The organism is Paenibacillus sp. GCM10027626 (genome assembly GCF_042676285.1).
In the GTDB taxonomy this organism is placed as follows: domain Bacteria; phylum Bacillota; class Bacilli; order Paenibacillales; family Paenibacillaceae; genus Paenibacillus_Z.
On the sequence record NZ_JBHTHC010000021.1, the window covers coordinates 1 to 57671 of the forward strand.

General features: G+C 47.2%; 43 protein-coding genes and 1 pseudogene. 14 read left to right on the forward strand and 30 right to left on the reverse strand.

Annotation, left to right across the window (positions count from 1 at the left end; genetic code table 11):
- Positions 1-237, reverse strand: a 237-nt coding sequence (locus tag ACFQ0N_RS29565; protein ID WP_379333250.1) for a transposase, incomplete at its 3' end; no start/stop codon positions are given.
- A 453-nt stretch (positions 238-690) separates the two neighbouring features.
- Positions 691-1719, reverse strand: a complete 1029-nt coding sequence (locus ACFQ0N_RS29570) for a polysaccharide pyruvyl transferase family protein (RefSeq protein ID WP_379333252.1) — start codon at positions 1717-1719, stop codon at positions 691-693.
- Between the two features lie 924 nt (positions 1720-2643).
- Between ACFQ0N_RS29570 and ACFQ0N_RS29580 the strand changes: the two genes are divergently transcribed.
- Entirely contained in the window at positions 2644-3195 is a 552-nt protein-coding gene (locus tag ACFQ0N_RS29580; protein ID WP_260064512.1) for a sugar O-acetyltransferase, read from the forward strand.
- Positions 3196-3465: 270 nt separating this feature from the next.
- Here ACFQ0N_RS29580 and ACFQ0N_RS29585 read toward each other — a convergent pair whose 3' ends face one another.
- The 6 genes from ACFQ0N_RS29585 to ACFQ0N_RS29610 all read right to left on the reverse strand — a co-directional run bounded on the left by ACFQ0N_RS29585 (position 3466) and on the right by ACFQ0N_RS29610 (position 9131).
- Positions 3466-4239, reverse strand: coding sequence for a hypothetical protein (locus tag ACFQ0N_RS29585; RefSeq protein ID WP_379333257.1), 774 nt, complete (start codon positions 4237-4239; stop codon positions 3466-3468).
- 415 nt (positions 4240-4654) lie between these two features.
- Positions 4655-5311 (reverse strand): HD domain-containing protein, encoded by a 657-nt coding sequence (locus ACFQ0N_RS29590; RefSeq protein ID WP_379333259.1) that lies wholly within the window; start codon positions 5309-5311, stop codon positions 4655-4657.
- A 100-nt stretch (positions 5312-5411) separates the two neighbouring features.
- Positions 5412-5903, reverse strand: coding sequence for an NUDIX hydrolase (locus ACFQ0N_RS29595; protein WP_379333261.1), 492 nt, complete (start codon positions 5901-5903; stop codon positions 5412-5414).
- Positions 5904-6110: 207 nt separating this feature from the next.
- A complete protein-coding gene (locus ACFQ0N_RS29600) occupies positions 6111-6608 on the reverse strand; it encodes a phosphotransferase enzyme family protein (RefSeq protein WP_379333263.1) in 498 nt (165 codons plus the stop codon).
- A gap of 502 nt (positions 6609-7110) precedes the next feature.
- Positions 7111-7998, reverse strand: coding sequence for a hypothetical protein (locus tag ACFQ0N_RS29605; RefSeq protein WP_379333265.1), 888 nt, complete (start codon positions 7996-7998; stop codon positions 7111-7113).
- A gap of 566 nt (positions 7999-8564) precedes the next feature.
- Positions 8565-9131, reverse strand: coding sequence for a histidine phosphatase family protein (locus ACFQ0N_RS29610; RefSeq protein WP_379333267.1), 567 nt, complete (start codon positions 9129-9131; stop codon positions 8565-8567).
- Between the two features lie 378 nt (positions 9132-9509).
- Here ACFQ0N_RS29610 and ACFQ0N_RS29615 point away from each other — a divergent pair, with 378 nt between their 5' ends.
- The 7 genes from ACFQ0N_RS29615 (at position 9510) to ACFQ0N_RS29645 (ending at position 20038) form a co-directional block, all read left to right on the forward strand.
- The gene (locus tag ACFQ0N_RS29615) at positions 9510-11837 is read left to right on the forward strand and encodes an AraC family transcriptional regulator (protein ID WP_379333269.1); all 2328 of its coding nucleotides are present in this window, start codon (positions 9510-9512) and stop codon (positions 11835-11837) included.
- A gap of 244 nt (positions 11838-12081) precedes the next feature.
- Entirely contained in the window at positions 12082-13020 is a 939-nt protein-coding gene (locus ACFQ0N_RS29620) for an ABC transporter permease (protein WP_379333487.1), read from the forward strand.
- A gap of 23 nt (positions 13021-13043) precedes the next feature.
- Complete coding sequence (locus ACFQ0N_RS29625) at positions 13044-13928, forward strand: carbohydrate ABC transporter permease (RefSeq protein WP_379333271.1); 885 nt, start codon at positions 13044-13046, stop codon at positions 13926-13928.
- A 40-nt stretch (positions 13929-13968) separates the two neighbouring features.
- Positions 13969-15534, forward strand: coding sequence for an extracellular solute-binding protein (locus ACFQ0N_RS29630; protein ID WP_379333274.1), 1566 nt, complete (start codon positions 13969-13971; stop codon positions 15532-15534).
- A gap of 150 nt (positions 15535-15684) precedes the next feature.
- Positions 15685-16305: an SGNH/GDSL hydrolase family protein gene (locus tag ACFQ0N_RS29635; RefSeq protein ID WP_379333277.1), complete on the forward strand. Its 621-nt coding sequence runs from the start codon at positions 15685-15687 to the stop codon at positions 16303-16305.
- Between the two features lie 312 nt (positions 16306-16617).
- On the forward strand, positions 16618-19227 hold the full coding sequence (locus ACFQ0N_RS29640; protein ID WP_379333279.1) for a DUF4838 domain-containing protein: 2610 nt from the start codon (positions 16618-16620) through the stop codon (positions 19225-19227).
- 103 nt (positions 19228-19330) lie between these two features.
- Positions 19331-20038 (forward strand): hypothetical protein, encoded by a 708-nt coding sequence (locus tag ACFQ0N_RS29645; protein ID WP_379333281.1) that lies wholly within the window; start codon positions 19331-19333, stop codon positions 20036-20038.
- 386 nt (positions 20039-20424) lie between these two features.
- On the opposite strand, the gene ACFQ0N_RS29650 is transcribed toward ACFQ0N_RS29645, so the two are convergent.
- The 3 genes from ACFQ0N_RS29650 to ACFQ0N_RS29660 form a co-directional block, all read right to left on the reverse strand.
- Positions 20425-20898, reverse strand: a complete 474-nt coding sequence (locus ACFQ0N_RS29650; RefSeq protein ID WP_379333283.1) for an NUDIX domain-containing protein — start codon at positions 20896-20898, stop codon at positions 20425-20427.
- A gap of 266 nt (positions 20899-21164) precedes the next feature.
- Positions 21165-22118, reverse strand: a complete 954-nt coding sequence (locus ACFQ0N_RS29655) for a P1 family peptidase (protein WP_379333285.1) — start codon at positions 22116-22118, stop codon at positions 21165-21167.
- A gap of 571 nt (positions 22119-22689) precedes the next feature.
- A complete protein-coding gene (locus ACFQ0N_RS29660) occupies positions 22690-27150 on the reverse strand; it encodes an OmpL47-type beta-barrel domain-containing protein (RefSeq protein ID WP_379333287.1) in 4461 nt (1486 codons plus the stop codon).
- A 535-nt stretch (positions 27151-27685) separates the two neighbouring features.
- Here ACFQ0N_RS29660 and ACFQ0N_RS29665 point away from each other — a divergent pair.
- A pseudogene (locus tag ACFQ0N_RS29665) lies at positions 27686-27949 on the forward strand (helix-turn-helix domain-containing protein); the annotation flags it as partial.
- A 99-nt stretch (positions 27950-28048) separates the two neighbouring features.
- Here the strand turns inward: ACFQ0N_RS29665 and ACFQ0N_RS29670 are convergent.
- The 5 genes from ACFQ0N_RS29670 to ACFQ0N_RS29690 all read right to left on the reverse strand — a co-directional run bounded on the left by ACFQ0N_RS29670 (position 28049) and on the right by ACFQ0N_RS29690 (position 32042).
- A complete protein-coding gene (locus tag ACFQ0N_RS29670) occupies positions 28049-28603 on the reverse strand; it encodes a redoxin domain-containing protein (RefSeq protein WP_379333289.1) in 555 nt (184 codons plus the stop codon).
- Between the two features lie 76 nt (positions 28604-28679).
- A complete protein-coding gene (locus tag ACFQ0N_RS29675) occupies positions 28680-29351 on the reverse strand; it encodes a Crp/Fnr family transcriptional regulator (RefSeq protein ID WP_379333291.1) in 672 nt (223 codons plus the stop codon).
- 404 nt (positions 29352-29755) lie between these two features.
- Entirely contained in the window at positions 29756-31291 is a 1536-nt protein-coding gene (locus tag ACFQ0N_RS29680) for an RNA-directed DNA polymerase (protein ID WP_379333293.1), read from the reverse strand.
- 150 nt (positions 31292-31441) lie between these two features.
- Positions 31442-31579, reverse strand: a complete 138-nt coding sequence (locus ACFQ0N_RS29685; RefSeq protein WP_379333295.1) for a hypothetical protein — start codon at positions 31577-31579, stop codon at positions 31442-31444.
- Positions 31580-31598: 19 nt separating this feature from the next.
- Positions 31599-32042 (reverse strand): DUF3888 domain-containing protein, encoded by a 444-nt coding sequence (locus ACFQ0N_RS29690; protein ID WP_379333297.1) that lies wholly within the window; start codon positions 32040-32042, stop codon positions 31599-31601.
- A 1744-nt stretch (positions 32043-33786) separates the two neighbouring features.
- Here ACFQ0N_RS29690 and ACFQ0N_RS29695 point away from each other — a divergent pair.
- The 4 genes from ACFQ0N_RS29695 to ACFQ0N_RS29710 all read left to right on the forward strand — a co-directional run bounded on the left by ACFQ0N_RS29695 (position 33787) and on the right by ACFQ0N_RS29710 (position 39742).
- The gene (locus ACFQ0N_RS29695; protein WP_379333299.1) at positions 33787-34362 is read left to right on the forward strand and encodes a dihydrofolate reductase family protein; all 576 of its coding nucleotides are present in this window, start codon (positions 33787-33789) and stop codon (positions 34360-34362) included.
- A 375-nt stretch (positions 34363-34737) separates the two neighbouring features.
- Entirely contained in the window at positions 34738-35292 is a 555-nt protein-coding gene (locus ACFQ0N_RS29700) for a dihydrofolate reductase family protein (protein ID WP_379333301.1), read from the forward strand.
- A 141-nt stretch (positions 35293-35433) separates the two neighbouring features.
- Positions 35434-37710: an ATP-binding cassette domain-containing protein gene (locus ACFQ0N_RS29705; protein WP_379333303.1), complete on the forward strand. Its 2277-nt coding sequence runs from the start codon at positions 35434-35436 to the stop codon at positions 37708-37710.
- Positions 37711-38293: 583 nt separating this feature from the next.
- Positions 38294-39742 carry a serine hydrolase domain-containing protein gene (locus ACFQ0N_RS29710; RefSeq protein WP_379333306.1) on the forward strand — a complete coding sequence of 483 codons (1449 nt, stop codon included), beginning with the start codon at positions 38294-38296 and terminating at the stop codon, positions 39740-39742.
- Positions 39743-40105: 363 nt separating this feature from the next.
- Here ACFQ0N_RS29710 and ACFQ0N_RS29715 read toward each other — a convergent pair whose 3' ends face one another.
- From ACFQ0N_RS29715 to ACFQ0N_RS29780, 14 genes are all read right to left on the reverse strand, one after another.
- Positions 40106-40558 carry a hypothetical protein gene (locus ACFQ0N_RS29715; RefSeq protein ID WP_379333308.1) on the reverse strand — a complete coding sequence of 151 codons (453 nt, stop codon included), beginning with the start codon at positions 40556-40558 and terminating at the stop codon, positions 40106-40108.
- Positions 40521-41120, reverse strand: a complete 600-nt coding sequence (locus ACFQ0N_RS29720) for a hypothetical protein (RefSeq protein WP_379333310.1) — start codon at positions 41118-41120, stop codon at positions 40521-40523. Before ACFQ0N_RS29720 ends, ACFQ0N_RS29715 begins: the two co-directional genes overlap by 38 nt.
- 16 nt (positions 41121-41136) lie before the next feature.
- Complete coding sequence (locus tag ACFQ0N_RS29725; RefSeq protein ID WP_379333312.1) at positions 41137-41964, reverse strand: carbohydrate ABC transporter permease; 828 nt, start codon at positions 41962-41964, stop codon at positions 41137-41139.
- A 17-nt stretch (positions 41965-41981) separates the two neighbouring features.
- Positions 41982-43898 (reverse strand): ABC transporter permease subunit, encoded by a 1917-nt coding sequence (locus tag ACFQ0N_RS29730; RefSeq protein WP_379333313.1) that lies wholly within the window; start codon positions 43896-43898, stop codon positions 41982-41984.
- A gap of 97 nt (positions 43899-43995) precedes the next feature.
- Positions 43996-45642, reverse strand: coding sequence for an ABC transporter substrate-binding protein (locus ACFQ0N_RS29735; RefSeq protein ID WP_379333315.1), 1647 nt, complete (start codon positions 45640-45642; stop codon positions 43996-43998).
- A 243-nt stretch (positions 45643-45885) separates the two neighbouring features.
- The gene (locus ACFQ0N_RS29740) at positions 45886-46995 is read right to left on the reverse strand and encodes a GntR family transcriptional regulator (RefSeq protein ID WP_379333317.1); all 1110 of its coding nucleotides are present in this window, start codon (positions 46993-46995) and stop codon (positions 45886-45888) included.
- Positions 46996-47119: 124 nt separating this feature from the next.
- Entirely contained in the window at positions 47120-47920 is an 801-nt protein-coding gene (locus tag ACFQ0N_RS29745) for an alpha-L-rhamnosidase C-terminal domain-containing protein (RefSeq protein ID WP_379333319.1), read from the reverse strand.
- A gap of 293 nt (positions 47921-48213) precedes the next feature.
- On the reverse strand, positions 48214-48726 hold the full coding sequence (locus ACFQ0N_RS29750; RefSeq protein ID WP_379333321.1) for a hypothetical protein: 513 nt from the start codon (positions 48724-48726) through the stop codon (positions 48214-48216).
- Positions 48727-48808: 82 nt separating this feature from the next.
- Complete coding sequence (locus ACFQ0N_RS29755; RefSeq protein ID WP_379333323.1) at positions 48809-50917, reverse strand: beta-galactosidase; 2109 nt, start codon at positions 50915-50917, stop codon at positions 48809-48811.
- Between the two features lie 27 nt (positions 50918-50944).
- Positions 50945-52555, reverse strand: a complete 1611-nt coding sequence (locus ACFQ0N_RS29760) for an extracellular solute-binding protein (protein ID WP_379333325.1) — start codon at positions 52553-52555, stop codon at positions 50945-50947.
- Positions 52556-52731: 176 nt separating this feature from the next.
- Positions 52732-54240, reverse strand: a complete 1509-nt coding sequence (locus ACFQ0N_RS29765; protein WP_379333328.1) for a response regulator — start codon at positions 54238-54240, stop codon at positions 52732-52734.
- Entirely contained in the window at positions 54237-56093 is a 1857-nt protein-coding gene (locus tag ACFQ0N_RS29770) for a sensor histidine kinase (protein WP_379333330.1), read from the reverse strand. Before ACFQ0N_RS29770 ends, ACFQ0N_RS29765 begins: the two co-directional genes overlap by 4 nt.
- A 206-nt stretch (positions 56094-56299) precedes the next feature.
- The gene (locus ACFQ0N_RS29775; RefSeq protein ID WP_379333332.1) at positions 56300-56443 is read right to left on the reverse strand and encodes a hypothetical protein; all 144 of its coding nucleotides are present in this window, start codon (positions 56441-56443) and stop codon (positions 56300-56302) included.
- A gap of 30 nt (positions 56444-56473) precedes the next feature.
- Positions 56474-56899 (reverse strand): AraC family ligand binding domain-containing protein, encoded by a 426-nt coding sequence (locus ACFQ0N_RS29780; RefSeq protein ID WP_379333334.1) that lies wholly within the window; start codon positions 56897-56899, stop codon positions 56474-56476.
- Positions 56900-57068: 169 nt separating this feature from the next.
- On the opposite strand from ACFQ0N_RS29780, the gene ACFQ0N_RS29785 reads away from it, so the two are divergent.
- Positions 57069-57494 carry an alpha-L-rhamnosidase N-terminal domain-containing protein gene (locus ACFQ0N_RS29785; protein WP_379333336.1) on the forward strand — a complete coding sequence of 142 codons (426 nt, stop codon included), beginning with the start codon at positions 57069-57071 and terminating at the stop codon, positions 57492-57494.
- Positions 57495-57671 lie beyond the last annotated feature (177 nt).

The following is a 57671-nucleotide window of genomic DNA, read 5'->3' on the forward strand; positions in this document are numbered from 1 at the left end:
GGCGTAGAGTTCGTTGATCTGATGCTCATACTCGTTTTTCATTTTCGTGATGCCTTTTCGATCATCGACGAACAATTGCGAGAGGTTCTGCACCGCTTCTGCTTTCCACCGGTTGAGGACATTCGTATGAATGCCATGCTCCGTTGCGAGCTGCGAAACCGACTTTTCTTCCTTCAGAATTTCCAGTACGATACGTGCCTTTTCTTCGGGGGTAAACTTTCGTCTGCTGGTCGACATACAACTAAGAAACTCCTTTTTTACTGTCTAGTTTCTATGTAGCATTATACTGTTATGAGCTATTCGAGGGTGAACGCATTGGGCATGTAGAGCTTGTTAAAAAACTAAAATCCTTGAAGCAAGCTACAGCAGAGCTGGACGAGACCAAGCATCAATTGAAATCTAAGCTTACTGAACTCAAAAACAGCGCTATATCTCTGAAAGAAGTCCGCCGCGCGTTAAAGTCGCTACACCTGAACTCAATAACTCACCGAATTCCTTACCAAGGGATATTAATACCCTTGTTATACATGTTCTGCTCCACTGTCACGGCCACTAACCATTGTCTTTTGAATATCAAGGTCAAAATTCGTCAAATATTCCTTTCATAACTTAACCCTTCCTTCATGTTTGACAACACTCATCCGTATTTGTAAAATGCCCTCGCCTAGCGCACACATGCTTTGGTTTATTTTAAGATTCCAAAGCATCTTTAAGAAATTGAAATGAATTATGACGAAATGCACTTGTTTTTGATTCGTCTATATGATGAAAAGTAACATCATCAATATTTGGAATATTTGCTGTATCATAAACATAGCAAGAAGATAAGCCAAACGTATCCAGCAGAGCTATCAGTCTTGAATCCATTGATTTGGGGTCTTGTGGATTATCAGATACCGGGAAAACTAAAAATGGAACCTTATATAAAATGGCAAAAACAGCCCCATGAAAAGCACTAGTAATAAAATACTTAGCGTGTTTTATGTACCCTACAAATTCCTTCGGACCAACCGTAGCTGCTCCAGCAGTTGCAAGAGATATAATCTCGTATCCGTACTTTTTTGAAAGTGCTTCAGCATATTCCTGAACCCCTGTAATATCTCGTAAATCATAAGTGAGTATATAAGCTTTTTCTGGCGGAGTAGCAGCAATATCATCCCATTCGGATTTATCAAGAAGCATTACAGGATCCAATACATGAGTAACCTCTCCATTTTTCATCGTTTTCACAAAAGGGATTGCACTTTTTTCACGAACAGAAACAAAGTCTAAGGAATTAACGTGTGGAGCAAGGATATTTTTTCGATCGGGCCCTATTTCTGCTCCTCCCATGCTTGCTGCGTATGCAATTTTCGTTTTTGATGCTGGAACAAAAGAAAGTGCCATACAGGGTAAAATGTCATCGGAAATAACCCATGGTAAACCCCATATTTGGTCGCTACCGCAAACAAAAATATCGTAATCATCAACACATTCTGCAATATCAGATACTGTATATAAGCGTTCGCTGTGGGGAATGCTTTCGGAAAAAGTCCTAAAATGTTCAGCACTTTTAGCACTTTCATATGCTTGTAAGGTGTATTCGTTTAGCCACTTGAATGTAATTTGCTCACAATGAAATCCTAACTTTGCTATAGCTTTTTGCAGTGCATAAGCTCCAAGTTGGCCACCGTAATTATAGTTTTTGTAATAAACAGTAATAAGTCCCACTCTTTTCATAATAATCTCCATTCCGACTAAGTCGGCACAAACAGGAATGAAAGAAAAGTGCCGAAAAGTCTACATAAATTTGAATTTTGCAACAGTATAGCGTAATAAATCATCCTAAAATGATTTTTTTGACTATCCAATTAGCTCAAAACCGCCGTTTTTGCATCCATCTCACTAAGGCGATGAGATCGAAAAGAATCGCGTAAAACAATTCGGCACTGACTTTTTCACGAAAGTTGCTTAGACAACTGTGAACCGGTACCTTGGCAATGTTGGGCACGCCGATAAAGTTTCGCCACGCTTGGTTTTTAGGCTCTTTAAGCTGCCGTTCCAGTTCCCGAAACGTTTTCTCTGCTAGCAAGAGTAAGTTTGTATACATCAGAACTAAATGACTCTAGAACATCTTCAACATTCAAGACGTTCAACTTTAGCTTTTCTATAACTTTTAGAATAGAACCCATATGTAACCTCCAGTTTTGGAGCTTTGGTTACCTCCAAAGTCGGAAATTCTGCATTCCAACTCCCAAGGAAAGCCCTTAAGGCAAAAAGTAGCGCTCAATCCACGTATGTATTTCCCAAAACCACGGATATTTGTTATTCAATGCCCTTGAGCGATAGGTACAGGGGTAGCGAATAGGTGATTTGCTACTGGACGTGGTTTCTCTGGAGCAGCAAGCTAAATAATGCACTCTTTTTGCTCATCGAGCTAACCTTTGATGAGAACGTTGAGGAATACTTTCAAGCCATTGACCCTTCTACTGATGAAGCAGAGAGGTCTTTTTGTGTTCCTAGCAAAAAACTCATAAAAATATGAAGTTCATGATTGCGATCTAGAAGTTGTATCTATAGCATTAAGTATGACGAAATGACACATTAGGCCGAGAAAGCGCAGAATTATCGAGAGAAAATCAAATATTTTACGAGGTGTCTAAAATGACTGAAAAAGAAAAATCACATGCTGGCTTGTTATACCAACCTAATGACCCAGAGCTTGTTGCGGACCGTGATGTCACTGTGAAGAAACTGTACGACTACAACAATCTACACCCACTGGAGCGCGATTTGCGACGTGCCGCTATACGCGAATTGCTGGGTAAGGTCGGCGAAAATTGCGTTGTGGAGCAGCAGCTTTTTTGTACTTATGGGTATAATACCACGCTGGGCAATAATTGCTTCATTAACCTCAACTGCAAACTTATGGACAGCGGATTCATTACGATTGGAGACAACGTATTTATCGCTCCCAATGTTTGTATCATAACGGAAAATCACGCGATGGATGTGGAGCAACGTTTGGCGGGGCTAGAATACACAGCTCCTGTCACGATTGGCGACAATGTCTGGATTGGTGCTGGAGCCATCATATTACCAGGCGTAACGATCGGCGCGAATAGTGTAATCGGTGCAGGTAGTGTTGTTACTAAGGATATTCCGCCGAACACTTTGGCTGTCGGCAACCCTTGTACGGCAATCCGCTCACTTTAATTGTCACACAGACTTTATTATGCCGCATAGTTTTAGTTGAGCCTTTTTGGCAACAATAAGGTGAAGTAGTTACTTGATAAGAATCAGTGCTAGCAAGGAGGGCGGGCGTACACACTCCCTCCTATTTTCGCCGTTACTTGTGATACGGTTCACCTCAACGGGGCTATCGGCGAAAAATAAGAAGGAGCTTGTCGCGGCGTGACAGCTCCTAGAAATCCAATTGGTTAACATAAACAATATTCTTTTTTCGCAGTCTCCTTAACTTGCGCTCTACTTTGAAAATGTGCTAAGTAAAGACGGCCATACGGAAATTTTCTCACTGCAGGATGGACATAATGTTTCCCCCGCTAAATAATACAGATGCCTAACCAATGTTTGCTCCCCGATCGCTTCCGCCCGCTCCGCTAATGTTCGTATTTCTTCATCTGCAAATGACGTGACCGGGACGATCACATGGGATTCCTGATCAGTGTGAAAGACGGGATCTTGTTCATAGGCTTGAAGTATTTCGATTTCTACAGAATTATCTTCATGAGGCCAGATGAATACATCATTTTCGCAGGCCGGACACACGGCCACATATTCATCAGCGTTAATAAAGGTCATCAACATATCGGCAAGCATATACGAACCTCGATAAGCGGCATCCGCAACAAGAATAAAACGTTTCTCCGTCTCATCGATGGAATGATGGGCTGTATAGGAGAATACTTCCTTTGTAAGCGCCTTGAGATTCCCAATAGCCTCTAAATATTCACGATACAATTCAGTACAGACAGAGCTACCTACATCTTCAGCCAGTTCAGCCCAAGATTCTGGAAATGGCTCCTCATCGCGCCCATCACGGCTTGCCTCGATTATACCGCAATTTACAAACAGCTCTTTGCGCACTTCAGCATCAGATGTAGAACATGCTATTTGTGCCAAAAACGGCATCGCCGCATATGTAGCCGTATATATCGTATTTTGATGGTACAAGTACTCTTGAAAGAGTTCATCAAAAATCTCCTGGCTGTATTGCTGCATTAGCTGCTGCAATAACACAGGTACGTTGTCTGCAGAACTGTACGGTCCTGTCAGCTTTCCCCATACATCGCTATCCCGCTTAAGCAAGCTTTCCCTCCGTTCCTAATTGCCAACTTCATCCTTTCTACTTATTATATCACATAAAAAACACGCTGGAATCAGTGCCCAACATCCAGCGCCTCTATCTCCTTTATAAGCTTCATAACAGCGGACGCCCTTTCAGATATGTGATAATGAGTAGGAGTAGCATGCCCATCCCTTTTCTAGAGACTTGATTTTCTTCCATATTTGTTGTATAGACCGCCGCGGCAGCCTATTGCTTGTAGTTTCAGTCTCCGTTAGCCATCCATGCAGCACAAAATCAGCGCTGCACCACATAGAATGAAAATTAGTGTTAATTTTCATAGTAGTTGAATGAAGGTTTACGGCACTTCTAGGTTTGATTATTTGTTGGACTTACTGTTCCTATTAACGCTATATCCGTATATATAGACTCCTCAATATTAGGAAGCAATCTGTAAATTGATTTATGAATTATTTTCTCAATTTCTTGCTTAATAATGAAGTAGCCCTTCCATAAAATCGGTGACTTAGAATTGATTCCATTTCTAATGGCAGCCGAAACAATTCGTTTTTCTATTGTTGAAAATCCCTTATCATCTGCTAATGCATCACATATTGTAATTAGTTTGTCATAGATCGTCCATTCAATTTGATTTAGAATCTCACTTAATTCTATTTGTACGTGTGAAGGGATTTCCCCCCAACCATTAATTGCCTCTAAATTTGTTGATGGAAATGAATGCGTAACGCAAACATTGGCTGTTCCCTCGAAGCCCTTATGAATCATAAATAAATAACCATCCAGTGAATGAATTACTGATGGGGTAACACCTATATACCGGCCGATATCATGTAAAAGTCCACTTGTATAGGCTATATTGGGGTCAATGGCATGTAGTAAATCGATTGCAATATATTCTGCCGCTCTGGCCACATTTATTGAGTGTTGAACCCATGTTCCTGGATTTGAAATTGCCGCTTCATTTAACAATTGCTCTGCATATAATCTATCTTCAACAAACTTCATTTAATCAACTCCTTAACAAAAAAAGGGAGCAGCTGTCACAGCAAATGCCCCCTATTCATTGAACTCTTGTTTCCTCGTTTGTTCAATAACGTGAAACAATCTACTTCGATATATATGCTTGGTGTTTTATTATAAACTCGGGGTGCGTTACATACTCCATATATTTTACCGCTCCGTTAAACTGCAAATAAGACTGATAGCGAATGCGAATAGCTGGATGTGTAATGAAATCAAGAACTCTATCTTTCGCCACCCAGCGGCTATCGGTTGTTTCTTCAGTAACAGCTAACAACTCCCCACCAACAGGTTTACATACAAAATCAAACATAACTTGCGTAGGAACATCAGTCACGCCATCATACCATTTAAATTTCCCTGTATTCGAGTAAACACCAATTAAGTAGCTAACTGTGGTGTCAATTCCGCTTTCCTCTCTGATTTCACGAACCAAAGCATCCATCAGATTTTCTCCAACTTCCACTTGTCCACCAGGGTAAACCCAACCACCGTCACGAGTTTTTACTAAAAGGATATTTCCTTGCTCATCTTCCACAAATCCTCCTGCGGCTACGATGTGCGTTGGAAATGACATATTACGACCTCCTATGCGGCAACGTTTTGTATTTTTATTCCACAACCTACTCGCATTATCCTGCCCGTTAGCGTAATGAAAAATGGAGCAACTGCAAATGTGCAGCCGCTCCATGATGCATTGAACTAACGTACCTGTTAGCCCAACGGAGGCCACGCAAATCGATCTGCCGGCAAACCTGTCATGGAGTATTTTCAGCTCGTTCCATTAGTCTAAAACTATCTCACAGCCGTCGAAAGACTGCCCAGTTTCGATTAACTTTACAGCATATGCGATTGCGCTTCGCTGAAAATCACTAAACATGGACTCATCTCCGTCCCAGTTGGTAAGCCACCAAAAGAATGAGCATATGTTTCTATAATCCATGAACAATGGAATTTGTTTTATCCAATAATAAGTTAGGTGATTATATTTAAAGTACCCTTCAAGGAATTCGTTCAAGAATTTGGTCGCGAATTCATTTTTTGATTGTCTATCATCCTTTGCTGCCCCCCACCAAACAGCATGTGTTACCGCGATTGCAATGTCCAACGAAAACCAACCATATATGCTGTCGTCAAAATCAAAGACCGTAATCACTTTTCCGTCTATATGGAAATTGTAGGGATGAAAATCGTTATGAATCAAACCGTATGAATGACCTTCAGCCCACGGCGGAGATGCTGCTTGCGTTACTGCTCTCCCCGGGCACGCATGTGAAAGCAATAATCAAAAGATCCAGGTCATTCTGGTCACAATGGAAGGCCGCATCGTTCGCGGACTGTCTGCCCATGTGGACGCCCAGGTGAAGCGCATCGTCCGGCTGGCGGGATATGATATTTCCATCTACACTGCACCTGTTGTCGAAATGAGTCGTCAATAGTGGCTTCGCCGCCCGGCGTCTATCAGCGCAATGTCGAATTTTCGTTAATGATCACGATTGATGGCTGATCCTGACAAGTGACCTTGCATCTGCAGCAACAAAATTGCTTTTTAGGTGTTTTATTCAGTCATGTCAAATTATTTCATGCGGAAAGTCGGTGGAGCCAAACGAAAAGCTGTTGTATCCACGAGCCCGAGAGGCTTAAGACGTGTAGCGCCGGGTAGCTTCGCAGGGTTATCTGCCTGACTGCTCTTCGTCGAAAAGCCTCGGGCAAGTCAAGGCTCCGCAAGGAACAGTGTGAATACGGTGTTATAGGATGTCAGCGCCTTCTTCGAAATACCTTCTTTAGTCAGATATCTTTTCTTTAGAAATATGAGTTTTATATTTCCTTTTAATGCCTTCAGTTGTTATATGAATATCATGCCAGCTATCTTCAGCTGTTTGGTCAAAATTATGCTGTCTTACATTCGAATAGATTGTTAATTCACTATACAAATCATAATAATTATTTAGATCCTTACCGAACTCTGGAAATGACACAACTTTTGTTTCATTATCTTTGTTCTCCGGTAAAGAGTAATAAAGTTTGGCGTCTTGGTACAATTTGCAATCTCTCAATTGTATAAGTAAAATGATTAACTCAGGCTCAATGCTGTTCACTAAAGGCATATGAAGTATTTTATCAATTATATATTGGTTTCTTATCCGTTCATGTTCCAATCTTAGCGGAACAGTATAAATACCAGTATTTAATTTAATAACACCATCTTCCCGTTCTTGTTGATAATAAAAATTCATCAAATTGTCGGGAAAGTCGTTTAGTTGCCCTAATACTTTATTTTTTTCTTCTTGATCCGCAGTTTGAATGGCATATTTAAAATAGAAGTAGTTTAATGTTTGAACCATCATTTCAGTTATAGAATCAATTTTTATTTGTATAATGTTCATTATAGTAAGTCGTTTCTTTTGTTCGGGTATATAAACAACAAAATAATAAAAAATACAACTGACAATATATCCGATACTTAAATTAAACATAAGATCGCCTAATTGCTCACCGTAATCAAACCATGCCAGTGTTGGAATCTCTGAGGTATGTAATCTACTAAGCGGTGAAAATTTAATTATAAGAATCATTAAGAAACTGAACACTAAAGGAATCCAAAAAAGTAAAATACGGTTTGTTTTCGAAAAATTCACAAGATTATTTTTTTTACTTGTAGAAATCTTCATAGTTCATCTCCCGCCAATAACCGTTTTGCTTTATATTTAATATTTTGTAATCGTTTTGCGCTGAGTTACTATAACGTCTTATTCACGAACTTCACGAATACCTCTGCTATAGCCTTGTATCAGAAACATTACCTAATACCCATAATACCATACCGTGGAAAACAGCGGACTATTTTCTAGTCGAATAGAACTAAAAGCCTCTGAAACACAAGGCCTCAGAGTCTCTAAAATTCCTTTAATACATAACTACAACACGCCCACCATGCCCGCAACCAACTTTTTTCGCCGTCACTTATGATAAGGCTCAGCTTAACGGGGCTATCGGCGAAAAATCCGCCGCGGTGCATAATTGCCAACCTTTTACCCGATTCATGGGCTATGATCAAACCATAAATTATGCACAAAAGGCCGTCGAAGAACTCGGCGGCTTGGATGTAGGTAATTCAACTATCGTCTCCCGTTTGCTTAATTCCGAAATCCCTCGGGCAGACCGAGGGGCGATAGCCCCAATGCTTTAATATGGTGTTATGTGATGTCACAGTCCTCTTCGATAAACCTTATAAAATCTAATCATTCCACATTCTTGTTACTTCTTCTAATTCTAAGTCCTCGAATTGCATTTTATAGATATCTGGTTTCTTTAATTGATTCAAAAACTCCAAGCCAAAAGCTGAATCAAAATGATTCATCATCAAAGTCATTACAAGACCATGAGTCCCGATTGCTATTTTCTTCCCTCTGTGCTCTTTTAATATGGGTTTTAGAACTGAGATTGCTCTTTTCTGACAATCAGCATTAGACTCTCCACCCGGCAAGGTATAATTAGGGTCATTAAAACTCTCTCTGATACTAGACATTAACTCTGCATTTTCAATAATATAAGATGCAAAATGACGTTCTCTAAGATCTTCAAATACTTTAATATCTAACTTTAAGTGCTCGGCCAATCCCTCAACACTAAGAATTGCTCGAGTATAAGGACTTGATATAATCATATCTATTCCTTCATCTATAAGTAACTTCGTTACTTTTTCAATATCGATCTTTCCTTTTGGGGTAAGCCCTCTTGTTCTTTCATTTCCTTCATTGTATGGTGATTCTCCATGCCTAACCATATAGATAATTGACTTCATACAGGCCTCCTTTAGATGCTTTCATTAAATATCACACATTGATTACACATAACGTTATATTCACTTATAAAATTATCCAACTCAGAAAATATTCGAGAAACAATTGAACAATCCTGCCCGTTCGGAGCGAGGTGCTGTTTCATCTCTGCGGCAGCCTCGTGATGTAGCTTTTTATCTTTATGCTCGTCATTCTCTTCATTTTTCAAAGCAAAGATCGCATAGTCTATTTATTTGTCTAAATGGTAATGCACGAGTTCTTTGGATTTATTTAAGTACTACTACCTGGCAGGCGCATGAATTTATTCGGGTACCGGTACCCAAAAAAACGGCTATAGGGTATACTACTTCTGCCGATACCAAAAAGACGGGTGAGAAAAGATGAATAAATGGCACCGATTCTTTCAATATTCCAAAGGAAACTTTTACAGAAAAAGTCTCGTTCTCATTCTGCTCAGTGCGAGCATTCCAGGACTTGTGATTGGTGGAAGCGTTTACTGGATCGTATCCGATAAAATCGAATCCGCTTTGATAGAATCGCATCAGAAACAAATTTTGGAGCAGTCCCGAAATATGGACGAGCAATTAAACTATTTGGAATTGACCTTGAGTCACTGGGCCTTCGAGCCGCGTTTTGGCGAAAGCTTGCAAACGCTTGATTTTGTCTATCATTTTGCGGAAACAAGGGACATCTACAAGACGCTGCTCGTGATGCAGGGCTCTCATCCGCTCATCAAAGGGGTGGAGCTGTTTATTGACAGGCCGTCGCCTGTGCGGTTCAACCCGGAATACAATCCACCCAACGAGCAGAGCCAGGTTACGTATTTCAAGCAATTGCTGAGCAGAGGGGGAACGGCTTACTGGACGAATTCGTCCCAAGTCGCCAATCCATCCGCTTCGAATGACGCCTTGCTGGTTCACAAGATTATGGATATGAACCAAAACCCGTTCGGTATCCTGGTCGCCACGCTGAATCGCGAGAAGGTCGAGAACATGTTGAAGGTTCTGAATCCCTATGATAAAGGCGCCACATTTCTGATGAATCGGCAAAATGAAATTTTCGCAGCCGTCCAGAGTGGAGCTTCTTCACCGAACGAATTTGAAGCGGCCATTAAGGAAGCCGTCATGCAAGCGGGAGCCGATGAGAGGGCTTTCTCGTTCAAATGGAACGGCGACGATTATTCGGTTTCAGTCGGCAAGCTGCCGCGAATCGATACCGAGTGGACTTATGTCTCTGCCACTCCCGTCTCGGCCATCACCTCGCCGATTATTTTCGTATCCCAACTGATACTCCTCTTCAGTATTTCCGGTTTTGCATTGGCATTGGCGCTGTCGTGGTTCGCCTCCAATCGCATCTATTCGCCGGTAAAGCGGCTGATGAATGTGCTTGCCGGAGGAAAGGCCGGGGGACTGAACAGAAACCTCGACGAATTCCAGCTTATTGAAAAACAATGGGGGCATTTATCGCAGGAAAGCAGCCTTCTGCAGAGCAAGCTTCAGGAACAGCTGCCTCATATTAGAGAGGGTTTTCTGCTGCAGCTGTTCCATCAATACTTGAATCGTTATTCCGAGCAGGAGCTCAAGAATCGCATGAAGCAGTACGGCTGGGAAACCGACGGCCGGCAATTTATCGTAACCAATGTGCAATTAACCGGATTTTCACAATCGGATGGGCGATTTACTCATGATGACAGAGGACTCGCCACGTTCGCGGCGGCCAATATCATCCAGGAACTGGCGGCATCGCGCTTCAAGGAATTCAGCGTCATTAACTTTCATGATTCGTCGATTGGCCTGCTCGTATTCGCCTCCGATGCGGCTTTAGCGAGGATGGAACTGCTTGCGATGAGCAAGGAGCTGACACAAACGATCAATCAGATCCTTTACGTCCGCGTGACGATTACGATTGGCAAGCCGACGGATGTGGTGCGGAATATCCCGGCTATATTCGAAGAGGCCAGCCAGGTTTCGTGGGCTCGCATAATGAAAGACGCCAATCAGATCATCGACATGGAGCAGCCTGATGCTGCGCTTGAACCCGGCGCCTTCCAATACCCGTTCGCGCTGGAACGGGACATCGTACAAGCGATGCGAATGGGGCAGCAGAACGATGTCGAGCGTCTGCTCGTGCAGTTTCTGAACGAAGTGGCGGACGGAGGGAACAAAGAAGCGATTGTGAAGCAAAGTCTGCTTCTTCTGGTCGGTAGTATGCAGCATATGATTATGTTATCGGGGATTCGTTTGAAAACGCCGTTAGAGGGTGCTAACGTATTCGACAGCCTGCTGCAAACCCGGGAGCGGGAGCAGATCATTCAGCTTATCTGCACGAAAGTGGCCAATCCGTTTATCGAGGCGATGGCAGAGCGATCGAATTCCCAGGTGCAGAAGATTATCGAACAAGCGATCCGCTATATGGAAACGAACTATACGAAGGATATTTCACTGGATAGCTGCGCGGACCAATTAGGGACGAATCCGTTCACCTTGAGCAAATCGTTCAAGCAAGTAACAGGGATCAATTTTATTGATTATGTGACGGACTTGCGATTGAACAAGGCGAAGGAGTTGCTGCGGGAAACGGACATGAAGATGAATGACATCGCGGAAGCGGTAGGGTACCAGCAGACGTATTTCAACCGTATTTTTAAGAAGCAGGAAGGCATTACGCCAGGCCGGTATCGGGATAAAAGCCGTGATGCAACCGTATGAGCAGTACGCCGTTCGATCCATTGTTGCCCAGAACGTCTGTTATTTAGGCGTTTGAGGGCCTTTTTTCGCATGCGGCGAGAAAGTCTAATCCGGGTAAAAAAGTGCAAAACAAGCGCTGTCGCGGCCGGTGCTGTTCCATCCAAAATGTATAATTGCCTGCAAAATGATCCTGCCCTATGATTCAGTTGCGAAGACACCTCATGCAGAAAGGAGGTACATCCGAAAGGAGATGCCGATGGATAAAATGTTATCGAGCGCGAAACCGGCAAGCCGAACGGAGACGAATTGGCTTCGTCATGTGAAGAAAGACAAGTGGTTGTATGTGCTGCTGTTACCGGGGGTTCTGTATTTCCTTGTTTTCAAGTACATCCCGATGTGGGGAGTGCTCATTGCGTTTCAGAATTACCAGCCGTTTTTAGGGGTTTGGCAGAGCAAGTGGGTCGGAATGGAACACTTCACCATCTTTTTTCAAAATCCCGATTTCATCAAGCTGCTTCGCAATACGTTATTGCTGTCATTGTACAATATTATCTTTTATTTCCCTGCCCCTATCTTTATCGCGCTTATGCTCAACGAGGTTAGAATTGCGATCGTCAAGCGAACGATTCAGACGCTGATTTACGTCCCGCACTTCATCTCGATGGTCATCGTGGTCAGCATTACCTACGTATTCTTAACGACCGAGGGCGGGATCGTCAACGAGCTGTTGCAGCAGTATACGGGCACGAAGATCGCTTTCATGTCCGACCCCGATTGGTTCCGGCCGTTGATCATTCTGCAAACGATATGGAAAGAAGCTGGGTGGGGGACGATTATTATCCTGGCTGCGCTGTCGGGAGTCAGTCTGGAGCAGTATGAAGCCGCGATCGTCGACGGAGCGGGAAGATGGCGCCAACTGTGGCATATTACACTGCCGGCAATCCGAAGCACAATAGTCATACTGCTCATTCTCAGGATGGGGTATGTTCTCGATAACGGATTCGAGCACATTTATTTGATGATGAATGCGCTCAATCGCGATGTGGCCGATGTATTCGACACGTATGTGTATGACACCGGGATCAGAGGGGGAGCATTCAGCTACAGTACGGCAGTCGGCTTGTTTAAATCGATTGTAGGCGTCATTCTCGTATTGTCCAGCAATTACCTGGCAAAGAGATTCGGGCAAACGGGCATTTATTGATTGATTGATGGAGGATAATCGTTATGGGAAAAAGGTCTAACACTTTATCCGCAAGGATATTCGACGGGTTCAACTACCTCTTGCTGGTGTTGTTCGCTCTTTGCTCCATCATCCCCTTTCTTTATATTATTGGCGGTTCTTTCGCTACGGAGGCGGAATTAAGCACGAGAGGATTTTTTCTGATTCCAACAGAGTACTCCTTGAATGCGTATAAGTATATTTTCACATCGAATACGTTGATCCGCAGCATCATGGTTTCGATCTATGTGACGGCAGTAGGTACCGTGGTCAATCTGTTCTTTACCGTCACGATGGCGTACCCGTTGGCACGCAGAACATTGCATGGCAGGAATACCATCCTCAACCTGGTTGTCTTCTCCATGCTGTTTAGCGGCGGGCTCATTCCTACCTTCCTGATCGTAAAAAGCCTGGGTCTGCTCGACACTTATTGGGCTTTGATGCTGCCGGGCGCGATAAGCGCATTTAATTTGATCATCGTGAAAAATTTTTTTCAGGAGCTGCCCCCGGGGTTGGAGGAGTCGGCGAGAATAGACGGCTGTACGGAAGTAGGCGTATTGTGGAAAATTGTGCTGCCATTGTCCAAACCGGTGTTGGCTACATTCGGCATGTTTTACGCGGTCGGTCACTGGAACAATTTCTTCACTGCGCTGCTTTATGTGAACAGTCCCGAAAAATGGCCGTTGCAGGTATTGCTGCGCCAAATCGTCTTGCTGTCGCAGGGGAGCTTGGGAGATTCGACGCAAATGGATCATCTGTTCGAGCAGCCTCCCGAGCAAGCGGTGAAAATGGCCGCGATCGTGGTGGGCACCGTTCCGATTCTGCTCGTGTACCCGTTCCTGCAAAAGCATTTTGCCAAAGGGATACTGCTTGGTTCCGTCAAAGGATAATCGTCCAGGATTCTAACAAAAAGAGAGGAATGAATCAAAGATGGCGACAAACAAGAAATCGCTACAACGGGGGATTGCCCTGGCGCTTGTTTCAGCAGTAGGGCTCACAGGAATGATTGGATGCTCAAACGGGGGGAATAGCAAGGAGCCGGCCGGGAACAGTACGTCACCTGCCGCGAATAGCGCATCGCCAACTACGCAGCCGCCGCTCAATCTCGATATTATGCTTCCTTCCTTTGGAACCGAGAGCCCGAAGGAGGACAGTCCGGTCATTCAAGCGCTCGAAAAGGCGACAAACACCAAACTCCATTTTGAATGGGCACCCAATTCGTCCTATGGGGACAAGTACAACATTACGTTGGCGTCCGGCAAAATGCCCGCGATCATGGTCGTGCAGAGCAAGACGGCCAGCTTCGTGAATGCAGCCAGATCGGGAGCTTTCTGGGAGCTTGGACCATACTTGAAGGACTATCCGAACTTAAGCAAAGCGAACCCGATCACTTTGGATAACTCTTCCGTCGACGGTAAGATATATGGTCTTTATCGTACTCGTCCGCTCGGCAGAAACGGGATGATGATTCGCCAAGACTGGCTCGAAAATGTCGGCTTGCAGTCGCCCAAAACGATTGATGACTTTTACAATGTGCTTAAAGCATTTGCCGCCCAAGACCCGGATAAGAACGGCAAGGCGGATACGTACGGCATGGTCATTACCAAATACAATCTCCCGTGGGAGATGATGCAAACCTGGTTTGGGGCTCCGAATAAATGGGGAATGGATGCGAATGGCAAGCTGACGCCGGTTCATTTTACGTCCGAATATATGGATGCGCTTCGCTTTTTCAAAAAGCTGTATGACGAGAAGCTGATCAATCAGGATTTTGCCGTCATGGATTCGGCGAAATGGGTAGAACCGCTTGCCAGCAATCAGGCTGGTGTTGTACTTGGCGAGGCGGACGGTGTCGTGCCTTTTGAGAACCGGGTTGCGGAAGCGATGAAGAAGCTGAACAAGCCAGAGCGGCAATACCTCGATATTTTCGGCGATGTTGCCGGACCTAAGGGAGTCCGAAACTTGCCGACAACGGGCTATGCGGGTATGGTCCACATTTCCAAATCCACAGTAAAAACGGAAGCGGAACTGAAACGCGTATTGACGTTCCTGGATAAGCTGAGCGATGCCGATATCCAAAACTTGCTGTACAACGGAATTGAAGGCAGACACTATACGAAAACGGCGAATGGGATTGAGGCGACGACGGACAAAGCGCTGCTTGTGGAAAAGGTTGATTTGTCCCAAGTGGCAACAAACATTCCGGAAAATAAGGCGCTTCCGGCTGTGGAAACGCCGCTGCTGACGAAAGTGCTCAAGGTACAGAAGGATAACGAAGCGTTCGTCGTTCCAGATCCGACTTCCCCTCTCGTATCGACCGTGTATACGCAGAAAGGCGCGCAATTGGATAATATTGCGAATGACGCCAGAACCAAATTCATTGTCGGTCAAATTGACGAAGCGGGCTTGAAGGCGGCGAACGAGCTGTGGCTGAAGAGCGGCGGCGAAGACTTGATTAAAGAAATGAATGAGCTGTATGCTGCGAATGGGAAGTAACGATAGGAGTCGTTTCACCATAGCGGTCATGAGCCGCATGTACTGACCCCACAGATTCTAACGGTGCTATTTGTATCTATTTCGGGAAAGTAGCTCCGTTAGATTTCTCTACCCTCCATCGTGCTCGAAGCGAAAGGAATGTCTATAAACATGAAAAAGATTTTTTTAATTGGCGACAGCATAAGCGTACACTACGGTGATTATTTATCAGCGTTAATTAAGGAATGCTATGAGCTCGTTCCACGCGAGGGTATAGAAGAAGCCTTGCAGAATATCAATATGCCGATTGGCGGTAACGGCGGGGATAGCGCCAGGGTGCTGGGTTTTCTTAAAGCCCAGGAGGATGAAGAAAGGCTCAATTATGATGTTTTGTTGTTTAACAGCGGACTACATGACATTAAGTGCATATATGAAACCATGGAGATACAAGTTGAGCTTTCTGCCTATGAAGCTAATTTGAGAGAAATACTCAAACTGGCGCGTGCTCATCGGGTGATGCCGATTTTTATAAACACCACGCCGGTAGACGATGAAATCCATTTCTCCTTCCTTAAAGAAAACGGTGGAATAACCCGTTATCATGCAGATGTTATTGCCTATAACCATGCAGCAGAGAAAATAATGAGGGAAAATGATGTAGCGATTATTGATTTGAACGGCTATACTGCGTCGTTAGGGGGCAACTTGTATTGCGACCATGTGCATTTCAATGATTCGATAAGGAAATTGCAGGCTGATTTTATCGCTGTAAAGCTTGCTGAAATACTCTGAAATGACAGTTCTGCGAATGGGAAATAACGATAAGAGTAATTTCAACATAGCGGTCATGAGCCGGATCTGCTGACCCCACAGATTCTAACGGCGCTCAAAGAACTTTTGAAAGAACGCCTCTTTATTTTACCCGCTGTCGATTTGCAACAATATCCGTATTGAGCTTGATCTCCCGATACCGGATATTGTCCAAATAATACATATTTGAAAGGAGCAGATCAGGATAAAGCTAGTTTGAATTAAAAGGAAATGCTACTGACACCAAGATGGAATTTGTAATTGGCCTGAAGAAAAGTTACGAGGAGGAACTAGATGAAACCCATATCGAAATTCAAACAGTCATTACTTATTTTATTGATGTTAAGTATTGCTTTCTCATTTCATGCTGCTGCTGCTGGCGAGACGCTCCCGCTAAATGGAAAGGCTCAGCCAAGCTCACCCGAGACACAAAGCGGCCCCTACCTGCTCCTTGACAACCAAACCACGATTGTGATTAGCGCCTCCGCTACGAATTTGGAGAAACAAGCGGCTGAGGAGTTACAGACTTATATTTTGAAGATGTCGGGGTTAGAGCTTAGCGTTACTGACGAAGTATATGGAGTAGATGGCAAGAAGCTGTTCATAGGATCGGCAGCTCCCAATCCCGAGCTTGATCGGATCAGCGCAGGCGGAGAGCAGCCGGAGTCGTTCCGTCTGCATGTCACGGAAGAATCCGCCCAATTCGTCGGATTGACGGATCAAGGAACGCTTTACGCCGTCTACGAGCTGCTTGAACAACTTGGCGTGAGATGGTTCATGCCCGGAGAGCTCGGTACGGTCGTACCGGCGTTAAATAGCGTAAAGCTCCGGCTTCAAGACACTATCCAACATCCCGGTTATGTAACACGTATTCTCGCCGTTACGGACAACTATCCGCGTCATGCCACAATTCCGTTAGTCTATAATCCGACGGAAGGCGCAGATTGGTATCGGTATACGCGGCAAGGGGGAGATAACTTCGGTAAGCATGGATTACCATGCACATACAAAAATACGGATAGACCGGATTTGTACATGAAAGAAAAAGGAGTCACTACCATTCAATTCGATGTAACCAATCCCGAGGTTCTGGCTTGCGTGGTGGAAGGTTCACTGAAGCAGCTAAGAGAAAATCCGACGTTGAAATATATTAGTATGGGGCCTAATGACGGTCACGGATTCGGAGAAACCGAGTGGGATGCAGACGATTTTGACCCGATGAACGGGAAAATATCGGTTACTGACCGTTATGTCAAGTTTTATAATATGGTGCTTGCCGAGGTGAATAAGGAATTTCCGGATGTAGGCATCGCGTTCTATGCTTACAGCTTGGATTATCGGCCGCCGGTACGAGAGATACCTGATCCTAAGCTCATGCCTATTCTTGCCCCGATCGCATTTGATCGCATTCATAGTATCGATAATCCGCTGACTTGGGAAAGACAGTACTTAAAAGATATTATCGAAGGCTGGGAAGCATTAGGCGTAAATGAAATCATGTATCGGGGATATTTGTATAATCTGGCCGAGCCTGGTCTCCCCTTCTCCATTACATCCCAGATTAAATCGGAATTTGCCTACTTCAAACAAAAAGGCATCGAGCGGATTCGGGTTGAAACCGCGCCTGCCTGGGGTTACCACGGACCTGGGTTATATCTGGCCGCAAAAATGATGTGGGATCCGACGCTCGACGCCGAAGCGGTTCTGGCTGATTATTTTGAGAAGTTTTACGGCCCTGCGGCCGAGGATATGCGCAAGCATTTTACCTTGTTGGAGAAAGCTTATGATGAAGCCGACTATTTTGCAGGCAGCGCAATAGACACTCCGCATATATTAACCGATAAGGTTATGCGCGAACTGGAGAAATCCCTAAAGAAAGCGGAGACTCGTACAAAAGGACCCCTAGTGGATTCCGTATATTCGCAGCGAGTAGCTATGATCAGAACAGCTTTCGATTTTGGCGATCATTTCCTTAATATGCTCGAGGCGAACAACAAACACGACTTCGTCAAAGCGAAGGAGCATTTGGACCGGGTCAATGAATTGTCATTAGAAGCGATCTCCCATTCTCCGGTAATCTTAAACCCTTTTGCTCAATACTACATCAAACGTTTCTGGGGCACTAGAATCGTGGAAGGATATAACCGTGTAACGGATGGCAACCAAATTGTCGCCAAAATGCCTGACGAATGGAGCGTCATGCTCTTTCCCAACTCGTCGGGAGCCGAAATGGGACTTTGGAAGCCGGAGCTTGGAACCGAATCTTGGATGAAGCTGAAAACTTATTCCGAATCGTGGTCTGATCAGGGGTTGCGTTATTACATGGGCCATGCATGGTATCGAACGACAGTCGATGTCAGCAAGAAATTTAACAGAGGGAACCCGATTCGGCTTTGGTTCAGCAGTATTGACGAGTCGGCCAGAGTTTGGATGAACGGCACAGAGCTTCCATTATTAAAGAAGGGTTCATTTGCTATCCCTTGGGAATTTGACGCTACCCAAGCGGTTAAATTTGACCAGCCTAATGTGATCGTTGTCGATGTAGGCAATAAGGTTCTTGATGAACTGGGCTCAGGCGGTATCGTTGGTCCTGTCATGCTTTGGGAAGTTATCACAGAGCCGGATACAGTTGCACCGACAGTTCCATTGAATTTGAGCGGTGTTGCCGTTTCGGGCAGCGAAATTAGTTTGAGCTGGTCTGCGTCGACAGATAATGTGGGTGTTGCTGGATACGAGATATATCGCAACTCCATTCTGATCGGAAGGGTTGACACAAACTCATTCACGGATATCAATCTGAACATGGGAACAACTTACAAGTATACAGTAAGAGCGTTTGACAAAAATATGAATTTATCGGCAAATAGCGGTACGGTAAGTGTCCTGACAAAGATTGAAAACTGAAACGATTTGACGGAAATTGTCGGCGAGTAAGGAAGTACAAGGCGGGGAGACCATAATCGGCTCTCCGCTTTGTTAAAATTGAATAGGGAAGGATGATTAGTGGATGGCAACGATCAATGCCGCGAATGTAGCCGGCCTTCGCCCGTTAACCGGACTGTCAGAGTATCGAGCAAGGAAACGGTTTGCCATGGCTGTTTCTTATTTGGTTAATTCGGTCAAAAGAGCAGATTCTTATTACTGGGAAATAGTTCCCAAAGAAGTTGAAACTACTCCAAGAGCACCTTGGTGGAATTATAAAGCATCTCGTCCATTTACGGGTAACCCTAATGCGGAGATTTTGGGATACCTCCATGAATATAAGAGACTTGTGTCGCCGGACTTGTTAGATGCACTCACACAGTACATATTGAATTATATAGATACACTTCAAGAGCCAGAATTTCATGAGTTGCTGTGTTTCTTGAGGATGTCGGAACGGTTGCCATCAAGCTTGACGGAACATCTGTCTGAAAAATTAGCCATGATGGTTGAAAAATGTGTCACTGTTCAATCGGAGTCGTGGCAAAAGTATTGCCTACAACCAATACAAGTTGTTCAATCTCCTAATTCTCCGTATTACAAGATGTTTGAAAAAGTCTTACCTGCAAATCTTGTCTACCTTATTGCAAAACAAACAGAAGAAGGCTGCTGGAATCCTACTTGGGCATGGGGGCAATTTGAAGATACATGGCAAATTGCTAAAGTGGATTGGCAAGGTTGGTTGACCCTCGATTACCTTAGAATATTACGTCTGCATGATTATATTGAATAGACCCGAGTAAAGGGAGGAACTGCCTATGTTCCGACCTGAACGAGCGGTGCACCAACCGAAGGGCGGTAGCTGTTTTAGCCCTAAAGAATAGTGGATTGGGCATGCAAAAGACCGGAAGAAAGCATTCAGCTTTAGTCCGGTCTTTACTTCTTTTCATCTACTCGAAATACAGTCTTTCAAATCAACCGCAACTTCAACCCTTCGCTTTACCACTATTTGTGATACGGTTCAGCTTAACGGGTCTATCGGCGAAAAATCCGCCGCGGCGTATAGTTGCCAATCTTTTATACCCTTTCCAAGGCTATGACTAAGCTTTCATACCATGCACAGAAGGCCGTCGAAATACTCGGCGGCCTGGATATAGGTGATTTAAGTATTGTGTTCCGTTAGCTTAAAGCGTTAGCTAACCGGAATACTTCATAATTGCTCCACTGATTATTGGTCTGAATCGACTTCTCCAATAAAAATAAACCTGCTCGGTTTGAACCTGTTCTAAATAAACGCAACATTTCTTTGGTTAATCCAATAACCTTAGTATCGAGCAACGCTTTATCAATAGGTATAAATTGAACATCTGAGACTTCTGATCCGTCAGCATCAAGCTCACCTGAAGTTATATCCATTTCAAATACAAAATAAATCCCGTGTTCTACTCCATCCTGATGATGTCTTATTCCATCGCGAACTCCTATCAGCCTTTTTGGCTTTGTTGTTAATCCGGTTTCTTCCTTTACTTCTCTTACAGCTGCTTCCTGAAAGGTTTCCCCCTCTTCAACTAGACCGCCTGGCAACATCCAATGGTCTTTATTTGCCCCATATGTAATTTTCACTAGGAGTACACTGTCATCTTTAACAACCAACCCTCCAGCGGAACACGAAGACCTCATAACATCAACCCTTCGAGTGTTTTTGTAGGAATCGTATCATCATTGGATTAATAATGGAAATATTTATGTCCTATCCACGCTATATTCCTCAACTATAAGATTAAGAAGTCTAAATTAATCTGCCCCGATAGCCCCGTCAGCTTAATAATACGAACAGGAGCCGCGGCGCTTAACAGCCAATCTTTTAACCCGTCCAAGGGCTAAGGTATATGCTATTCTAAATCTTTAATGATTCACGACTAACCTTCAAAACTACGTAATACTGCATCCCAAGCCAGTTCTGATGCTAATAGACCGATATGACCAGCATTAAGTTCGGGATTATCAACTTCATTAGTTGAAGCCATAAATAAGACATCACCATCATCTATAGTGTGAAATGGATATATAGCCCTTGCCATCGATGTATGTATTTGTTTAGACAACTGACGCAGGGCAGCGGCAGGCAGCTTCTGATTAGTTACAACTACAGTCAAAGTTGTATTTCCAAGATTCTTAACCGAATCGTCCATAAGATGTTCTAGGTTCATATAGCGTGTATGGGTTTGATTATCATAATACCCTCTAACAATTGAACCGTCTCTACCTACGATTGCCCCCATCGGATTGACGACTGTAAATACGATAATTTTTGTGGGTCCAACTTGTCGATAAGCAGCGCCTTGCCCTCCTGTCTCCCAATGATTATATCCTTTTCCAACTTTAGCAGAACGTCCTGCACCAACTGCCCCTAAAGGAAATTGATTTATTTGTGCGCTCAGAAAGGCAGCTCTACCGAGTCGTTTATCGGGGTAGATGGCATTATCTCTACCAACAAAGTCATAGATAGTAGCTGCAGCCACTCTCGGCATTGAATGTGTTGAGTAGCCACTTAATGCAAGCAGCTCTGAAGTTACTCCCGTCACTGCTTCTAAACCATGAACTGAACCACCAGTTAAGCAGATTGCGTCAAGAATTCTTTCCCCAGATGAAAAATTATGATTGTCGGTGGTGAATGTTGAAGGAGAACCTCCTCTTACATCAACTGCCGCTCTAACTGTTTTAGGAAAGTAAAGTACCGTACAACCAGTTGGACCCTCGTTGTATTCAGCGACACCCACTTTTATTGAAGGAAACTCGTACTCATATATTACCTTACTACTGTTAATCTCTGGTTTTAGATATAGACCGTCAATCGATTTACCTTCATACATCGCGAGATCACCTTCCATTTTTCGAGTAATGTTATCTCTAAAGTAGAGAATATGCGTTCCCATGTCAATCTTTTGATCACGTTATACTGTCCTTAGGCTTAATAAAACGAACAAGCGCCGCGGCACGTAACAGCCACATTATACCTTTTCACGAAATACGACTTATCTCTTAAGCGTAAACAAAATACTGTATAAACCCCGGAAATATCCTGCAAATCGTCCGATACCTTGGCCTAATTCCACCAACTCTTCAACGCGATATTCATCGGACTTTTTCTCCAAAGTGAAAAAAAGCTTTTCATTCTTTTGGGAGCACAACCGATTCCTTCAAGTAAAGAATGACTTTCTTTACCTCGCCTTCTCGAGGGCTATGATCAAGCCTCCATAACATGCACAGAAGGCCGTCGAAGTAATCGACGGCCTGATTGTATATCATACAATTATCGTTCCGTTCGTTCAAAGGCTGCAGCAGCGCTTTAAAGAGGTTACGCAGCGAAGACAAGGTATTCTCATCAATAGCTCTTCCATCTGGCCCTAGCTTCTTATTGATAAACGGCTTAATTTACAGTTTCTACATATTATGAGGAGCCTTTACTTGAACACTTGCATTCGTCTGATTGCCCGCTTTATCCATTGCGGTATACGTAATCGTATATATGCGTTCTTCTCCTTTGGATTTTGTAGCCCGCAGCTTGAAGTTGTAATCTGGAGTGCCCAACTCCATGCCTTCGATATCTTCCGCATCGCCTCCATTATTACTTGTAATGGATGTAAGGGTGATGGATTCGATGCCGGATTGCAGATCGTCGCTGGTTACAATAGCTTGAATAGGGATCATTTTGTTATTGGGCGGCCATAATTGTGTTTTATCCAATGTGACGTTAAGGGAAGGAGCTGTCTTGTCTATCTTTACGATTACCGTATGGGGAGTCTCGGCATTCCCGGCTCTATCAACACTCCAGTAAGATATCGTATGCGTTCCCTCCGAAGTAATGGTGACGGCGGAACCTTGCCGCATCGCGCCATTATCTACCGTATAGTAGGTTGCGAAGACACCTGAGCTGTTGTCACTTGCACTCAGCGTAACCGTAACGTCTTTGTTTACCCAATCTGCAGGAGCGTCATCTGTTGTAACAGGTGCAGAACGATCGTTGTCTACAAGTATGGCAGAGAGGTATGTGGATGCGTTCTCGATCGTGTTCTTTCGTTTACCAAAGTTTGTTAAAATCCCTCTTAATTGGCCATTTTCTTTAAAATCGACAATCATAAGTCCAAGCCCCATTACACTGCCATTGTCTGGTTGAAACGACTCGCCATTCTTCCTCAGTACGCTCCATGGAATGAATGCTTCCAATGTATAGCCTTCACTTGTAAGCGCTCCTGCCACATTCACACCTGCGAGGGGATCCGCATTATTCCATTGCCAGTGCTCAAACCAGGCGGCTGGACCTGTATGATCGCTTCCCGTTGTGGGAACCAAATCTATAATATAGGCATCTTCGATACCTGCTGATCTCTCGTTCATCGGATCGAATAAAAGCTGGATGACATCATTGTTATGGAGCGGATCGCCAATATGATAAGGATTATAATAGTCATCATCCTTGACGGTGCCTGCCACGTATAGACCGTTCGTATCCCACAATAACTGCAGCTTCCCGTTCAAATCGGTGCTTGTGCCCCCGATAAAGGTTCCGACACCATTGGTTACTTGCTTGTCATAATTCATTTCAATCACGTCGGCTGTATTCCACTCGTTATCGTGGATAACACCGTCAATCGTTGGCTCTGTATAGGTCCTATTCACAGTGATCATACTCGACGCCCTGTCAAGTCCGAAGAAAATACCGCTGCTGACTGCGCGTTCACCTGCTGTAGCGGCAATTCTCACTTTTACATGTCCTGCAGCCTCGAATACATAATACTTCCCGCCTCCGAAATCGGATATTTCTTTCGTATCGGTCAGAAGGTTCCCGGCCTCGTCCTCTACCCATATATTCTGCTTTAATCCGTCATGGTTCCAATCCACCATATAGATCGCAATTGGATGAAGGAAGGAATCAGTGAAATCGAGATCATAAGTCAAAATGTTTCCCGCATTTGCGTATACTTCAGCAGCTGTGCGTTTAACACCCAATGCTTGAACAAGCGCCCGCGGGTCGGTTGATTCGGCTTGCCAGACAGTACGCCCCGTCAACCCGCTTAGAGAGAGATTCACATAAGGGGGAAGCTCAATTGCATCGTTCGTTTGTACACCGGATCCACTGTCAAAAGTCCATCCATATGTCATCGGACCATGGGTTACAGAAGTCGTATCTGGCATTTCGAAACTGGTATTTTCCAGCATCTCTCCGTTCGAAATAATTCTGACAGCATCTACAAAGGCTGTGTTATCTTCGTGAGTTGTTCCCACAAACTTGATTGTATGGGTACCTGCCGCCGCTGTAAAACTGTTTGTTGTAAAAGCAGTGAAATTTCCGGATGTTGGCGTAAAGGAGCCAATTTTGGTTGTATCATAGTACACATCAAATGACTGAGTACCTCCATATGTTGTCCGTTTGGCCGCATAGAAACTAACCGAATAACTTCCGTCAGGCAAAAACAAGGATTGGCTGATGGAGCTACTTGATTGAATGAATGCAGTTTGGTTACCCTCTGGCGCTTTTGCTGCTCCGTAATCACTGCCGTTGGTTTGTATTCCGCTTCCAACTTCAAAGATCCATCCATTTGTCATTGGACCAGTAGTAAAGTTAGCCGTGATTGGTGTTTCAAAACCACCGTTTGGTATCTCTTGGGAAACTTTTATGTCATCAATGAAGACTGTGTCATCTCCGGTTGTTCCAACAAACTTGATCGTATGGGTACCTGCTGTCGCCGTAAAGTTGCTTGTTGTAAAGGAAGTGAAGTCACTGGAGGTTGACGTAAAACTACCAATCAGGGTTGTATCATAATATACGGCGAGGGACTGATTACCCCCAAGGTTCCGCTTGGCTGCCTGGAAGCTGACTGTGTAATTTCCGGCTGATAATAATAATGACTGCTGGATCGAACCACCGGCTTGAATGAACGCGGTTTGATCGCCTTTCGGCGCTTTTGCGGCACCGAAGCCATTCCCAACCTCCAATTGATACCCGTCTCTTCCGAATTGATTGATCCAATTACCGGAAACATTGTTATCCAGTGAATTAAAGGCAGCGGCAGAATTCGTATAGGCAACTGTTGGAACCCAACTCGTCAAGTCAGACTCATTATTACCGTCTCCTCTGCTAGACACTTCGAAACGAATCACATCACCTGCGGTTACTAATATACCATCCAAGACTTGTTCCACACCATACCGGTCATTGTAGTCAATCGTTTGATCGCCGTTCGAAGGCCAAATTTGTGTTCCGTTCTTGGTGATCCGGGCCGTAACGCCATCGCCACCCTCAAGATCACTTTTCAATACCTGTCCGCGAATACGAACGATTCCAGATTTCGGCGCCGTCCATGCACGAGCCACTTTACACTCGGCACAATTGGCGGGATATTGCTCAAAGATGGAGATCCGCGGTATATTGACGCTGGCGGAAGGCTGCCAAGCGCGGGATGCAGAGTCGTAATAAGCTAAATTGGACCATGACGTGCCATCATAGGATTGATATGACCAGCTATCTTGTCCCTGGATGTCGCTGAATTGGCTAGCCGCGTGGTAGATGTCAGCAGCTAAAGGAACATTGCGGTTGTTGATCAGGGAAAAACCGCTGAAATCGGCCCCGTCCTCGTGCAAGAACGGTCGGGATTCGCTGTATATATTATCACGAATGATTCCATTTGGCGGTATAGGGTCTGAGTTTCCGGCACGGCGTATAGACCCGTAACCATTATCCACAAATACATTTCCCACCACTTCGTGGTTATTGCTGTAATCACCCCATATGGATAAAAAAGACAGTCCATTTCCTGCATTGCCGCCAAAATAATTGTTGCGGAAACTAACCTCATTCTCCTTGTACTCAAAATCAACCCCTACCATATCATAGGAGCCTGTGTTGGGCGTATTGGTTATTATATTATTGACGAAAACCGAGTTCTGCATGGACATTAAGATGATCGCTGCAGTTCCGCTATAGGAATAACAAGAACCCTCGTTATCAAAGATGGAATTCATGACTATACCGCTGTTAACATTATTGAAGCGCATGCCTTCGTCACAACCGTTAGCGCTATTGTTATCGTCATGAAGGTAAGCGTGATTAATGATCACGTCTTGAAGAATGTTGGCTGAAGCGGTAGCTCCTCCGGATAATGTGACACCCCATTGCCCGCCATTATCGAAATCCAAAGAGATACTGTTCAGATTGTGGGTGCCTTCAATATTGTCCAATCTTAAGGTTCTCAATACATATTGGCTGGGAGAAGTTAAAGTGACAGTTCCGGTAATCTGTATGCCACCGGAGTTCCAGATACGATCCGCCGGACCACTGGGGCCCGAGTCATACATCCCGCCATGGCTGCTCTGGTGAATTCCAGTGATATCATGCACGAAGATATTGTTGAAGTACAAGCCATTATGCCCAATCGTTGTATAATAGACATAAATCCCGGATCCGGCGTGGCTGATCTCCAGATCTTGAATGAGCCAATAGGAGGGGTTCGTGAGCTTGATGACCCGATCGGATTCGACTCCATTCCGCTTAACGATCGGGCGGTTGCCGATGCCATAAGCTCCAAGCTCGATCAAATTCGTCGATGTCCCTTCACCGGTGATTGTCATTTGCTGGTTCCAGGTTGCTCCCCGCGCCAGTAAAATTTTATCTCCCGGCCCGAAGGCCCCATGGTTGTTTACTGGAATAAAATCACACCAAGGTTCTGTGGTGGAGGTTCCTGCTCCAGCGTTATTACAATTTGAATCTGGTAAATTGTTTACGTAATACGTCGTATTTGCAGCGAATGTGGTAGATGATATGAACAATAAACATACACCAAACCCGATGAATAAACCAATTACGGCGATCCATGCCCTTTTCCGAATAATTGTTCTATTTGTCATATAGATTCTCCTTTTTCATTTTTACTTGTCTATAGCACGCTTATTATGAAACCGATTTCATTTTCATGTAAATGACCTCCTATTCAGACAGATCCAATTATTTAGTCCCCGAATCTTTGTTTCCTTTAATTTGGGTTAGCAAAAAAAGGTGGCCCTTTAGCTCGTTATGCTTTTATCTTAGCAAAAAAGAAATTGACACACTATCACGATTCGGTCACATTATTGTTAATTATGGCTAATATTCTTTGGAGGAGAATGAAGATCGGGAACAGCGGATCAGCGACCGAAGAGTGCTAAATCTGATTCAGCAGTGGCTAAAAGCGGGGTTCGTGAAAGATGATAAGTTTTACGAAACAAACCTGGGAAACCCGCAGCCGGATGAGTCCTCCGCGCTCGCGTCTAGGACTCCGTTGACAGCGTAAGGACTATGGAAGGAGACCCACCTAATGACCGCTTACTTTTCAGCTCTTACAAATGTCCATTTTCTGCTGCCAGTTGAAATCGGACAAGTTGACGACCATGCCTCTCGTATACTCTCCTAAGGCTGTTAGGGATTACACTGAAAAAATATGTGCGAGAATACCGAATGAACAAAGCCACCAAACTGTTAAGAAATTGCTACACCTTACAGGAAATTGCCGAACAGATCGACTATGACAGTGTGCTCACCTTCTCCAAAGCCTTCAAGAAATCCCGCGGCCTCTCACCAAGTGCCTATTTAGCCTCTATCCAAGCGAATCGTTTGGTCGAGATCCTGTACCATAAGGAGCTAGAGAGTTCCGTTCGAAGCTCCTCCTAAATAGCAAAAATTTCTCCCTATTTGTGATACGGTTCTCCGCACTGTTTGTAATGGCAAGATTTAAAGCCATCCTTGTTGGGATGGCCTGGCCTTTTTCATTTATTGACCCACTGCAAAACGGTTGATCATTGTGAGCTCCAGATGGTCTGTGAGAAGTTGACTGTAATGAACTACCTGCAAGATTCCATTCTCGTCGATTAAAAATTCAGCCGGGATTCGATGGAAATTTGAGTCTTTCTCGGGGGTAAGCTTGAAACCAGCGGCGGCAGCCTCAATGATAAACTCTTTTGTGCGGGCGTCTGCCAACGTTGCCTGCACTTTCTCTTCGGAGGTCTCGATACCGTACAAATCATATAGGGCAGCCATTGGATCGGCAACCAGTGGGAATGGAGCGTCTTGTGCGCCTACATAGATCTTCATGTTGGCTATTGGTGATTCAAACACCGCGATAATGTCCATCCCTTCACGCTTCCACTGCGCGTATCGGCCAATAAACTGGTGCACTCGTAAATTGCACACAGCACAGGCAGAGAAACGGAAAAAGGAGAGCAATACTTTACGACCTCGATAACCCTCCAACGTTACGGGGGTGTCATGAATGTCAGAGGCAGTGAACGTCGGGGCTATCATGCCCGGTTGAAGTAGGTGGACCATAAAAAAATACCTCCTAAACATCAAGTAGATGAGTTATAACTCAATCTTACCATGAGGTATTCAGTGCTTCCGTGACCTAGTCACCTAATAGCGATTCCAATTCCTCTAGGCGGATAATGCGAATCCAACCCCGTCCTGTCTCGATCCATCCCTGTTGTCGATAGCGCCGCAACGCGCGGCTTACGACTTCACGGGAGGACCCGATCTCTACAGCCAACTCATGATGTGTCATGTTCAGCAGCGGCTTTTGTTCCGAAGATGTTCGCAGCAGAGCTTTTGCCAGCCGTGCATCCAACGATTCCGACCGACGCCTATCCGACTGCTCGCTTATACGAAGCAAGCCATCCAGCAAACCTCCGAACACGGCACCTCGAATTCTTGTATGCGTCTGCAGCCAGCCAAGGAAACTCTCTTTCGCAACAAACAGTGCCTCTACTTCCGACTCAGCCATTATGGTCCCTGGGTAATCTCGGCCGCTGAGACCGCTAAGTACGAGAAGGGCACATACCTCGCCTTCCGTAAGCGTGCTTATGACGGATTCACCGCCATCCTCTGCGATGCGGCTGATCCGAGCGGTGCCGCTTAACAGAAACATGCCGTAGGAACCTGCCTCCTCCCGCTGAAAAATGCATGATTTTGCAGGGAACTTCCGGACTGTCGGCTGTGCTTCGGCCCATTCCTCAGGAGTAACCACACTTAAACAAGGAAAAGCTTCCAATACCCGCGGATTCAGAGATTTCGTTATCATGTAGAATTGTTTCACACTCCCTTGACCTAAAAATTTCGCCGTCACTTATGATAAGGTTCAGCTTAACGGGTCTATCGGCGAAAAATGCTAAAGGAGCTGCCGCGGCAGGCTTCCTTGGGTTTAAGAAACATTGTTACACGATAACGTACTTATCTGTCCCGGCAACTGATCGTTTAATTAAAATCCAACTATTATACAAAAGTCACTGTAAAAGAACTTGGTAACAGGTTACGATCACCATCTTCATACTTGCCGGAAGGGTCTTGGATAACAATAACACTGCGAATAGTAACCTCTTCCACATTTATTATCCTGTATAAATAGTACTGAGGAGCTGTCACTGCGCGGCAGGCTTCCAAAATCGCCATTACATATTAACTTTGTGTCTCAAATTCAACCTTGATTTATACACTCTTCGACCACTTTGAAAGCACTACATCAAAAGGCCTTTGTAGCGCTAATCTATTTAAAAAGAACTTCTTTTCATCACTAGGAAGCCCTGAAGCCCCATATACAAAAGCCATTTTCTGCCAAGGATCCATAACTTGATAATTCTCCTTTTGTTCACGTAACCAGTCAAAAGCAGCATTTTGATGTGCTGCTAATAAAATCTCTCTTCGGACAAAGGGTTCACTTCCTGAGTACATATTTACTAACACCGAAAAGTGATTGATAAATTTATTTCTCGTGAACAGGCTTAATAATGACAGTCTGAAAAATTCATTATTTATTACATCTTCGGTATCTATTAGCTCTAATAATCTGTTTCCGATATACTTCCAACGGTCTTCGTCAATCGACTGTACGGAGGCGAGATACATGCAAATATTTGCAAAACATGGACTTAACTTTGACATTTCCTTAAGCGAAACTTCTATTGCACCTGGATGACCTATCTGGGCTAATCTTCTATAAAACCATCTAAGCCGAATATAGTCTATCTCATCTTGATCTATGTACTCATAAATAATTTTACTTATTATTTCTTCTGTTATAGATCCCCAATCACTTTCTGTAATTTCACTATAAGTTACAGTCCGATATGGATCACCACCAGAATATTTTTTAATTAACTTCAGAATCTTGTCCTCTTCATTGTTAATTGGTCTATCTTCGATCATCTTATTACAAAGAACCCTAAAATTATCTGCACTAATTATTTTTGTTTTGTGTCGTTGTAACATAAGCCTCTGCTGTTTATCTAAGATTGTCGCCATTTTTGCTAGAGCATTTCTAGCAGACTGTTCTGAATTACAAAATACTAATATATCATCAGCATACCTGAGAAAATAAAGTCCTTGTGTACTAATACTATTGTCAATAGGAATCATTGCTGCTTCCACTAACAAGTGAATAGGATGTGGACCAACAGGCACACCTCTTGAGACATTTGCTGTTGTAGATTCTAATAAGTTGATAATCCATTTTGTTACTTGATTCGGAAAACCAGAAGCTATCAATTGATTCTCGACGATATGATGGTAAATTTGATTATAAAAGTCTGCTATATCGCAATATAATACACATTGATAATCATGGCTTTTTTTCCAAGCTTTTGTCCAAAATTCATTCCATGAATTCTGCGTTGAGTACAACCCGTTATTTATATCAGGAGAAAACCTGTAACTATATACAACGTCATTATTTAGTCTTCTTTCCTCTATACCCTTCCCGTATTGATAAATAATCGAAGTAAGTATAATACTATCCTGTGGGTCTAATTGTGTAGCTTGCCGATAAGAAATCTCATCTTTGGGGACTATAAATCTTCTACAGGCTCCCGGTGGAAATTGCGATAAATCTTTACCCTCGATAAGTCCTACAAACTCTTCGATTCGACTTGATATTGCATTAATTTCAGGGGTTTTAGGAAACAAATCTCCGTCAGAGTGTTTATGAACAAAATCCACTGCCCATCTAATGGCATCCCCGTTTAACATTACATAACCTCCGATTAACACCATGATTTAGCGTTCACAACTTACTACTTATCAAGTACATGACTATTTTGTTATTATATCATACCCACATGGTATATATTGGGTTTACTCTATCTCCTCAACCTAACGGATTATCGCCGGAAAATGTGCCTAATCCGGCCGATTTTCCCCTTCAATGGGAGCGGCCACCGCCTTGGATTTCGCCGCATTTTGTTCGGCTGCGGTTGCAAGCGGCGGTGCGGCGAATGCGCCCATGGCCATTAACAGAAGCAGTGCCTTGATTTGCATGAACTATCCCCCTTAAAGTTTACTTGCGTAAAATATCCTGCCAATGCGGCGGCAGTTCAAAGTCTTGAAGATGGCGAAATTCTTTCAGTTCCCCCTTCGGTCCCGCAGAAATTTGAAACGTGATTCGGTCCTTGCCGATGGCAATATGCGGTCCCACAACAGGTATAACCTCGACTGTAATCGAGAAGATAAACCCCCGAAATCCATTCACTCTTTCAATTTGTACGATGCTGCTTTGATACGGATATACGAGCGGCGTTTCCTTGAGAACATGTTGGTAATAATTCTGGACTGCATCGTGTATTGCTGGACCTAAAAATAACATCAGCATGTCCTGAAGCTGAAGTTCTCTAGAGTCTTGATTCTGTCGAGTGGTCTGCGGCGCTCCGTCGGCAAATGTGCTCAAGGGACAGGTGACGAATACTACCAGTGACATGAGTACCATCATAATGTGTTGGCGCACGGTTCTTCCCCATTTCCGCCTAATTGTTTGGATTATCTTTTCCTAAATGAGGAAGAATCATTAAACCATGCTGCCTTCATTTGTCGTATATTGGGGTCACCTCACGAAACGGAAAAAATCGTACGCTAAGCAATTCATTACATGAAAAAACCGGACTCTTTACTCTACAAAGGAATCCGGTTTTCGAAATCGGGTAGCGAGAGCTCGTTGAACTATCGTGTCCCGTTAGCGTAAAGTGCTATAAATTTTACAAGCGAATATCAGTTCGATCTCTTTAATCAATTCCGAAAATACATCAATACCCTCGATTTCAATATATAGATTGGCTCTGATATGTATAGGTGGGAAGAATTTGACGCTTACGTTGTTAAAGTCACTTCACTTTTATTGTAAAGGTTTATGGTGGATGGGGGTATTTTATAAGCTGTGATCGCGCTTATGAAAACGGTGACGCGGGAGTATTACGAATCCATCGGCTTGGGTGAAGCCTATGCGCAGCAAGTAGCAAGAGAGGCAATGGAAGAACATGCATGACGAAAAGGAGAGCGCCGTGTTGGACGTTCCCCTTTGGTTTGGCTTGGTGGAACGTGTGGGGCTGTGTTGGTTCAGATGGATCTTGTTAACAATTTTTAATGATGGCAAACCGGGGGGCAGGTCGATCCGTCTGTCTTACCATAACAACTTACTAGCTACAACATCCTTTTCTTCTTCCACCAACAAGACTAGATTTTTCAGTGATAGTGCAAGTTCTCTATGATTATTTTCAGAGCTATAAGTTAATAATTTTAGACACATATTCTCCTCGACTGTCGTCCTAAAATCATCATTCATACCTTCACAGCATGTTACGAAGAAATGGGGCCTGCATCCTGGATGAGTAAATGTATATTCTTCGAGAATGAGCCTTATATCAGGTCATAGGGAATGATCGTATCTTGTTTAAGAAATCGTAAGCTGCGCCTATTAGTTCTTTCCCTTTTTGGACTGTGACAGGACAGATGCAGCTAAGGACTTAGTGGTATCACTGTACTTAGGGCTTTGCAGTACCTTAGAGGCAAGACTAGACATCTTGTCACCTGATACTTTGTTTTGACCTTTGGTTGCCATGAGTTAATCACCTCATTTCGAATTGGACATCATTTCTAAATTCATAATAGATCAATATATTGTGCTTGTCAAGATTATGTTCGCATTTGTTCGCCACTATATGTTGATTTAACTAAACAATTAATAAGAGGGGATAATCCCGACTTACGATCATTGAATATTCAAGTGTGAGTGAGCCATGACCTCGACTTACGCTTATTGGTGTATCAAAACTTAGGAAACACTCCTTGACTCCCCTACCAACTTAGAGTAGGACACCACATGTCCAGTCTTCGATATGATGAGTCTGTTAGACCACTTTTGCATCAATAAATCTTATTATCAATCAATACAACCCTCAAACAACAGGGCGAATGTATGGCAAACTAAACTTTTCGCCGTCACTTATGGTAAGGTTCAGCTTAACGGGTCTATCGGCGAAAAATGAAATTGGCGCATCACATTGGATCGGTTGAGCGCATCGCTGGGCACTAAACTAACGGGAGACGTTACTTGAATTTAGCAGCCTGCCGGCGGGATCCGGCAGGCTGTTCAGCTAACTGGCAGTTTTATTTAGCAATTCATAAGAAACGCCCCAAAGCTTTACATGGTAGCATATAGTCAATACATTACATCATATGGACAAAGGAGAACTTAAATGAGAAAGCTTGTTTTATTTTTGCATGCATCGCTTGACGGTTTTGTAGAAGGATCTAATGGCGCAATGGACATCGGCTGGGTTTCATACGATGATGATTTAGCGAAACACGCGGCGCAAATTTTGAGTACGGTCGACACCGTTCTTTGGGGTAGGGGCACTTATCAAATGATGTTCAGCTATTGGCCCACGGTGCCGTCGGCCCCCTCAAGTTCGCAGCATGAACTGGAGCATGCCGCGTGGATTGAGCAAACATCCAAAATCGTTTTTTCCAAGACGCTTGATACAGTGGAATGGAACAATTCCAGACTGGTGAAGGAGAATGTCAAGGAAGAAATCCTGAACTTGAAGGAGCAGCCAGGAAAGGATATTGTCATCCTCGGTAGTCCCAGGTTCGCGCACCACGTGATGGGTCTTGATCTAATCGATGAGTACAAAATCACAGTTTCTCCTGTCCTGATCGGCAGCGGGCTGCCGTTGTTTCCAGGACTTCAAGAGAAGACCAATCTTAAACTTATCGAAAATAAAACTTTCGATTCCGGAGCCATCGGTCTCTATTACCAGACGGTTAGATGATCTTGCCTCGTAAAGTAGTTTACATTACCCGATCAGTCAACGGGGCCGAAACTAATGAGAGATGACAGCTCAACAGATACCGATAAGCTTCGGTTCACTTATGAGGATATTAATTATACTACTTTGGCTCTATGTACCGAAACCTCATTACCTTAGTTAGTAGCACTTGCTCAATATACTTATTACACAATAACAGCAATCGCCGTCTCCAATATCTCATTAGAGCGGCGATTGCTTTTTCTTTCAGTGGACTTGATTTCATAGTCCTACGTCTTATTCATTTTCCGCGTTTATTTGAGGCAGTATTAATATGACAATAGGCGACATATTTGAAGTCTATAATGGGTGGTAGATCAACGAAAGGAGTAACCAATTATGAAACGAAAAATAATTTTAGATTTAGCTGTTACTTTAGATGGGTTTATTGAAGGAAAACAGGGTGAAGTTGATTGGTGCATTATGGACTCTGAGATGGGGTTTAATCATTTTTTAAATCAAATTGATACCATTTTGTATGGAAGAAAAAGCTATGATTTATGGGGACAATTTACTCCGGAACTTGAACATGCGGATTCTGAAAGAGAATTTTGGGAATTGGTTCATAGTAAAGAGAAATATGTGTTTTCCAGAACGCAAAAGGGGACGGATAATAAAGCAATATTCATAAATGATAGTATTCTTGAAAAAGTAAATGAATTAAAGAATAAGCCTGGTAAAGACATCTGGCTATATGGCGGAGCAAGTCTTATTACAACTTTTATCCATTTAGGACTTGTTGATGAATTTAGATTGTCTGTTCATCCTGTTGTTTTGGGAGAAGGAAAACCGCTGTTTGTGGATATAAAACAAAGATTGAATTTAAAAATCGTTAGTACAAGAACGTTCTCCTCAGGTGTGGTACAACTCATTTATCATTTAGATGGGAACTAATCATTTTGCAAACTCCTATGATAGAATCGTTAGTTTCGGACGAACAGTGGCGGCAAGTCTAAGACTTTTTTTCCGGTCTTCGATCGCCGCTTTTTCATTAAACCGAAATCTTAGAAAATAGAACTCCGAGGTGGAGAGGCTATGAAAGTCAATGATATCGTAATTGAAGGAGCACGCGAGAATAACCTTAAAAACGTGAATGTCCGCATCCCGAAGCATAAAATCACGGTCTTCACCGGCGTCTCGGGCTCGGGCAAATCTTCCCTGGTCTTTGACACCATCAGCGCCGAAGCTCAGCGTCAGCTTAACGAGACGTTTTCCGCATTCATCCGCAATCGGCTGCCCCGGTTTAGTCAGCCGGATGCCGATCGCATCGAGAACTTGTCTACGGCGGTTGTGATCGATCAGAAAAAGCTCGGCGGCAACTCCCGTTCGACTGTCGGCACGATCACGGATATTTATGCGATGCTCCGGTTGCTCTTCTCCAGAATCGGTAAACCTTTTGCCGGCAATTCGCATGTTTTCTCGTTTAACGACCCGGCCGGCATGTGCCCGGAATGCTCCGGAGTCGGACAAGTGGTGCAGTTCGATGTGGGTAAGCTGCTTGACAGGTCCAAGTCGCTGAATGAAGGCGCAATCCTGTTTTCCGTTTTTAAGGTGGGAAGCTGGTACTTGAATACGTATACCTATTCCGGCTTGTTCGACAACGACAAGCGACTCGCCGATTATACGCCGGCAGAATGGGATACCCTTCTCCACGGCAAAGAAAACAAGATCGTCTACCGAACCAAAGGCGGCGATATCGAATCGGATTATGAAGGTCTGCTGCCCAAACTCACCCGCCTATATTTGAAGAGGGACAGCAGCGAGATGTCAGATGCCAAACGCGAAACCCTTAACCGCTTTCTAACCTATAGCGAGTGTGACCTTTGTGGGGGAAGCCGGCTTAATCAAGCGGCCTTGGGCTGCCGGATTAACGGATACAATATCGCCCAATGCGCGGCGATGGAGATTGGCGAGCTAATCCATATGATTGAAGCCATTCGGGATCCCGTTGCCGGCCCGATGATTGACGGGATTCTGACCCGGCTGAACCATCTGGTCTCCATCGGTCTGGAGTATTTGAGTCTGGACCGGCAGACTGCAACCTTGTCGGGCGGAGAGTCGCAGCGCATCAAGATGGTCCGTCATCTGAGCAGCAGTCTTTCCGACATGATCTACATTTTCGACGAACCGAGCGTCGGACTGCATCCGCGGGATGTCCATCGTCTGAACGGCATGCTGGGCCAGCTCCGGGACAAAGGGAATACTGTCCTCGTCGTCGAACACGACCGCGAAGTCATGGAGATCGCCGATTACATCATCGATGTCGGACCTCATGCGGGATCCAGGGGCGGAGAAATCGTCTACGAAGGCGACTTTGCGGGCTTGCTGCGCGCGGATACCTTGACAGGACGATACTTGAAGCAAAGTCTGCCCTTGAAAACTTCATCTAGGGCGCCCAAGGGTTGGATGACCGTCGCCGGCGCCAGCCTGCACAATCTGAAGGATGTGACAGTCGATATCCCCGTCGGAGTGCTGACCGTGGTAACGGGGGTAGCCGGCTCAGGCAAAAGTACGTTGATTAACGGAGCATTCCTGCCGTCGCATCCGGAAGCAATTGTCATCGACCAGTCGGCTGTGGGCACATCCATCCGCTCCAATCCGGCCACATATACGGGGATGATGGACGAGATCCGGCGGTTGTTCGCAACCGCCAACAAGGTGAGCCCATCGTTGTTCAGCTTCAATTCCAAAGGAGCCTGTTCCAACTGTCAGGGTCTCGGGATGATCTACACGGATTTGGCCTTTCTCGAGCCAATAAGGACGACTTGTGAAATTTGCGCGGGCAGGCGGTTCAGCGATGAAGTGTTAGAGTATAGGCTGAACGGAAAATCCATCAGCGACGTCCTTGCCATGACGGTACGGGAAGCTTCAGAGTTCTTCAGCGGGAAGGAGCTGCTCCGTCAATTGCAGACGCTGGAGGATGTGGGACTCGGATACTTGACGCTGGGCCAGCCTCTGAGCACCTTGTCGGGCGGAGAATGCCAACGCATTAAATTGGCCGGGGAGCTACACAAGGAAGGCAGTCTCTATGTCATGGACGAGCCGACAACAGGACTGCATATGTCCGATATCTCTCGTCTGATGGACATTATGAACCGCTTGGTCGACGGGGGCAACACGGTGGCGGTCATTGAACACAACCTGGATGTGATCAAGAGCGCGGACTGGATCATTGACATGGGTCCCGAGGGCGGCCATCGGGGTGGTCGAATTGTATTCGAAGGCACCCCTGTCCAACTCGCCGCTGCCGAGCATTCGATAACAGGGGTGTATTTACGCAAGGCAGAAATCGGCCGAGGAGCATCTTTCTGACGGGGTGCGTTGTAACGGACCCAATCGAGCATGAACAGGTTTCCAATGTTCAATGTTCGTCTCTTGACTTAAATCAATGCAAGCAATCACGCTGTTGGCATTTATGCGGTGCAACTTGCCAAATACTATAGTGCGGAAGTCACCGCTGTTTGCTCTGTTGGCAACGGAGGTTTGGTCCAAAAAGCAGGAGTCGTCCATAAGGTAATAATCTCCCATATTATTATTGTTTTTCGGAAATCGCCTCAAAATGCTTGACTATCAACCTTGTTTAAAGTTGGAATATCACTGACAAAGGTCGACATCAACACAATTGGAGTCTTCTGAGCTTATTCAAGTTTGACTAACTATTACCCCTTCCGCTAATGAAGCAGAGGGGGCTTTTTGTGTTCCTAGCAAAATAGTTCGTAGTAAGTAGAAGATTATGATAGCAATCTAATTTTTTATATCGTATGATTTTTCACATACAATAAGATTTTGCAATAATAAGCTTCATAATATATATCTTATTACACTTTAGGGGAATAAGGCGTACTGCGGATTATTTATATTTTCCGTACGGGAGTTTTTTCGGAATGGAGAGACTATGAAAAAAAATATTGTCTTTATGATTGCATTACTTATACTGTTCACCGGATTCGCAACACCAAGTTATGCATTATCAGATTCGCAATCTGATTCAATACAAACATTGTTGGATGATGCAAGCCGTATATCAGGTGTACCGGGGATGTCAATCTCAATACTTGCGAACAATGAAGTGCTCTACTTTTCTTCCGGGTACGCAGATCGTGAAAAGGGACTGTCGGCAAGTGAAAATACGCTATATGAGCTGGCTTCGGTAAGTAAAGCCTTTACCGGCATGGGTATTCTGCTGATGGAAGAACAAGGGCTACTGTCAATGTCAGACTCTATCCAGAAATATTTGCCTTGGTTTACATTAAAGTATCAGGGGAAACACGTTGATATGCAAAGTATGACACTCAATAACTTTTTACACCATACTAGCGGCTTAACAAATGGCCGTCACACTCAAAACATTCCACAAGGCAATACGCCGGATATGTTGCAAAAAACCGTAGAAATGCTCGTAGATTCTAAATTGTCGTTCTATCCTGGTGAGCAGCATAATTACGGAACTGTTAATTATGACGTATTAGGTCTGGTTATTGAGATTGTGTCGGGACAAAGCTATGAAGACTTTATGAAGGAACAGGTATTTCAGCCACTGGGTCTTCACCAGACGTATGTTTATAAAGAAGATGCTCAAGCCACCGGACAGTTGGCACAGGGCTACCGTTCGTCCTTTTTTATGACAACCCCATATAACGCGCCGGATTATTCCGGGAATAAACCCGCAGCCTACATCATTTCTAATACAAAAGATATGGCGCGTTGGATGGGCATACAGATGGGTATTGTGCAGGACATACCCGAAATATTCCATACGGTTATCGAGAAATCACATCAGGGTGATAGGTCTGTTCCGGCTGTCAACGAAATGTATTATGCGGCGGGCTGGTCGGTAGACGCCAACCAAACGATTATAGAGCACCCAGGGGGCAATCCCAATTTCGGAACCGAAGTGGTCATACTGCTAAATGAACGAATAGCCATCTGCTTGCTGACCAACGGCGAAAATATCAATAGAAGCATGGTACTAAAAATTAAAGATATATTAGACGGCAATCTGACGCAGTCATATGGAATAAGCGGCACACAGCTTTTGGACATCATTTTGTCGTCTACCACAATTATTCTTTGCCTATTGGCTGTTCTGTTCTTTCTCTTAGGATTACGCAGAAGGAAAACGAATGAGCGGCAGCCAATGACAAAAAGGCGAATAATCGTAACAGCTATTTTGCTGATTGCTACGATTGTCCAGTGTATAATATGCTATGCATTAGATTGGTCAGAGATACTTATTTGGCGAACATATAGTGTTCTTACAGCTTTGATTTCGTCGGCATTATTAACAGCAAGCATTACATGGTTTGTATACACTCACCGATATAATGCCTCGCTCCGAAAATAAGCATTTCATTCGTTCGCCTTATTGAAAAAACGCGAAGATTTCTTTTAATGAGAGAACAATATCAGCAAAAAGGAAGTGCCAGGCACCCCCTATTTTTCGCCCTACTTATGATACGGTTCAGCTTAACGGGTTTATCGGCGAAAAACCCGCCTAAGTGTGCCACGGCACATAGTTTCCAACCTTTCAATACCCGATTCAAGAGCTATGATCAAGCCAACTTAACATGCGCAGAAGGCCACCGAAGTAATCGGCAGCCTCATTGTCAGTGATTTAACTAATGTATCCGTTAGCTTTCATCCAGTAGCCATCCGGGGTCCCCTTGCCCAACTCCTCGATGGAGCGACGGAGCACGGCCAGATCGTCCTAGAGCACATAGTCGGCTTTGGCGGCCAGATAGAAATCATAAGCCCAGTTCAGCCTGTCTCGCTTGATACCGTCCCATAACCCGATCTGATGGCAGATGCGGTTCGTGTGCAGCGAGATATCATAGATCCCTTGCAGCAACTCCGAGTCCGTATGCAGCGTACCGACCTGATTCATGGGAACAACCACTTCTTCCGGGCACCATTCCAATTCAAATGGCTCGCCTTCCCCCGCCAGAACCATCATTCTTAAAAATCGCAGCCTCTGCGGCAGCGTAACTCGTACAGCCCCCGGCTCCACACGGACAACCACCGTCATCAAGCCGGCATAATGCTCCAGTTCGTGCAGCGACTCTGCACCATTCCATACCACAATCAGATTCGACGAGGAACGATTGCGAAGATGAAACCGCGCGTTATATTCCTTCCCCAGGTCCACGACACATGTTGGCAAGGAAGCGTGGAATCCCCTGTCCTACTCCCGATACCCGTAGCGTTGCTCCCTTCTGGCTAACATCCGCAAGGGCTGCTGATACCGGGGCAAAATCCGAGATTGGACTCGTCGCGATATCATCGAAGCCGCCGGCGACGAACCATTCCGGACCGTCCTCCACATCGCCGAGCAGACATACCTTGGCGGCAGCCTCCTCATCGGCCTTCCACGACTCATCCGTGCGAAGCCAAAAATCGTCCGCCGACAAAAATGCTACGCAGCCGACCGTCCGCTCGTACAAATGGTTGCTGACCGGCGCTGTCGGCATGAAGGTGGCCAGAGTCTCCAGGAACGATGCGACACGATGGAAAACGCATAAATTGGCCGGACTCTCTTCCATCTGCCCTGCTGCAACACCGTCTATGTCCACCTCGATCGCCCCCGTCAGGGCGATGCGGAGCTCCGCATGCGCGATGGGCTTTTCCAGCACGAACGTGCGGGATAGCTCAATACGAGGCGCTCCATGCAGGTCTTTATGCCATATCCACTGGGGAATACTCCCCGCAATCTGCGAAGCCTCCATCGTCAACCACCTTCCTCTACAGCTTCAAAGCGCCTTGTGTCATGCCTTGAATGTAATACTTCATCCCGAAAGTGAAAATCAGCAGCAGCGGTAGGGAGGAAATCGCATACGCCGCGAATTGGGGCCCCATGTCCGTAATACCAAATTGCTTCGTAAAAATCGTAAGACCGACCGAGATGACTTGCAGGCTGCTGTCCTGAATGGTCAAGAGCGGCCAGATATAATCATTGTACACACCCACCGACTGCATGATGAACAGTGTGGCCAGGATCGGGAGCGAGAGCGGAAGCACGATCTGTGCGAATACGCGAACCTCCGAGGCGCCATCCATGCGAGCCGCCTCGAACAATTCCCCTGGCAGCCCGGCCATATACGTGCGGCAGAGGAAGGTGCCAAAGACCTGTCCGCCAGCCGCACTTGAGATGATAATCGCCCATGGCGTATTCGTCAATCCCATATTTTTGTACAGGACATACGAAGGAATCAGGGTCAGAACGCTAGGAATCATCATCATGGCCAGCATCATGAAAAAGAGCAGGTTTTTCCCCGGAAACGACTTCTTGGCGAACAGGTAGCCCGCGAGGGCCGACAGCAGAATGACGCCAATACTGCCGCTCACAGCGTAGTAAACGGTATTTAGAACATACCGCCAAATGCTGATGAACGCAGCGCCGTAGTTTGACCACCGTGCGGGGGAAGGCAGCGCCCAGAAATCGCCCAGAATTTGGGCGTTGCTCTTCAGAGAGCTTAAGATCATGAACAAGATGGGAACCAGCGTCAAGAAGACAAGCAGAGCCAGCAGCGCAACGATGACAATCTGCCGACCCGTACCGGATTTTAACATGGGCAATTCCTCCTTTCTTACTCTTCCGACGATTTGATGAATCTCATACTGACGATCGTAATGACCAGAATCACCGCGAACATGCTGACGCCCAGTGCAGAGGCGTAGCCGAGATCATTGAATTTCGTCGCCGCATAATACATCTGCAGAGCGGGAACATATGTGGAATCCATCGGTCCGCCGCCGGTGACGATGAGAATGCCGTTGAAGTCCTGGATGATGCCGATCAGCCCCATAATGATCAGAAACTTGAATTGGCCGGCCAATAAAGGCAGATGAATCGACCGGATGATTCTTGGCAAACCTGCGCCGTCCATACGTGCCGCTTCCATCAGTTCATTGGGGATCGCTAGTAATCCCGCATAGAGGACCAGCAACTGCAGGATGCCGACGAAAGGAAATCCTATGAAAATGAGCGCCCATAACGCCGTACCCGGATCTCCCAGCCAACCGTGCGCCCACGAGCCGAGTCCGATCAGCTCCAGAAAGTGATTGAACAGTCCCATATTCGGGTCGTAAAAGTTCTGCCATATGAGCAGCCCTGCGACGCCGGGGATCACCATCGATGCCGTGAACGCCGTGCGGAACCCATACTGCAGTTTTTTGCTCCGCAGATGGTAGATCAGCTCCGCAACGATTAGCGGGGGAATGAGCGCCTTCAGAAGGCCCGTGACGATCAGAATAATCAGATTGCCGAGTCCCTTCGATACGTAAGGGTCATGGAGCATGCGCTCAAAATTGTCAAGTCCGATGAAAGTCGTTTTGCCGCCGGGCTGCCACTCATATAACGAATGGAACAGGCCCGAGAAGGCGGGAAAATACATGAACGTAAAGAGAAGCCCAAAGCTGGGGAGAAGGCCGACGTACACCCACTTGGAGCGCCATATGTCCTTTAGCATGCCAAATCTGTTCCGTTTCTTCAAATAAATCAGCCCTGCCGTCAGGAGGACTCCTGCAGCCAATGCACTCGCAGTCCAATAAGCCGTTCTCGCTTGAGTCTGACTCTTGGCATCCGCAATGACGCTTCCGACATCAAGCGGCCTGATACGCCCATCCGCCTGGCCCGCGTAGAGAATCGTTCCATCCGGCGAAAAAGCGACCGCGCGTCCGATTTGGCCTCCCTTTGACTCCCAGAGCTTGCTGCCGCTTGCATCGAATAAATAGAAGGTACCGGATAAATCCGACACACCAAGCAGTTGCCCCTCCTTCGAGAATGCAACTGACGAAACGTGATCTCGTGTACTCAACGACTGAACTTTCGCGCCCGCCTCATCGAACAGCTCCACTTGCCTCGCGTTCGTGCCGACAGCGACATCGCCTTCGTCAGTAACCGCCACCGACTGAACTTGTCCGCTTACGCCGAACCGGCTGCGAAGCTGTCCGTCCTGATCCAGCAAATATATGAACTGATCGGCTCCGGCTGCCACGATCCATACTCCGTTAGCAGACACCTTTGCCGTCTTCAGAATCGAGTCCACAGGGAACGAGCCTACGGCTTCGCCAGTGGCGGCATCGACCAGCATGACCTCCTTGGCTCGCTGCAAGACGACGGCCACCACCGAGCCGTCCGAGGATGCGGAAACGCTCTTCGCCTGGCGTTTCAAATCCCTGTCCCAGAGCAGTTGCCCTTCCGATCCATAGGCGTACAGATGCCTGTCATCTGATGCAACGAGCAGACTTCCGTCTTCCAGGAGATCGACGGCATTGATGACATTGCCAGCTCTCATCTCGAATAGCGGGCGGCCCTCCTGGTCGAAGACGACCGCTTTGGAACCGTGACTCCCCATCGCTACGCGGCTTCCATCCGTCGATACGACGATCGAGGTGATGTCCTCCGCGCCCTCGCTGGACCACTGCACTTCCGCCGAAACGTTCGGCGGGGCAAGCCCCAGAAGGAGCATGATCGCCAATAGAACCCATGATGTTCTCCTCATATGCCCTTCCTACCTTTCTCCAAAACCCGCTTATCTGCCGGTGCCCCGTAAGGGAAATCTACACAGGCCGACAAGCACCTGTGTAGATGGGAGGCCCTTACTTATTGCGCACTGGCGGCCGTTTCTCCGGCGTGTTCAGATCCGACAATTCCAGATTTCGTTCTTTGAGCGCAACTTCAAAATATTTATCGATGTTCGCTTGCAACTCATTCAGGTATTGCTCCGTCGTAATCTTGCCGGCGAAGTATTTTTGTACACTGCCCACCCAGTCTTGTACAGAAGGCTGGTAATCCCACAGGCCGCGAGCCAGAATGTTCGCCGCACTATCGTAGCCCTCCGTGTTCCCGATTGGAGCGAAGTCGGCGAATGCGGCCGTCATCTCTTCCGGAAGCGTGATGTCTTTCAGCGCCGGAGACCCGTCCAGGGAGGCGTCGGGACTGTTTTGAATGGCTTCTACGTATACCTTATAGCCTTCCGGGCTCGTCAGGAACATCATGAAGTCCATATTCAGGGCGTTCTGTTCCGCCGATTTGTTGACGATACCGTAGGAGCCGACCGGGATCTGAATGGTGCGTGCCGCCCCCTTCACCTCCGGTCCCTCCATCGACGGCATGTTGAAGAATCCATATTCGAACGGCTTCACGGCACCTGTCGCGCCTGTCTTCTCCTCATCGGCGAAGTCCTTCGGCAGCTTCCAGTACGATCCCGGCGTGGACATCATCGTGGCAGCCTTGCCGGTCAGGAAGAGCTGGTAGGCTTGCGTGTCCTTCACGCCGAAGAATCCGTCCGGGGTGTAAGAGAACAGCTTCTTCAGGTTTTCCGAGTAAGCGGCCCATGCCGGGTTGCCCGCCACTTTGAACGGCCCGGTCTTGTCCTTGATCGCCTGCCAGACGCGCAGAGGGTTCTTCGTCACCTTGCTGTTCGTGTCGTTGTAGGGATCACTTGAATCATAAGACCAATTCTCGTCCACTTCCGGAAGATACGTGAAGTCCTGCGGCTTGGAACGGGTGATGTTGATGAAATCGCGTAAATATTGGTCGGCGTAGATTCGGGCGAGCCAGCCAGCTGTACTGCTCCACATCGAGTTCGCGTCGCCTGCCAGTCCTAGCGGAATGTAACCGGCGGCCTTGATTTTGTCGAAAGCGGCGGTCAATTCGCTAAACGTCTTCGGCGTCTCGGTCACGCCGGCTTTCTGGAAGATTTCCTTGTTGTACACCCAGACGATCTGAACCGATTCGAAGTTCAGATTCCAGAGATGGTCCTCCGCTCCCACGCCTTCGAGATTGATGCCCATGGCGCCCAGGTCAAAGGAGTCCTTCCACGCTTTGCCGGTATACGGGTTGTTATTTTCGAAATACGGATAGAAATCCACGAATTTCTGATCATTGACCAGGTTGAGGACTTCGTTGTTGGTGACCAGATCGACATCGGGAGTCCCCGCCGCAAATTGGGCGGTCAGCCATTCTTTAAAGCCTTCCTGCGGCTTGTGATCAACGGTAACCTTTACGCCCGGATTTTTTTCCATGTACGCTTTTCCGACTGCGTTCCATACGACAGATGAACCGTTCGGCAGCGAGATTTTGATTTCGCCTTCCAAATCCGACGCGGACGGATTGGCCGATCCGTCGGGATTGTTATCCGTCGGATCGGATTCCGGCGTTTTGTCGTTCTTGCTGCAGGCGGATAGCAGCGCCGTGACCATCATCACGCTAATCAGCAGGAACATTAATTTCTTCTTCCTCATGACGTTCTCCCCTTAGCCTTTTCAAATGTGGGTAAAGCGCTTACTGATTGGTCCTTTCTTTTCTTGAAGCCCAATCTTTGCAAAGTACATATCATTTTGTTTTGTATACTTTACAAATAAAAGTATACTTCACACTCCCGTCTCGCGCAACCACTTTTTTTACCGGCATACACCAAAAGGCTGTCGAACACGCCGACAGCCTCTCCCCCTCCAACACCTGTTTCCCTCTCCTCGCTTGTCCAATCAAGACGGCGCCTTGCCCGTGCTTCCTCGTGGAATCAACGTAGGCACGATTTCGTCCTTGATGAGCTGTTGTCCCGCTTCCTCCAGCTCGAACAGGAGAATTTCGGCGGCGCGTTCTCCCAGCTTCCTCGTATTCTGGTTGACGCTGGACAGGGAGGGATACGTAATCGCGCCGATTTTCAAATCATCATAACCCATGATGCTGATATCCTCCGGTACGCTCATGCCGGTCGTCCTGGCCGCGTTCATCGCCCCAATCGCCTTGGAGTCGCTGGTTGCAAAGATGGCCGTCGGAGGCTCCTCCAGTGCAATCAACCGCTTGAAGCCTTCCGCCCCCAGCTTCACCGACTCCTGCTCTGCGTCCATGAAAGCGACTAGCGCGGGATCGAAGGGGATCTGATGCTGCGACAAGGCAAGTCGGTAGCCTTGCAGTCGCAGCGAGAATTCCTGATTTAACTCCATCATTGACTTCCCGGTCAGGATCATGCCAATCCTGCGATGACCGAACGAGATCAAGTGCTGCGTCGCCAGATATCCCCCGGTCAGGTTGTCCACAATCACATAAGGAATACCAAGGTGAGGATAATAGAAATGCACGGTTATGATTCTTCGGCCTTCTTGCTGCCATGCGGTGAGCCGTTCAATATCAAAGGAATCGACAGCCGTGGTGGTCAGCAGGATGATCCCGGCATTCAGATCTTCCGGCAGTTGATAGTCCTGACCCATGTCCCACAGATGGAAGTCAACGCCGTTCTCGTCGCATACTTCTCCAATACCCTCGAACATTTCGCTGAAAAAAGGATGGCTGAAGCTGTTCAACTCCAGGTTCAAATACGCAAAAAACAGCTTGCGAACCGGCCTTGAACCGACGTTCTCCGCTTTCTCTTGAATGAAACTTCCCTTTCCCCGAATCCGGTATATGTACCCTTCCTGTGCGAGCTCGGAGAGCGCTCGGCGGGACGTAATTTCGCTCGTATGATAGGCCTTGGCCAGATCGATCTGAGTCGGCAATAGATCATGCGGATGCAGCTCTCCCGTTTCGATCTTGCGCTTAATATCATTGACAATATATTGGTACATCGGCGTTTTTTCGGTTTTTTCCGAATGCATCTACATTCACTCCCATCGATGGGATAAGTATACTTTAGCAATCTTTTTTTCGCAAGACAAACAGGCGGAAGCGAGCCGCCCGGGCTCTGCCTCCGCCTGCCTTTGTTTCCCTTCATTGCAAGCCTCAAGCGATCGAGGAATCCATGCCAACACGGCGCTCCCTAGCAACGTCAGGGACAATGCCAGAGAGACGGGTGACGCCATCGACTTCCGTCATTGCCATCTGCTCCATATCGGCTTCAACCTTGGAGAAGGCGGCGGGAATCGCCGCTTGCACGAACAGACTCCCGTCCTCCTGTCTTCTCCACGCTATCCAAAGCTCGCCATGCTTCGTCGCAATGACGCCCTCCGCCCAATCGACGCCTTGTACGGGCTTCGGCTGGATTACGAGCTTGCCGATGCCCGCCTCCGACAGATCTGCGCCAAGCACCTCGCGGCTTAACAAATACGTCGGAGATGCCCCCCAGCCGTGGGACAGGCTAACCGGGATGGAATCCTGCAAATAGGTCGGCGTGTGTCCCATATAGGGGCTTGGGGTCGTAGGGAACGGAAGCGACAGATCGAACGTTTCCCACCAGGTCGTGGCGCCCCTCTCCAGCATCGCTCCCCAATAGCTGCGGATCAACTGGACCGCTTCTTCTGAAAAGCCGTACTCGAACAACGTTTCGAGCACGATATGATAGAAGAACGCACCACGAATAGGAGGCAGCCGCTCGGCAAGATAATCCTCCCGCACGAAGGCGAGCACTTCCGCTTCCTCCATGATGCCCGACCAGGCTGCGGCGAAGTTCGTCTGCGCAGTCAACACCGCATGCACCGGCAGCGACGTTAATTCGAAACGTTTGCGCGTTTCCACGTATACGTTGTTCTCATCGCCCCCTCCGCTTACCCAGATCCAATCCGCTTGCCAGTTTTCTCTATCCATAGATGACGACCTCCCGCTTGATTCATCAATACTTATAAAATAGTATACTTATAAACAGTATAATATACTTTTGTTGAGTGAGCCGCAACAAATATAAGCTAAACGTTTATGCATTTGTATTTGCTCCATGCATCGCGAGCGTCATACCCGATGCGGGATGAAGGGGAGGATGAAGTCAAAGGGGCAGCGAAAGAGGATAACCAGGCCCTGGCAGTCCTGACCGATCAAGCTTGGGAGGCGCCCGTCAAAAAAAAGCGGTTAAGCAGGTTGTCACCTCCTGCCTAACCGCTCTTTCATACACCCAGCCATCGATTCGCAAAATCGTGCGTTTTGTCACCGTTCCATACGTGTCCGCCTTCAAAAGTATGATGGACGAGGCGTTCCTCCGCCCCCAACAAGTTGTAAGCCTGGACTGCGATGTCGACCTGCTCGATCACATTGTCCATTCCCCTCTCGCCGTTCAGAGGATCTTGATCTCCCGTCTCGATCAGCAGCGCGCGCGGAGCGATCAAGGCGGCGATATCGCCCATGTCCACGTGCTCCCACAGCCGGGTGACGTAATTGCAGGAGCAGTTGTACAGCTTCAGCAAGGCGTCCATATACCCGTAAAAATAGCCACTGACGATCGCACAGCTTACCTGCTCATCAAGGGCCGCCAGCCAGAGCGTCTGCAGTCCACCGCCGGACAACCCGCAGCATCCGATACGATCCTGAGCGATATCTGGCCGGGTCCCGATATAATCGATGAGGCGCTTCAGATCCCATGTCCACATCCCGGTGAGCGACATGCCCAGACTAATCGCCATGACGTTCAACTGGTTGCAGGTACTGGATAGAAACAGGTTTTCCTCGTCGCCTTGTCCGTGTTGCAAATCAAGCGCAAGGTATTCAAGGCAAAACGTACAGCCGGCCCTCGCCCGGAGCGAATGATGAAGACAACAGGCCGGTCGAGGCATTATAATTGGTCCCCGTCTCCAGGCCGGTCGCTTTGGATACTTCGGTCACAGCAGCCGGTTTCGTCGATAACGCAAACGACACGGTCCTGGCGTTAACCGTATCCCGATTGACCACCATTACATACTCCCTGCCGCTCGCGTTTTTGAAGGTGCTCACAATCAGGGGCTGCGCCGGATCGACAGGTTGCCAGAAGAAGCTGGTCGGCAACGCCGTTGTCGAAGGCGGCAACGTTCCAGTATGATAGACCGCCTCCGAGTCGAGCGCACGTAGCGTAGGACCCATTTTGAGCAGATCGGCATTCATCGCCTTAACCCATGTGTACAACGGACCCTTGGAACCGTCGGGGAGAATAATCCCGTCATGGAAGGACTCGCCTTCCCCGCTTGGTGTTTCGTACGTAAAATAATTGATTCCTTTCGCGCCGTAAGCCAGGCTGGTGTAGACATTATATCTCAACTCATTCCCAGATGGCGAACGCAATCCATCGGTAATCCCTACCGATTGAATATACGTCCAGAAATCAAGGGACGCGAGCTGGGCTTGTCGCCGGATAATCTCAAGATTCGTATAATATTCGCTGCTGAAGCCGCCGCTTGCATTATACGGATAATGATCGAACATCAGCACATCAGGCTCCTTGCTCGCCCAGCGGTACACATAGTCTTCATAGGAGAAAGGAAGCAGGTTCTGATTCAATGCAAACCAAAAATCTCCGTTGATCGGCGTACCCGATGCATAGGCCGTCCCGTCTTTTTCCCATTTCACGCCGTCGGTGGAGCGGATGACCCAGCCGACAGAGTTGTCTCCACCCCCGCCATGGGTCAATTCCCAATAGTATACGGTGTTCGGGCTGACCGCTGCGTTTACCTCAAACCGGGGAAAGCTCGTGGACGAGCCGGACAAGCTGCTCTGACCGAGCAGTGTCGTCTTAGCCGCCGAGTCCCATAGCTTAAGCGTCAATGGTTCGTTACTTGCCCATTGGCTATTGTCGATATACAGTTGAATCGTTGAGATATGAGTCGTCCCCGCATTGGTCTTGAACGACTGGCCTAAGGCTCTGCTAGGCGTAACGTACTCGCCGGTCCGGGCGCCAAACCCGAGATTGGCTGCGTAGGTCGGCAGCAGATTAACGTAGGTCATATGGTTCGGATCAGCCTGCCTGAACTTCTCCATCGTGCCATGCAGCCCTGTCATAGCCGACGCGGAAGGTTCATCCATCAGATTGTAGCCCAGTAGCCCCGGATTGGAGGAATAATGGGCCACGATATCGTTAACCGTCGCCGTTGAAGGCGGCTCGCCGCCGCTATACATTTTCTGCCCATAATTCAGCTTGAACCAGAAATCGTAATTGGCCAGCGCCGTCCCATTCTGATAAGCCGTTCCTCCGGCGTATACATCGGCAGTATTACCGACGACCCAGCCAATATTGGAGGCGCTATCGCTCGTCAGCTCAAAATAGTATGTCGTGCTCGGAGCGAGCCATTTGTATAGCTTGAACACGGGGTAATGATCCGTCACGGGACCTGTAATGGAATCCGAACCGATCAGTTCCTCTTTGCTTGGCGAGCTATACAGGCTCAAGGTCAGCTTCCTGCCCGTCGTCCATTGCGATTTGTCGATATAGAGCTGAATCGTGTCGATGGCCACATCCCGCTCATCGGGCGTCTTGAACGTCTGCCCCAGCGAATTACCGCTCGACACATATTTGCCGTCATTGCCGGCCGTTTGACCGACCGTGAACTTATACGAACCGAGCCGATCGTCCTGTACGATGCACTTCAAGCCCTGAGCCGCACACTGGGCAAGCGCCGCATCGTTCTGGGCATACCAATATACGCCGTTGGAGAGAAATACATAGGTTGCGTTCATCTCTTTAATCTCCTGGTACTTGGCGCTTGTCGTCTCCTCGGGGCTTGGCGACCAGAAGATGCCGATAGGGAATGGACCGACATCGGGCACTGCTGCCTGCGCGGAGCCCCCTCCGGCCAAGCTTGCCAGGGCAACGGCCAGGATCGCGATTTTCTTCGTCATTCGATTCATGTTATTCTCCTCTCCCTTCGCTCCGGTTTAAGGGAGCCTGTTCATTTCTTCTAATTGCCGGGAAGCTTCATCCAGCAACTGCTGTCCCCCCGCTTTCAACCATTTTTGCTTAAACGCCTCGTAATCGTTCTCCTTGCCCAGAATGTACTGGATGTTGAACGCCTGGGCGAGTTTCTTCAGATCGGACGCGAGCTGTGCATCGAGGTTCAGCAGTTCATGATAATTGGTGTAGCTTGCCATGCTCATCGCCTTTCTGTCCAATGCCAACTGCTGTTTGTCCGCCAGGCCGGGACGGTCAGTTTGCCCTTCCAGCACCCCATCCTGGCTGGTCGCGACCCACGTCCCCCAGTCATGGGCACCGCTCCTCTCTTTCCGGTAAGGATCGTTTTTCAGACTGATGTATTTGGCTCCACCATCGAGAACGGTTACGTTTTGCCCATTCACGCCCACTCCCCAACGAAGCGCCCAATACCCTTCGGTCGGATACACGGTCGAATCAATGAAGGTCAGGATACGTGCCATTTTCTCCGGATCTTTAGCTGCTTGCGCGGATACGGCCAGCATTCCTCCAGCGATCGGGGCAGGCGGACGTTTGCCGCCGATCTCCGAGCCTTTCGGAATTTGAATCGCGTCCCACCACTCCACTGTGCTGCCGGTCGCGCCGGTCGCCTTCTCTCCCTCTTGTACGATCACACCCGGGTAGTGAACGATGCCGATCTTGCCTTCGTATAGCTTCTGCTTCCGCTGCTCCCACCCTTGTGTATACCAATTGGGATCGATCAGCTTTTCATTGACGATGGTTCGCATGAACGTCAAAAATTTCAGATGCGTACCGTTGACGATGGAGTGTTGCACTGTGCCGTCCGGGCCGACATGAAAGCCGGTCTGTCCGTACATGGACTCGAGCACGCTGATCTCGCCGACATCGCTGCCCGCCCCCGCGGAGCTGATCCCCCAGGTATCGTCTTTTCCATTCTTATCGGGATCTTCATAGGTGAATTTGCGCAGCACGTCGAGCAGCTCGGCGTCCGTCGTCGGTAGGGGAAGCTGAAGCGCATCCAGCCAGTCCTTGCGAAGCATCAGCGTCCAGGTAAAAGCATCCGGCAGCTTCGGCAGCCCGATCACCTTGCCATCGACCGTTGCATAGGCTTTCATCTGGTCATTCCACGTTTGCGTAACGTTTGGAAGCCTGGACAGATAAGGCGTCCAGTCGTCCAGTATAACCCCTTGCTTGTGCAGCTTCGTAATCAAGCTGCGGTCCCATGTGAAGATAAGATCAGGCTGCTCGTTGGAAGCGAAGCGCACGAGCAGCTTCGTCTCCAAGTCGCCGATTGGCATGGCGTTCATCGTCATCTCGATATTAAATTGATCTTTGATCCATGTTCTCCAGGGGTCTTCCGCATCTGTCGGGGTATTGGACCATCCGTTTTCCATCATTTCCAGCCGAATCGTGTTCGTCGAAGCTTTCGATTCCGGCTTGTCATCCGTTTCAATGGATGACGAGCTCGAACTGCCCGCAGTTGTCAACGATTCATTCCGGTCGATGCACCCCGCGGCAATGGCCGTTAAGAGTAGCACAACTGCGAGTAATAGAGCCCAGCGCTTCCTTTTCATCTGTTCATCCTTTATTCGTTTCATTCTTCCAAGCACCGTCCCCTTCTTCCAACGTGGCGATGCTCCCGCATCGTTGGATGAATGTCCCACCCCCTTTGTCGCTATGGGTACCATTATATAAAGGAGAATCAGCCCCGTTAAATAACAGGATATTGCGATAAAGGAACCGATCTTGCGAATGTTCCCGAAAGCCATTGGAGCTACGTAGCGTCCCTGCGGTAATCGGCGGGCCCGATGCCGGTGAAGTCCTTGAAGACACGGCTGAAGTGTTTCCAGCTCTTGTAGCCGACTTGTTCAGCGACCTCATAGATTTTTACGCCCGGCTCTCTCAGCCTCTGCTTGGCTTCCTCCATGCGCAGTGCAGTCACATATTCGAGAAACGTCATGTCCGAGCGCTCACGAAAGAGATGACTTAAATAATGAGGGCTCACGTATACCGCCCCCGCCACGTCCGCCAACGTGAACGAAGCCGTCAAATGGCTGCGAATGTACGTCTTGGCGGCTACCAGCACGTGCCCCTCCAGCTTCTCCGGGGAGATCTCCTCCGCAATCCGGTTGATCTGGTCAAGCACCCGCTGTCGCAGCTCCACCTCGTTTCTTACCCATATCAGCTTCAAGATCAGATCGGCCGTTTTTTGCGCGCGAAACATCGAGGAGGCCGATTGCCGCTCTTCCATACGCTCGTACATCATCAGGAACATCGCTTCCACCCCGCGCACCAACGAGCCAGCGTCTCCTCGCTCGAGCCAGGCGTCCAACCGTTTACTCGCCTCTGTCTCCAAGGCCGCTTCGTTCGCTGTCTCCAACGCCGCCAGAAGCGCGTGCCATTCGGTCTTCGTCCGCTCGCCCCCGGCCCTCTCCTTGTCCTCATCGTATCGATAGATTCCCGTTCCGTGGAGCAGCCGGGCGAATAATGCCCGGCAGGCTTGAAAATAAGGCGAAGCGTCTGTACTCGCGTGGCTGAACGAAGCGGACATTCCGATACTGACAGGTAGCTTCATGCTGTTGCGCCAAAAGGCCGTGAACCGTTCCGTGAATTCGCCGGCGATCCGTTCTCCCGCTTCCTGTGAATCAGCAAACACGCCGATGATGAGATTGACATTGTCGAGTCGAACGGCATCGGCAAGATAACAGAGGTGGCCAAACTCGTCGGCGATCTCCTCGAAGACTTTGACCATGAGCCACGACACCAACTGCACGCCTCCGAGTTCCCGGACTCTCGCCTCTTCCATAGTATCGATATCCGCAGCCAGGACAAACTTGCAGGAGGCGTCCATTTCCTCGAATACCGTTATCGGCATATTTTTCCGGTTTGTCCGCAGCTTGTGGTTGCTGTGAGCCGCAGCGCGCAGAAGCGCTCTCTCCAACTCCTTCTCGTCAACCGGCTTCAGCAAATAATCGATCGTACCGAGCCGCAGGGCTCTCTGCATATACGCGAAATCTCCGTACCCGCTAAGTACGATGATCTGGATCGATGGATAGCGGTGGCGGATCGTCTCCGCCATACCAAGTCCGTCTATCCCGGGCATTCGAATATCCGTGATGATGATATTGGCCTCCGAACCTTCCAGGAAGTCCAATGCAACGATCGCATCATACACCGAACCGACCACCTCGATTCCGACATCATCAACAGTCATCGCGCCAAGCATGTCCTGCAAGCCTTCCCTGATCTCCTGTTCGTCGTCAACGATTAACACCTTCATCATTCGCTGATCTCTCCATTTGTGACGTTCCATTCCCCCGCCAGGGGGATATAGACCGATACGATGGTGCCAGCCCCCTCGATGCTTTCGATATAAAATTCGGCCTGGTTCCCATAAATGAGCTGAATTCGATGATAAACATTCTTCAAGCCGATTCGCCTCCCGTCATGCCTTTCATTTCTCATGGTGTTCTGCTGGAGCGACTTCATCAGGTCGTTCAAGTTGTCTGGGGGGATGCCTTTGCCTTCATCAATTACGTAACAAATCATGTAATCGCCTTGCCTCTTCAAGCGCACCGTGACACGAATCCGATGATCATAAGGCGAAGCGCTATGCGTAATCGCGTTCTCGACGAGCGGTTGCAGCAGCAGGCTCGGGATTGGAACTTCCATGAGCCCGTCATCGACCTCTGTCTTGACGCTTAGTCGATCACCGAAACGAAGCTGTTGAATGCTAAGGTAGTTCTGGATGAAGTCCATCTCCGTTTTCACTTGTACTCTCTCATTGATGCTTGCTGCATGATAGCGGAGAAGCTGACCAAGCGCGACAAGCGCATGCTCGCCTTTTCGGGTATTGCCTTTGCGGATGGTCATCCGAATCGTTTCCAGGGCGTTGTGGAGGAAATGGGGATTAATCTGGCTTTGCAGAGCGCGTATTTCAGCGTCCTGATGAAGCAGCTTTTCTTCCAGCACCTCGTTCAACAGCACTTGAATTCGCTTCATCATTTGCCGATAGGCTTGTTCTAGCTGCCCGATCTCATCGTTGCCGACTTGTCCGGCATGAACGGACGGCGCAAACAAGTCCACCTGTCTTCTGCTCAGCCGGATCAATCTGCGCAACGGGTTCGTCATACTGATGGAGAGCATCGCCGATAGCAGGATCACGCCAAGAATCCCGAGCGCGATCCACGCCACGATCCATGTTTTCACCTGATTGACCTCTTGGCTCACATTCTGCAGTGGGATCACGCCGACGACCTTCCACCCGCTTGCGTCGGAGCGATTATAGCTGACCAGCATTTGTTGGCCATCCATCGTTTGGATGTTAGAACCCGAGCTGCCCCGTTCTTCTGACCAATCTGCTCCGTAAGCGCTTACCCATTCTTTTCCCAAAAGGCTCTGGTCGGAGGCGAAGACGATCCGGTTGCGATGATCGACGACATAGAGCTTGGAGTTCGTACCGAAATCGATACCACGCATAATTTCCTGGATTGTTTCGAGTGTTCCGACAATTTGCAAAATACCGCTCAACGCCTTCGAATTGGGGCGACGAATCGGCTGAACGACAGAAAAGGCGTCATAATCGCCTATAAACAGATTGTCGCCAAACAGCTTGAATTGTATCGTTCCAAGCACGGTCGGCGTAAAGTGATCGACATCCATATCACCATACCATTGTTGTTCCTCGTAGGCTGCGTCAAGCCAGATGCCGCCAGCGGATTGTCGGACATAGACTTGACCCGAGTGGGTATAGAACAGCCCCACTACATATTCCTTACTTGGATTAAAGGTGATGAAGGACAAGGCTTCATGCAGTTTAATCGTATTCTCCAATCGCCGCTCCGGTCCGGATTGTTCGAAGCCATTAAGCGCCTCCTCGATCAGCCCGCTGTAGGGTTCCAGCAGCACCATCTGGGAGAGAGATTTCACATCATTTACGTAATCCTCCAGCCTGACGTTCACTTGGTCCAGCACTTGCGGGATGTAATTTTTGATCTGTGTCTCCATCGCCTGACGAGAAAGATGGTACGACACGAGCCCGACCACAACGACAATGGCCGTAAGCAGCAAAGAAAACACAATCGCCAGCTTGTAAGCGATCGGCCAATGCCTGAATTGCCAACCCTTTATTCGCACGCCCAGTTGCCTCCCCTGTCGTTTCGTGCATGAAAGTGCAATTATTATATCAAGTCCTTTTATCCGCGTAAAATGATTTGCGATGCTCTCGATGCTTTTTTTAATCCGCAAATTCTGAATATACTCCATGAACGTTTGGCCGGTGGCCTGCTTAAAATGCTTCTGCATATAGCTGGTGCTGGTCGAGATCAACTGCGCCGCTGGCGTTAAGGTGATCGGCTGATGATAATGCCAGTCAATATAATCCAGGATGGCTCCGACGCCCGAAGCGTCGGCAGACCTTGCGACGGGCCCGTCTCCAGGCGGTACAAATAGACGAGCAGCTTGGTGAGTTGCGCGTATAAGACCACTTCAAAGCCCGCTTGTCTGGCGCAATACTCCTAGTGCACCGCTTCCAGAAGCTGCCGAGCGGTTGAATGCGTATCTCTATAGTGGGAATAGCGATGATCGTTCGCGGCCAAGATGGCGGATAGCTCCACAGGGAACGGGTAGGCCAGAGCCAGTCGGCGGGGGAACTGTTCGTCGAATAAGCAATTGTAGACGATGAGTTCGTCTTTTGCCGATGGCGAAGAGGGGCGATACACATGCTCCGTTCCAATTGGAATAATAAACAGATCGCCTTTCTCTGCCAAGATTCGATCGTCGCCGATATAATGAAATCCCTTGCCCCCAGCCACATATTGAATCTTGATGAAGGTATGTAGATGAAGTGGCAGAGTGAAGGCCTCCCGCTCTCTCGTAATATGGAGGGGAAAATGATCGTCCCAATAGTCTTGGCCAACCAATATTCGCCTGTAGGCACTCATCGATCCCATTCCTCTCCGCCACCACAAAAATAAGATTGACCTATTCATAGCACAGATTGGCCTCTATAATCAAGCAAAACGGCTATGATATGCTGAGGAAAACAGCAAGGCTGTCGTTAGAGGAGGATCTTCATGAAGTGGGAAGGACAATGGATATGGCGTTGCAGCGATGTCTAGATCAATGATTTTGCATATTTCCGCAAGGCGTTTAACCTGCCGGCACAACCAGCCTCGGCACAATTGTTCGTTTCTTGTCACCATTATGTACGTGAACGGCACCAAGCTTGGCGGTTACGGTACGCCTGCTCCCACTGATCCTGTCCATAGTAAGCTGTATACGACTCATGATGTCGCAGACTTGCTGATCGAGGGCGACAATTGTATAACGGCCGATGCTCATTATCTGGGCAGCGACTGTCAAAATTCGGTCAATGGACGGCCGGGATTCCGCCTGGAGCTGCACTGGCAGGATACGGACGGCAAGACGTCCAAGCTGCTCTTGGATACGAGCTGGCAGGTGCGACAGGTGCGAACTGGTCAATTGATGCTCCATCCTTTGAGGATGGGAGTCACTCGCCTGGTGTGGGCCTGTTGATTGTGGCCCTAAATCCCGAACTAAAACGCTTGATAGGCTCTATGGCACTCAAGCACCCGATGATGGTTTGACCGGGCAATCGATTAACGCTTATCAAGCTGAGTTGCTAAAGCTGTATGATTGAACGGCAGGACTATCGGTGAAAAATCCGGTGTGCCGCGCGGCGGCGTTCCGGGC

Excerpts from the sequence above, each read along its gene's own strand:
- ACFQ0N_RS29610 (WP_379333267.1), bottom strand. The coding sequence starts at position 9,131 with ATGAAGTCAATTATCTATATGGTTAGGCATGGAGAATCACCATACAAT.
- ACFQ0N_RS29745 (WP_379333319.1), bottom strand. The coding sequence starts at position 47,920 with ATGGATAGAGAAAACTGGCAAGCGGATTGGATCTGGGTAAGCGGAGGG.
- ACFQ0N_RS29645 (WP_379333281.1), top strand. The coding sequence starts at position 19,331 with ATGGCAACGATCAATGCCGCGAATGTAGCCGGCCTTCGCCCGTTAACC.
- ACFQ0N_RS29625 (WP_379333271.1), top strand. The coding sequence starts at position 13,044 with ATGGGAAAAAGGTCTAACACTTTATCCGCAAGGATATTCGACGGGTTC.
- ACFQ0N_RS29740 (WP_379333317.1), bottom strand. The coding sequence starts at position 46,995 with ATGCATTCGGAAAAAACCGAAAAAACGCCGATGTACCAATATATTGTC.
- ACFQ0N_RS29760 (WP_379333325.1), bottom strand. The coding sequence starts at position 52,555 with ATGAAACGAATAAAGGATGAACAGATGAAAAGGAAGCGCTGGGCTCTA.
- ACFQ0N_RS29750 (WP_379333321.1), bottom strand. The coding sequence starts at position 48,726 with ATGGCGATTAGTCTGGGCATGTCGCTCACCGGGATGTGGACATGGGAT.
- ACFQ0N_RS29765 (WP_379333328.1), bottom strand. The coding sequence starts at position 54,240 with ATGATGAAGGTGTTAATCGTTGACGACGAACAGGAGATCAGGGAAGGC.
- ACFQ0N_RS29605 (WP_379333265.1), bottom strand. The coding sequence starts at position 7,998 with ATGAAGATTTCTACAAGTAAAAAAAATAATCTTGTGAATTTTTCGAAA.
- ACFQ0N_RS29705 (WP_379333303.1), top strand. The coding sequence starts at position 35,434 with ATGAAAGTCAATGATATCGTAATTGAAGGAGCACGCGAGAATAACCTT.
- ACFQ0N_RS29615 (WP_379333269.1), top strand. The coding sequence starts at position 9,510 with ATGAATAAATGGCACCGATTCTTTCAATATTCCAAAGGAAACTTTTAC.
- ACFQ0N_RS29685 (WP_379333295.1), bottom strand. The coding sequence starts at position 31,579 with ATGCAAATCAAGGCACTGCTTCTGTTAATGGCCATGGGCGCATTCGCC.
- ACFQ0N_RS29670 (WP_379333289.1), bottom strand. The coding sequence starts at position 28,603 with ATGGTCCACCTACTTCAACCGGGCATGATAGCCCCGACGTTCACTGCC.
- ACFQ0N_RS29595 (WP_379333261.1), bottom strand. The coding sequence starts at position 5,903 with ATGTCATTTCCAACGCACATCGTAGCCGCAGGAGGATTTGTGGAAGAT.
- ACFQ0N_RS29695 (WP_379333299.1), top strand. The coding sequence starts at position 33,787 with ATGAGAAAGCTTGTTTTATTTTTGCATGCATCGCTTGACGGTTTTGTA.
- ACFQ0N_RS29720 (WP_379333310.1), bottom strand. The coding sequence starts at position 41,120 with ATGGAGGCTTCGCAGATTGCGGGGAGTATTCCCCAGTGGATATGGCAT.
- ACFQ0N_RS29710 (WP_379333306.1), top strand. The coding sequence starts at position 38,294 with ATGAAAAAAAATATTGTCTTTATGATTGCATTACTTATACTGTTCACC.
- ACFQ0N_RS29730 (WP_379333313.1), bottom strand. The coding sequence starts at position 43,898 with ATGAGGAGAACATCATGGGTTCTATTGGCGATCATGCTCCTTCTGGGG.
- ACFQ0N_RS29785 (WP_379333336.1), top strand. The coding sequence starts at position 57,069 with ATGTCTAGATCAATGATTTTGCATATTTCCGCAAGGCGTTTAACCTGC.
- ACFQ0N_RS29620 (WP_379333487.1), top strand. The coding sequence starts at position 12,082 with ATGTTATCGAGCGCGAAACCGGCAAGCCGAACGGAGACGAATTGGCTT.
- ACFQ0N_RS29570 (WP_379333252.1), bottom strand. The coding sequence starts at position 1,719 with ATGAAAAGAGTGGGACTTATTACTGTTTATTACAAAAACTATAATTAC.
- ACFQ0N_RS29680 (WP_379333293.1), bottom strand. The coding sequence starts at position 31,291 with ATGTTAAACGGGGATGCCATTAGATGGGCAGTGGATTTTGTTCATAAA.
- ACFQ0N_RS29655 (WP_379333285.1), bottom strand. The coding sequence starts at position 22,118 with ATGTATGAAGGTAAATCGATTGACGGTCTATATCTAAAACCAGAGATT.
- ACFQ0N_RS29640 (WP_379333279.1), top strand. The coding sequence starts at position 16,618 with ATGAAACCCATATCGAAATTCAAACAGTCATTACTTATTTTATTGATG.
- ACFQ0N_RS29725 (WP_379333312.1), bottom strand. The coding sequence starts at position 41,964 with ATGTTAAAATCCGGTACGGGTCGGCAGATTGTCATCGTTGCGCTGCTG.
- ACFQ0N_RS29635 (WP_379333277.1), top strand. The coding sequence starts at position 15,685 with ATGAAAAAGATTTTTTTAATTGGCGACAGCATAAGCGTACACTACGGT.
- ACFQ0N_RS29755 (WP_379333323.1), bottom strand. The coding sequence starts at position 50,917 with ATGAATCGAATGACGAAGAAAATCGCGATCCTGGCCGTTGCCCTGGCA.
- ACFQ0N_RS29580 (WP_260064512.1), top strand. The coding sequence starts at position 2,644 with ATGACTGAAAAAGAAAAATCACATGCTGGCTTGTTATACCAACCTAAT.
- ACFQ0N_RS29630 (WP_379333274.1), top strand. The coding sequence starts at position 13,969 with ATGGCGACAAACAAGAAATCGCTACAACGGGGGATTGCCCTGGCGCTT.
- ACFQ0N_RS29735 (WP_379333315.1), bottom strand. The coding sequence starts at position 45,642 with ATGAGGAAGAAGAAATTAATGTTCCTGCTGATTAGCGTGATGATGGTC.
- ACFQ0N_RS29780 (WP_379333334.1), bottom strand. The coding sequence starts at position 56,899 with ATGAGTGCCTACAGGCGAATATTGGTTGGCCAAGACTATTGGGACGAT.
- ACFQ0N_RS29675 (WP_379333291.1), bottom strand. The coding sequence starts at position 29,351 with ATGATAACGAAATCTCTGAATCCGCGGGTATTGGAAGCTTTTCCTTGT.
- ACFQ0N_RS29660 (WP_379333287.1), bottom strand. The coding sequence starts at position 27,150 with ATGACAAATAGAACAATTATTCGGAAAAGGGCATGGATCGCCGTAATT.
- ACFQ0N_RS29700 (WP_379333301.1), top strand. The coding sequence starts at position 34,738 with ATGAAACGAAAAATAATTTTAGATTTAGCTGTTACTTTAGATGGGTTT.
- ACFQ0N_RS29590 (WP_379333259.1), bottom strand. The coding sequence starts at position 5,311 with ATGAAGTTTGTTGAAGATAGATTATATGCAGAGCAATTGTTAAATGAA.